Source organism: Nocardiopsis valliformis DSM 45023 (assembly GCF_000340985.1).
In the GTDB taxonomy this organism is placed as follows: domain Bacteria; phylum Actinomycetota; class Actinomycetes; order Streptosporangiales; family Streptosporangiaceae; genus Nocardiopsis; species Nocardiopsis exhalans.
In genome coordinates this window covers 1-57,671 of sequence record NZ_ANAZ01000042.1, presented here as the reverse complement: position 1 = coordinate 57,671, position 57,671 = coordinate 1, and the positions used below count along the sequence as shown (strand labels likewise).

At 70.2% G+C, this 57,671-nt stretch carries 51 protein-coding genes (1 of these 51 running past the window's edge); 37 read left to right on the top strand and 14 right to left on the bottom strand.

The window, feature by feature from the left end; all coding sequences use genetic code 11:
• Positions 1-453: the 5' portion of an IS200/IS605 family accessory protein TnpB-related protein gene (locus tag D457_RS37340; protein ID WP_026117098.1), read on the bottom strand. It extends 60 nt beyond the left edge of the window; 453 of the gene's 513 nt are visible here — the first part of the coding sequence; it begins with the start codon at positions 451-453; the stop codon falls past the left edge of the window.
• A gap of 812 nt (positions 454-1,265) precedes the next feature.
• Here D457_RS37340 and D457_RS0127835 point away from each other — a divergent pair.
• From D457_RS0127835 to D457_RS0127735, 20 genes are all read left to right on the top strand, one after another.
• Positions 1,266-1,658, top strand: coding sequence for a DUF948 domain-containing protein (locus D457_RS0127835; RefSeq protein WP_026117097.1), 393 nt, complete (start codon positions 1,266-1,268; stop codon positions 1,656-1,658).
• A complete protein-coding gene (locus D457_RS0127830) occupies positions 1,655-1,933 on the top strand; it encodes a hypothetical protein (RefSeq protein WP_017583957.1) in 279 nt (92 codons plus the stop codon). The genes D457_RS0127835 and D457_RS0127830 overlap by 4 nt, the downstream gene beginning before the upstream one ends.
• Before the next feature lie 148 nt (positions 1,934-2,081).
• Positions 2,082-2,666, top strand: a complete 585-nt coding sequence (locus D457_RS0127825; protein WP_017583956.1) for a hypothetical protein — start codon at positions 2,082-2,084, stop codon at positions 2,664-2,666.
• Positions 2,667-3,319: 653 nt separating this feature from the next.
• A complete protein-coding gene (locus D457_RS0127820; RefSeq protein WP_026117096.1) occupies positions 3,320-3,688 on the top strand; it encodes a hypothetical protein in 369 nt (122 codons plus the stop codon).
• 242 nt (positions 3,689-3,930) lie between these two features.
• On the top strand, positions 3,931-6,600 hold the full coding sequence (gene alaS / locus D457_RS0127815; protein WP_017583954.1) for an alanine--tRNA ligase: 2,670 nt from the start codon (positions 3,931-3,933) through the stop codon (positions 6,598-6,600).
• Positions 6,601-6,781: 181 nt separating this feature from the next.
• A complete protein-coding gene (locus D457_RS36805) occupies positions 6,782-8,548 on the top strand; it encodes a serine/threonine protein kinase (RefSeq protein WP_051073052.1) in 1,767 nt (588 codons plus the stop codon).
• 368 nt (positions 8,549-8,916) lie between these two features.
• On the top strand, positions 8,917-9,405 hold the full coding sequence (gene ruvX, locus D457_RS0127800) for a Holliday junction resolvase RuvX (RefSeq protein WP_017583953.1): 489 nt from the start codon (positions 8,917-8,919) through the stop codon (positions 9,403-9,405).
• Positions 9,402-11,813 (top strand): endolytic transglycosylase MltG, encoded by a 2,412-nt coding sequence (gene mltG / locus D457_RS0127795; protein WP_017583952.1) that lies wholly within the window; start codon positions 9,402-9,404, stop codon positions 11,811-11,813. Before ruvX ends, mltG begins: the two co-directional genes overlap by 4 nt.
• On the top strand, positions 11,813-12,649 hold the full coding sequence (locus tag D457_RS0127790) for a shikimate dehydrogenase (protein ID WP_017583951.1): 837 nt from the start codon (positions 11,813-11,815) through the stop codon (positions 12,647-12,649). Before mltG ends, D457_RS0127790 begins: the two co-directional genes overlap by 1 nt.
• Positions 12,650-13,054: 405 nt before the next feature.
• On the top strand, positions 13,055-13,639 hold the full coding sequence (gene infC / locus D457_RS0127785; RefSeq protein WP_184371994.1) for a translation initiation factor IF-3: 585 nt from the start codon (positions 13,055-13,057) through the stop codon (positions 13,637-13,639).
• 186 nt (positions 13,640-13,825) lie between these two features.
• Complete coding sequence (gene rpmI, locus D457_RS0127780; protein ID WP_017583949.1) at positions 13,826-14,020, top strand: 50S ribosomal protein L35; 195 nt, start codon at positions 13,826-13,828, stop codon at positions 14,018-14,020.
• A 166-nt stretch (positions 14,021-14,186) separates the two neighbouring features.
• Positions 14,187-14,558 carry a 50S ribosomal protein L20 gene (gene rplT, locus D457_RS0127775; protein WP_026117095.1) on the top strand — a complete coding sequence of 124 codons (372 nt, stop codon included), beginning with the start codon at positions 14,187-14,189 and terminating at the stop codon, positions 14,556-14,558.
• Between the two features lie 45 nt (positions 14,559-14,603).
• Entirely contained in the window at positions 14,604-15,452 is an 849-nt protein-coding gene (locus D457_RS0127770; protein WP_017583948.1) for a TrmH family RNA methyltransferase, read from the top strand.
• Between the two features lie 575 nt (positions 15,453-16,027).
• Positions 16,028-17,155 (top strand): sensor histidine kinase, encoded by a 1,128-nt coding sequence (locus D457_RS0127765; protein WP_017583947.1) that lies wholly within the window; start codon positions 16,028-16,030, stop codon positions 17,153-17,155.
• Between the two features lie 184 nt (positions 17,156-17,339).
• Positions 17,340-18,458: a phenylalanine--tRNA ligase subunit alpha gene (pheS, locus tag D457_RS0127760; RefSeq protein ID WP_017583946.1), complete on the top strand. Its 1,119-nt coding sequence runs from the start codon at positions 17,340-17,342 to the stop codon at positions 18,456-18,458.
• Positions 18,458-20,947, top strand: a complete 2,490-nt coding sequence (pheT, locus tag D457_RS0127755) for a phenylalanine--tRNA ligase subunit beta (protein WP_017583945.1) — start codon at positions 18,458-18,460, stop codon at positions 20,945-20,947. The genes pheS and pheT overlap by 1 nt, the downstream gene beginning before the upstream one ends.
• A gap of 544 nt (positions 20,948-21,491) precedes the next feature.
• The gene (locus D457_RS0127750; RefSeq protein ID WP_026117094.1) at positions 21,492-22,718 is read left to right on the top strand and encodes an aminotransferase family protein; all 1,227 of its coding nucleotides are present in this window, start codon (positions 21,492-21,494) and stop codon (positions 22,716-22,718) included.
• Between the two features lie 209 nt (positions 22,719-22,927).
• On the top strand, positions 22,928-23,416 hold the full coding sequence (locus D457_RS0127745) for a MarR family winged helix-turn-helix transcriptional regulator (protein WP_017583943.1): 489 nt from the start codon (positions 22,928-22,930) through the stop codon (positions 23,414-23,416).
• Between the two features lie 197 nt (positions 23,417-23,613).
• Positions 23,614-25,035 carry an NAD(P)/FAD-dependent oxidoreductase gene (locus tag D457_RS0127740; protein WP_152514391.1) on the top strand — a complete coding sequence of 474 codons (1,422 nt, stop codon included), beginning with the start codon at positions 23,614-23,616 and terminating at the stop codon, positions 25,033-25,035.
• A gap of 90 nt (positions 25,036-25,125) precedes the next feature.
• Positions 25,126-26,043, top strand: coding sequence for a hypothetical protein (locus D457_RS0127735; RefSeq protein WP_152514390.1), 918 nt, complete (start codon positions 25,126-25,128; stop codon positions 26,041-26,043).
• Positions 26,044-26,051: 8 nt separating this feature from the next.
• Here D457_RS0127735 and D457_RS0127730 read toward each other — a convergent pair whose 3' ends face one another.
• The 8 genes from D457_RS0127730 to D457_RS0127695 form a co-directional block, all read right to left on the bottom strand.
• Positions 26,052-26,858 (bottom strand): FHA domain-containing protein, encoded by an 807-nt coding sequence (locus D457_RS0127730; protein ID WP_017583940.1) that lies wholly within the window; start codon positions 26,856-26,858, stop codon positions 26,052-26,054.
• Between the two features lie 122 nt (positions 26,859-26,980).
• A complete protein-coding gene (locus D457_RS36280) occupies positions 26,981-27,130 on the bottom strand; it encodes a hypothetical protein (protein WP_017583939.1) in 150 nt (49 codons plus the stop codon).
• Between the two features lie 57 nt (positions 27,131-27,187).
• Positions 27,188-28,834 carry a serine/threonine-protein kinase gene (locus D457_RS34285; RefSeq protein ID WP_051073051.1) on the bottom strand — a complete coding sequence of 549 codons (1,647 nt, stop codon included), beginning with the start codon at positions 28,832-28,834 and terminating at the stop codon, positions 27,188-27,190.
• Positions 28,831-29,385: a nucleotide exchange factor GrpE gene (locus D457_RS34280; RefSeq protein WP_160167421.1), complete on the bottom strand. Its 555-nt coding sequence runs from the start codon at positions 29,383-29,385 to the stop codon at positions 28,831-28,833. The genes D457_RS34285 and D457_RS34280 overlap by 4 nt, the downstream gene beginning before the upstream one ends.
• Positions 29,386-29,399: 14 nt before the next feature.
• A complete protein-coding gene (locus tag D457_RS0127710) occupies positions 29,400-30,947 on the bottom strand; it encodes an Hsp70 family protein (RefSeq protein ID WP_039831978.1) in 1,548 nt (515 codons plus the stop codon).
• A 67-nt stretch (positions 30,948-31,014) separates the two neighbouring features.
• Positions 31,015-32,160, bottom strand: coding sequence for a J domain-containing protein (locus tag D457_RS0127705; protein ID WP_017583936.1), 1,146 nt, complete (start codon positions 32,158-32,160; stop codon positions 31,015-31,017).
• A gap of 27 nt (positions 32,161-32,187) precedes the next feature.
• Positions 32,188-33,381, bottom strand: coding sequence for a J domain-containing protein (locus D457_RS0127700; protein ID WP_017583935.1), 1,194 nt, complete (start codon positions 33,379-33,381; stop codon positions 32,188-32,190).
• 28 nt (positions 33,382-33,409) lie between these two features.
• Positions 33,410-33,868 (bottom strand): hypothetical protein, encoded by a 459-nt coding sequence (locus D457_RS0127695; RefSeq protein ID WP_017583934.1) that lies wholly within the window; start codon positions 33,866-33,868, stop codon positions 33,410-33,412.
• 570 nt (positions 33,869-34,438) lie between these two features.
• Between D457_RS0127695 and argC the strand changes: the two genes are divergently transcribed.
• The 16 genes from argC to D457_RS0127615 all read left to right on the top strand — a co-directional run bounded on the left by argC (position 34,439) and on the right by D457_RS0127615 (position 52,239).
• Complete coding sequence (argC, locus tag D457_RS0127690) at positions 34,439-35,467, top strand: N-acetyl-gamma-glutamyl-phosphate reductase (protein WP_017583933.1); 1,029 nt, start codon at positions 34,439-34,441, stop codon at positions 35,465-35,467.
• Between the two features lie 22 nt (positions 35,468-35,489).
• Positions 35,490-36,281 carry a bifunctional ornithine acetyltransferase/N-acetylglutamate synthase gene (locus D457_RS0127685; RefSeq protein ID WP_017583932.1) on the top strand — a complete coding sequence of 264 codons (792 nt, stop codon included), beginning with the start codon at positions 35,490-35,492 and terminating at the stop codon, positions 36,279-36,281.
• 44 nt (positions 36,282-36,325) lie between these two features.
• Positions 36,326-37,279 (top strand): acetylglutamate kinase, encoded by a 954-nt coding sequence (argB, locus tag D457_RS0127680; protein WP_394297052.1) that lies wholly within the window; start codon positions 36,326-36,328, stop codon positions 37,277-37,279.
• Positions 37,276-38,487 (top strand): acetylornithine transaminase, encoded by a 1,212-nt coding sequence (locus D457_RS0127675; protein ID WP_017583930.1) that lies wholly within the window; start codon positions 37,276-37,278, stop codon positions 38,485-38,487. Before argB ends, D457_RS0127675 begins: the two co-directional genes overlap by 4 nt.
• Entirely contained in the window at positions 38,484-39,431 is a 948-nt protein-coding gene (gene argF, locus D457_RS0127670) for an ornithine carbamoyltransferase (RefSeq protein WP_017583929.1), read from the top strand. Before D457_RS0127675 ends, argF begins: the two co-directional genes overlap by 4 nt.
• Entirely contained in the window at positions 39,428-39,961 is a 534-nt protein-coding gene (locus D457_RS0127665; protein ID WP_017583928.1) for an arginine repressor, read from the top strand. The genes argF and D457_RS0127665 overlap by 4 nt, the downstream gene beginning before the upstream one ends.
• A 50-nt stretch (positions 39,962-40,011) precedes the next feature.
• A complete protein-coding gene (gene argH / locus D457_RS0127660) occupies positions 40,012-41,430 on the top strand; it encodes an argininosuccinate lyase (protein WP_017583927.1) in 1,419 nt (472 codons plus the stop codon).
• Positions 41,431-41,740: 310 nt separating this feature from the next.
• Complete coding sequence (locus D457_RS0127655) at positions 41,741-44,410, top strand: sensor histidine kinase (protein WP_017583926.1); 2,670 nt, start codon at positions 41,741-41,743, stop codon at positions 44,408-44,410.
• Between the two features lies 1 nt (position 44,411).
• Positions 44,412-44,843: a roadblock/LC7 domain-containing protein gene (locus D457_RS0127650; RefSeq protein WP_017583925.1), complete on the top strand. Its 432-nt coding sequence runs from the start codon at positions 44,412-44,414 to the stop codon at positions 44,841-44,843.
• Positions 44,843-45,385 (top strand): DUF742 domain-containing protein, encoded by a 543-nt coding sequence (locus D457_RS35130; RefSeq protein WP_017583924.1) that lies wholly within the window; start codon positions 44,843-44,845, stop codon positions 45,383-45,385. The genes D457_RS0127650 and D457_RS35130 overlap by 1 nt, the downstream gene beginning before the upstream one ends.
• Entirely contained in the window at positions 45,366-45,986 is a 621-nt protein-coding gene (locus D457_RS0127640) for a GTP-binding protein (RefSeq protein ID WP_017583923.1), read from the top strand. The genes D457_RS35130 and D457_RS0127640 overlap by 20 nt, the downstream gene beginning before the upstream one ends.
• A 143-nt stretch (positions 45,987-46,129) precedes the next feature.
• Positions 46,130-47,047 (top strand): sirohydrochlorin chelatase, encoded by a 918-nt coding sequence (locus tag D457_RS0127635; RefSeq protein ID WP_017583922.1) that lies wholly within the window; start codon positions 46,130-46,132, stop codon positions 47,045-47,047.
• A 345-nt stretch (positions 47,048-47,392) separates the two neighbouring features.
• Complete coding sequence (locus D457_RS33590) at positions 47,393-49,810, top strand: nitrate- and nitrite sensing domain-containing protein (RefSeq protein ID WP_083926884.1); 2,418 nt, start codon at positions 47,393-47,395, stop codon at positions 49,808-49,810.
• The gene (locus D457_RS0127625; protein WP_017583921.1) at positions 49,800-50,249 is read left to right on the top strand and encodes a DUF742 domain-containing protein; all 450 of its coding nucleotides are present in this window, start codon (positions 49,800-49,802) and stop codon (positions 50,247-50,249) included. Before D457_RS33590 ends, D457_RS0127625 begins: the two co-directional genes overlap by 11 nt.
• Before the next feature lie 87 nt (positions 50,250-50,336).
• A complete protein-coding gene (gene lhgO, locus D457_RS0127620; protein WP_017583920.1) occupies positions 50,337-51,563 on the top strand; it encodes an L-2-hydroxyglutarate oxidase in 1,227 nt (408 codons plus the stop codon).
• Between the two features lie 169 nt (positions 51,564-51,732).
• Positions 51,733-52,239, top strand: coding sequence for a hypothetical protein (locus D457_RS0127615; protein WP_026117092.1), 507 nt, complete (start codon positions 51,733-51,735; stop codon positions 52,237-52,239).
• 138 nt (positions 52,240-52,377) lie between these two features.
• Here D457_RS0127615 and D457_RS0127610 read toward each other — a convergent pair whose 3' ends face one another.
• The 4 genes from D457_RS0127610 to D457_RS0127595 all read right to left on the bottom strand — a co-directional run bounded on the left by D457_RS0127610 (position 52,378) and on the right by D457_RS0127595 (position 55,267).
• A complete protein-coding gene (locus tag D457_RS0127610; RefSeq protein ID WP_017583918.1) occupies positions 52,378-53,124 on the bottom strand; it encodes an HNH endonuclease family protein in 747 nt (248 codons plus the stop codon).
• 127 nt (positions 53,125-53,251) lie between these two features.
• Entirely contained in the window at positions 53,252-53,830 is a 579-nt protein-coding gene (locus D457_RS0127605) for a hypothetical protein (protein WP_017583917.1), read from the bottom strand.
• Entirely contained in the window at positions 53,830-54,444 is a 615-nt protein-coding gene (locus D457_RS0127600) for a TetR/AcrR family transcriptional regulator (RefSeq protein WP_017583916.1), read from the bottom strand. The genes D457_RS0127605 and D457_RS0127600 overlap by 1 nt, the downstream gene beginning before the upstream one ends.
• Positions 54,437-55,267 (bottom strand): alpha/beta fold hydrolase, encoded by an 831-nt coding sequence (locus tag D457_RS0127595; RefSeq protein WP_017583915.1) that lies wholly within the window; start codon positions 55,265-55,267, stop codon positions 54,437-54,439. Before D457_RS0127595 ends, D457_RS0127600 begins: the two co-directional genes overlap by 8 nt.
• Positions 55,268-55,569: 302 nt before the next feature.
• On the opposite strand from D457_RS0127595, the gene tyrS reads away from it, so the two are divergent.
• The gene (gene tyrS, locus D457_RS0127590) at positions 55,570-56,868 is read left to right on the top strand and encodes a tyrosine--tRNA ligase (RefSeq protein WP_017583914.1); all 1,299 of its coding nucleotides are present in this window, start codon (positions 55,570-55,572) and stop codon (positions 56,866-56,868) included.
• A 607-nt stretch (positions 56,869-57,475) separates the two neighbouring features.
• Here the strand turns inward: tyrS and D457_RS36800 are convergent.
• Positions 57,476-57,671 (bottom strand): hypothetical protein (locus tag D457_RS36800; protein ID WP_204367481.1); only part of this gene is annotated, 196 nt, incomplete at its 5' end.

Here is a 57,671-nt window from a genome sequence, read left to right as displayed (position 1 = left end):
CGGGGCGGTGCCGTCCGACGCCGGATCGGATACCCCTGAGCGCGCCGCCCGATCGCGATGCTCGCCGCATCGCGGGCGGGAAGTCTTCCTCTTCTTGTCGGTGGTGGGGTGTTGCCAGTTCTGGGCACCCCACGTGCTGGTGTAGGCCGGATCCACCGCGATCATCGCGATCCCGGTCGTATCAGCCATGCTGACCAGCCGGGCGCGGAGCGTGGCGGTGGGCATCCCCGAGATCAGCTGACGGAACCGCTTCTTGCGGCCGTGCTTCTCCCGACTCTTGGCATCAGAAAAGTCCAGATCCTCCACCGCGATCGCCTTGGCCTCACACGCCTGGGCCCAGCGCAACAGCTGGGAGAGGGTGTGCCGGATCTGGGCATCACCATGGGTCGCCGTACCGGACAGGTCATAAGAGAAGCGGCGCGGATCCTCGATCGGGTTGCCGTGGGCATCCAAGTGCCAGGCGGCCAGGTGGTCGGCGTTGCCGCTTCCAGGTGGTGGCGGGTGCGGGCCAGGCGTTTGCCGCCGCGTACCACACGCACCCGCCCAGCCTCGAAATCAGTGCGCACCGCGGCGAGACGGTCCTCCAGGGCGTCCGCGCACCGGGCCTGGAGATCGGTGGCGGCCAGCGAGCCCAGGTGGGAGCCGACCAGCCGCAGTACCTCCTCGTCGCGTCCGGTGAGGTCGTTGAGGCGGGTGCGCACAGCCACCCCGGACGGCCCCGCAGCCACATAGGGGTCCGAGATCGGCCGCACACCCTGCTTCTTGGTCGGTGCCACCGGCCCGCTCACCCCACCCCTGGATCGTTCGTGTGTTCGAGGGAAACGCTAGTCGCACCTGGGGGCGTGTGTGGGGAAAACCGGGAAACTCCTTGGCCCGGGGAGGGGTTGGAGGAGTCGATCGGCTCTGATCGGGGTGTGCGTTGCCAGCGGAGAGCGGTTCGGCGTGTTCACTCACGCACGTTCACGCACACTCATGTGACCGTGTTCACGAGCAGTCAAGAACCCTTGTCGAATTCGTGACCGGCTCCACCACGAGCCACACCGTGGCGTGCCCACGCGTCCCGACCGAGGACGCGATAGGGTCAGCCGAAACCGGCCGCCCCGGCCCTCGCGGAGTGGGGCGGCGGACACGGCTCGGGAGCCTCGACCCGGCGCAGTCGCTGGTTCCCCGTACCCGTTTTCCGGTCCGCCGGTGCGCGCCCGAGCGTGCGCCGCGGCCGTTCGCACACCCTCGAAGCAACCCTCTATCTGCCCTACGGAGCCTTCATGCTGACCGGAGGAGAGGTCGCCGCACTCGTCGCCGCGGTGGTCTGGGCGGTGCTGGCCACGTTCATGTGCGTGGCGCTCGTCAAACTGATCAAACTCATCAACGAGACCACCAAGGTCGTCTCGGAACTGGGGGACCGGACCCCGCCGTTGCTGGACGACGTGGCCTCCACGGTGGAGCGCACCAACACCTCACTGGAGCGGGTCGAGGAGATCACCGCCAACGTGCAGGCCTCCTCGGAGGACGTCTCCACGATGACGGCGCTCACCAGGTCGGTGTTCACCGGACCGCTGGTGAAGGTCGCCTCGTTCTCCTACGCCATCCGCCAGGTGCTGGGCCGCCGCAAGGCCCTGGCCGTCATGCGGGGCCGCAAGCGGAAGGAGAACAGGTGATCGGCCGACTGTTCTACCTCGCCGCGGGTGCCGCGCTTGGCGGCTACGTGGTCCACCGGGTCAACCGGGCCCGCAACGCCCTGACCCCCGGCGGTATCGCCGACCGGGTCGAAGGGCGTGTCAACGAGTACCGGGGCGCCCTCCAGGAGCTCAACGAGGACCTCACCGAGGAGGTCCGGCTGCAGGAGGAACAGATGCTCCGCCGCTACGCGCCCGGGCGCCGGTCCCTACGCTCGGCCGACGACACACCGCGAGAACTCTCCGATCGGGAGTAATCACAGTTCGTGGCGGCTGGAAACAGTGCGGCGGCGGGAACTGAACGGGACGGGATCCGGTCGGACTCCTAGGTCACATCCGAGGACCACAGGCCTGTGACGTGCGTCTGTAGGGTTGACAGTCCAGTCGGCCGACGGAGGTAGTGCCATGTACCCGCCGCAACCGCCCCAGGGCCCCGACCAGGGTGGCCACGACCCGTACCAGCAGAACCCGTACGGGAACCTGGACCCGCAGGGACCGACCGCCTACCCGGGGGCCTCCCCGCAGTCGGACAAGATGCCCGGCATGGCGATCACCGTGCGGGTCCTCATGTTCATCGGGGGCGCCTTCGGCCTTCTCTTCGGCGGGCTGCTCCTGCTGGCTGTGCTCGGTCTGTTGGCCGACCCCGAAACCACGCAGGAGGTCCTCCGGGAGGTCCAGGACTCGGGCCTGTACATCGACGCGGCGGAGCTCACCGTCCTCTTCGGGGCGATGGGCGGCGTCTTGTTCGGGTACGGCGTCATCTCCACCGCCCTCGCCTCCTTCATGGGCAAACGCAGCGCGGTGGTCCTGTGGCTGATCGTCGTCTTCCAGGTCCTGGCGTCCCTGACCCTGATGCTCGGCATCGCCTTCGGCGGTACCCTTTCGGTCATCCCACTGCTCTTCGCGATCGCCATGATCGTGCTGATGTTGCTCCCGCCCACCCGCGCCTTCTACACGTCTGAGCCGACCACGCCCTACACCGGCTACTGACGGTCGACGTGCATGCCGGGTCCGGGCGGGGGCCGTTCAATCCGGGTCGTTCTCGACCCCCTTCGGTCTCCTCACGGCCGGTCGGTCCGGCAGGAGCGGCCGTATCGACAGACAGGGTCCGGTGGGAGACCGCCGGGCCCTTCGTCGTGGGCAGCCCCGTACCGCCCCGAACCCCGGTCGCCGCGACCGCGGGCGCCTCGTTTCGGGGTGTTCTCGGTAGAGTTCTCCCGCTGCCCGCACCTTCCCCAGAGAGGACCACGGTGTACCCCACACCTCCTTCCGGCCCCCACCACCCCCACGGACAGGGCCAGCCCTCGGAGTCCTTCAAGTCGGGTGGTGGTGGTTATCCTGAGCCGCCGCAGTCGGGTGGTGGTGGTTATCCTGAGCCGCCGCAGTCGGGTGGTGGTGGTTATCCTGAGCCGCCGCAGTCGGGTGGTGGTGGTTATCCTGAGCCGCCGCAGTCGGGTGGTGGTGGTTATCCTGAGCCGCCGCAGCCGTCTCCGAAGTCGACCGACGCCGGGTATGCGCAGCCCGCGCCTCAGAAGACCTCGGCCGGCCGGGCCTACCAGGCTCCGAAGGGCCCGGCGCGTTTCCGCGAGGCCCCGCTCGCCCCGGGCACGATGCCCGTAGGGGCGAAGGTGGTCCGCGTCCTCATGTTCATTGGGGGGCCGGTCGGAATCCTCCTGGGCCTGTTCAGCGGCCTCCTGGCCATGGCCAGTTTCGGGTTCGCCCCCGACGGAGGGTCCGAGGGCTTCGGGTTCAGGAGCCTCATCCTGACGGTGATCCCCCTGATCTACGGCGTCGCCTCGATCGCGCTCGCCAGCATGATGGGCCGCCGCACGAAGAAGGTCCACGAGGGTGTCGTCTACTTCAACATCGCCGCGATAGCGCTCCTGGTGATCCTCGCTCTGGTCACTCTCCTCACGGGTGCGCCCTTCGACGGACTGATCCCGCTGATCTTCCACGGCGTCATGCTCGGTCTCATGTACTCCGCGAAGGTGAAGGCCTACTACGGGGTCTGACGGTCCCGATCGCGGCCGATCCGTTCGGGATGCGCCAGTGGCCAGCGGCGATAGCCTTGGAATGGCCGAGCCGCCGCCGTTGTCATCAACGGTGCGGGTCTTCGGCGGCCACAGCAAACCATGCGCGCAGGCGTGGCGGTTCCCTCTACGATGGGCCCCTATCGACCACGCGTGACCACGGTCCCACCCAGGGACAACCCCGCCGCCACGGGGCGGCGGAGCCAAATACCAGGAGGGCATCAATGGAGACGGCAGAGATCGCGCGCCGCTTCCTCAGTTTCTTCGAGAAGAACGGACACACCGTGGTGCCCTCGGCAAGCCTGATCGCCGAGGACCCCACGCTGCTGCTGGTGCCGGCAGGCATGGTCCCCTTCAAGCCCTACTTCCTGGGTCAGCGCACTCCCTCCTACAGCACCGCCACCAGCGTCCAGAAGTGCATCCGCACCAAGGACATCGAGGAAGTCGGCAAGACCTCCCGGCACGCCACCTTCTTCCAGATGCTGGGCAACTTCTCCTTCGGTGACTACTTCAAGGAGCAGGCGATCCCGCTGGCCTGGGAGCTCGTCACCACTCCGGTGGCCGAGGGCGGCTTCGGGATCGACCCCGAGAAGCTGTGGGTGACCGTCTACCTCGACGACGACGAGGCCGAGGCGATCTGGCGCGACAAGGTCGGCGTCCGCCCCGAGCGCATCCAGCGCCTGGGCATGGAGGAGAACTACTGGTCGATGGGGGTCCCCGGGCCCTGCGGCCCCTGCTCCGAGATCTTCTACGACCGCGGCCCCGAGTACGGTGTCGAGGGCGGTCCCGAGGCGGACGAGAACCGCTACATCGAGATCTGGAACCTCGTCTTCATGCAGTACGAGCGGGGTGAGGGCGGCGACAAGGGCGGCTTCCCGATTCTCGGTGAGCTGCCCAAGAAGAACATCGACACGGGTCTGGGGCTGGAGCGCCTCGCGGCGGTCCTGCAGGGCGTCGACAACATCTACGAGACCGACATCATTGGCCGCGTGCTGCACCGCGCCGCCGAGCTGACCGGTACCACCTACGGCGAGAACCACGAACAGGACGTGATGCTCCGCGTGGTCGCCGACCACGTGCGCAGCGCCGTCATGCTCGTCGGCGACGGTGTCAAGCCGGGCAACGAGAAGGCCGGGTACGTCCTGCGCCGCATTCTGCGCCGCTCGATCCGCAACCTGCGCCTGCTCTCGGGCACCGACGCCTTCTTCCTGCACGAGCTGACCGAGGTCAGCATCGACGCGATGAAGGACATCTACCCGGACCTGCTCGACAAGGCCGGGGTCATCCACGGCGTCATCGATAACGAGGAGCGTAACTTCGCGGACACTCTCCGCGCGGGCACCACGCTCTTCGGTCGCGCGGCCGAGCGCACCCGCGCCGAGGGCGGCACCGTCTTCTCCGGCACGGACGCCTTCCAGCTGCACGACACCTACGGTTTCCCCATCGACCTCACTCTGGAGATGGCCGCTGAACAGGGCCTGAGCGTGGACGAGGGCGCCTTCCGGGAGCTCATGCAGCGCCAGAAGGACACCGCCAAGGCCGACGCCAAGGCGAAGAAGCTCGGCAACGCGGACATCTCGCTCTACGCGCAGATGCACGAGAGGGCCGGGAACACTGAGTTCCTCGGCTACACCGAGGCCGAGAGCGACTCCCGGGTCAAAGGCATCGTCGTGGACGGGGCCGGGGTCCCGGCCGCGCGCGCGGGCGACAAGGTCGAGATCGTTCTGGACCGCACCCCCTTCTACGGGGAGAGCGGCGGCCAGCTCGCCGACACCGGAACGCTGACCGTGGACGGGCGCGGCGTGGTGGACGTCGAGGACGTCCAGAAGCCGCTCCCGGGCCTGTTCGTGCACCGCGGCACCGTGCGTTCGGGCGAGATCGTCCTGGACGACACCGTGCACGCGGCGATCGATACTGGCCGCCGCCACGCGATCGAGCGGTCCCACTCGGCGACCCACCTGATCCACTCGGCGCTGCGCAACGCGATGGGCCCCGCCACCGGGCAGGCCGGTTCGGAGAACCGCCCCGGCCAGCTGCGGTTCGACTTCACCGCAGACAACGCGCTGGGCAACGAGCGCCTGGCCGAGGTCGAGGAGGAGGTCAACACCGTCCTGGCCGGTGACATCTCGGTCCAGACCGAGGAGAAGAGCCTGGATGAGGCGCTGAAGATGGGCGCCCTGGCCATGTTCGGCGAGAAGTACGGCGACCGTGTGCGGGTCGTGGAGATGAGCGACTACTCGGTCGAGCTCTGCGGCGGTACGCACGTGGGTTCCACCGCCAGGCTCGGCATCGTCAAGCTGCTGGGGGAGTCCTCCATCGGCTCCGGTGTGCGCCGGGTCGAGGCGGCCGTGGGCGTGGACGCGTTCAAGCGCCTTTCCAAGGAGTCGGCCTTGGTCGGCCAGCTCTCCGAGCAGCTCAAGACGCCGCGGGAGGAACTGCCCGAGCGGATCGACTCGATGGTCTCCCGGCTGCGCGCCGCGGAGAAGGAGATCGAGAAGCTGCGCGCGGCGCAGGTGCTCCAGGCCGCCGGTGAGATCGCCGCGAAGGCGCGCCGCCACGGTTCGGCACTGGTCGTGGCCACTGAGGCGCCCGAGGGTGCCAGCGGCGACGACCTGCGCAAGCTGGTGCTGGACGTGCGCGGCCGCCTCGGCGAGGACGAGCCCGTGGTCGTGGCGATGACCGCCGTGCCCAAGGACCGTCCGGTCGTGGTGATCGCCGCGAACAAGGCCGCGAACAAGGCCGGGATCAAGGCGGGCGAGCTCGTCGGGGTGGCGGCCCGCGCCCTCGGCGGTGGTGGCGGCGGCAAGCCGGACATCGCCCAGGGCGGTGGCAGCGACGCGGCCAAGGTCGACGAGGCCCTGCGCGCCGTGGAGGCGCGCGTCGCGGGCGCCTAGGCTCGCGCCCGGGTCCGTCGGCGGCGCTGATCCGGCAACTCCGCTGATCAGGCGTGTGTGAAATCCACCTAAAGTGGTCTCACACACGCCTGACGCGTGTTTTGGTTCGACCGGTTTCCGCTCAGACCGGGCCGACCGCTTTCAGCACTGCTTTCTCGAAGGCTGGAGAACGGGGAATCACATGGGCGAGCAGGCGGAGTCCGTAGATCTGTCGGAGATCATCCGCGGTCCGCTGCCGCTGGGGGTGACCCCGCCCAGACCCGGTGATCCGGTGACGATCGGCCCGTACCGGATCCTGGGCCGGATCGGCGCGGGCGGCATGGGCGTGGTCTACGCGGGGGTCGATTCCGGGGGCTCCTGTGTGGCCGTCAAGGTCATTCACCCCGAGTACTCCGACGACACGGACTTTCGTGGCCGCTTCGCCCGCGAGGTGCGCACCATGCGCAGGGTCGGGGGACTGTGCGCCGTGCAGGTGCTGGCCGACGACACCGAGGCCGCCCGCCCCTGGCTGGCCACCCCCTACATCGCCGGGCCCACCCTGCGCGATCACACACGCCTGCGCGGTCCGCTCTCCGGCGGGATGCTCTTGGGCTTCGCCGCCGGTGTGGCCGAGGCGCTCGTCGCCCTCCACCAGGCGGGGGTCGTCCACCGCGACCTCAAGCCCGCTAACGTCATCCTGTCGCCCTCCGGTCCGCGCATGCTGGACTTCGGGATCGCCCGACTCGGTGACGAGACCGGGATCACCGGAACCGGTCAGATCATCGGCTCGCCTGGGTGGATCAGCCCGGAACAGTACCGCGGCCACCCCACCGGGCCCGCGGCCGACGTGTTCGCCTGGGGAGCCCTGGTGGCCTACGCGGCCACCGGACGCCAGCCGTTCGGCACCGGGGCCACCGAGGTCCTCGCCTTCCGGGTCCTCCAGGACGAACCGGACCTGGACGGCCTCCCCGAGGAGCTGAATCCGCTGGTGTCCGCCGCGATGGCCAAGGAACCGGGTGAACGCCCAGAGGCGAACCGGCTGCTGCGCTCGGTGAACGCCCTGTGGAGCGGGCAGGAGGACTCCGGCATGACCCTGGTCCAGGACACCCGTGTCCTGACCCGCATGCTGGACAGCGAGTGGACCGCCCTCGCCCCCGCTCCCGCACGCTCCGAACCCGCCCAGTACACGCGGCTGCCCACCGGACCGCGACCCGAGCGGTATACCGCTCAGCGGCACTCAGCGCAGCAGCACCCGGCTCCGGCCCCTCCCGCCCGGCCCTCCCTCTCACCCCGCAGGGGACCCGCGCTGCTGGCCGCCCTGGCAGCCCTGTCACTGGTGGCCGTGGTAGCCCTCGGCGGTCTCCTGGGGCTGCTGTCCCAGCGCGGCGCCGACACACCGAACGACTCCGGGAACCCCGGGGCAGACTCTCCGGATGCGGAGGACGCGGAGAACACCGCCGTCGGCGGCGCCCCCACCGAGAACGCTGAGCCCGACACCCCGCCGCAGGCCGCACCCTACGACCTGGACGAAATGGTCCGCCAGGTGGAGGCCCACGGGTTCGAGGCCTACCCGGACGCCGTCGAACACCGCCTCAACGAGGGGAGCCTCCAGGCGCTTTCGGCCGGCTGTGCCGCGGATTTCATCGGCTCCCACTGCTATCAGGTGTTCTTCTTCCACGACAACGAGATGGTCGCGGTCGGCGCCGCCCCCGGCGGCCAGCAGTTCAACGAGGGCGTCTGGTACCACGGCGCCCCGACCTTCGACTACCTCAACGGTGAGGTGGTGAAGGTCCACCACTACCTCCTGACCGCGGACGACCCGATGTGCTGCCCTAGCGGGGGACCCGTCATCCAGACCTACTCCTTCTCTGGCGGCCGGGTGGTCTACGACGAGACGGGCCACCCCGGCGGCGACACGTCCGGCGCCAACGCCCCCGGAACCGAGGTTCTGCCACGGTTCGATTTCTGAGTGCCCCAGTGGCCGGGAGCGCGCCCGGCCACCGCGGCGCGGGGCTCCCCTGCCCCGGGGCAGGGGCCGGGTGATTTACACTCGGACGGTACGAGTTCGCCCCGACCCCCGCAGCCACAGCCCGATCTGAGGTATGAGGCCCGATTGGGGAGGGGCGGCGGGCGTGCCCATGGGCGAGGCTGCGCACCGTCATCGAATCGGGCATACTGTGGCGCGTCACAGCCGATTCCCATGGCTGTCTGCGCGGATTTCGCCGCGATCCAGCTGATGAACAGGACCACCGTGTTGAGGATTTTCCGGCAGCGGTGCTGTGCCGTCGACCGCACAGCCCGACTGAGCAGCTTCCCCACCCACGGGGAGGCATCCTCTTGAGGCAAGGTGTACGCCTGGCGATCGATCCGGGCAACGCGCGTATCGGGGTCGCGGCCAGCGACCCGAGCGGTATGCTCGCCAGTCCGGTGGAGACCATCGCGCGCGGCCGGGGCGACCTGCAACGCATTGCCCTTCTCGTGCTGGAGAAGGAGGCCCGCGAGATCGTCGTGGGCTACCCTGCTTCACTGTCTGGCCAAGAGGGACCGGCAGCCCGGTCCGCTCGCGAGTTCGCGAATACCTTGGCCCGGCTCCTTGACCCCGTCCCCGTCAGGCTCGTGGACGAACGACTCACCACGGTGACCGCCCAGGGACAGCTGCTCTCCGGTGCCTCCTTCGGCAAGAAGGGCGCCAAGGGCGGCCGGGCCCGCCGCTCGGTCATTGACCAGGCGGCGGCCACCGTGCTCTTGCAGAGTGCCTTGGACCAGGAACGGTCAACAGGCCATCCCCCGGGCGAGATCGTCCGTGCCAGCCAGGGAGATTCATGACCGACAGGGATGACTACCCCGATCCCTACCGTCGTCGTGCCGACCGCGAAGGCGGCTACGACTACGATCCACTGTCCGACCCGCTGCCCGCCCAGCCGCCCTCGCGCGGACGCCGGGCGCGCCCGGGGCCGCCGGACAGCGGTGAATTCGGGCACACCGGGCCCTCCACCGGGGAGTTCCGCACCCCCAGGTACGCCGACCCCGGGCCGGCGGAGTTCGACACGCAGAACCCGGCCGCGCCGCCTCCCGGCCGCCGCCGCAGGGCCGAGCCGCCCGAGGACCAGGCCGCCTGGGGCGGCGAACAGCCGACGGCCCCGCCCCGGCGTTTCGGCGCCGCGGACGCGCTGCGCGGCAGCCGTGCCGCGCGCGGCGGCGGACAGGACACTCAGCGGCCCGCCCAGGGATCGCCCTCGGACACGGGCAGCCATCAGCGGCCCGCTCCCGGATCGCTTTCGGATACCGGCAGCCATCAGCGGCCCGGCAGCGACCCCACCCAGGAGGCTCTCGCGGCCCTGGCCAACCTGGGCGGGGCCCAGAACCCCGGCAACCAGCCCGGTCCCGGGGCGCCGACGGCTCCCAGCACACCGGTCCCGGGAGCCCACGACGAACCCCCTCGCCGGGCCCGGCGAGCACGCGCCGAGGATCCAGGGGAGGGGCAGTCACCCTTCTGGGGCGACGACGCGGACGAGCCCACCCCCGCCTTCCTGGCCGATGACGCCGCTGAGGAGCCCAAGGGGCGCCGCGCCCGCCGCAAGCGCGCCAAACAGGCCGAGGCCGAGCCGCTACGCGACTCCGGCACCTTCTCCGCTCAGGAATCGGAGGCCGAGGAGCCCAAGGGGCGCCGTGGCCGTCGTCGTGCCCGGCGTGCGGCGGAGGAGGCGCCCGCGGACTCCGGCGCCTTCCTCGCCCAGGAACCCGTGGACGAGGAACCGGCAGGGCGCCGCGGCCGTCGCCGTGCGGCCCCGGAGCCGGAGGAGGAGCCCCGCCACTCCGAGACCTTCGCCACCGCCCCGGTCACCGACACCGGAGCCTTTGCCGAGCTGTCCAACCTGGATGACGAGGAGCCCCTGACCGACACCGGTTCCTTCCTCGCTCAGGAACCGGAGGCCGAGGAGCCCAAGGGCCGCCGCGGCCGCCGTCGTTCCCGCCGCGGACGCCGTGCTGAGCCAGAACCGGAGCCCCGGGCAGAGGAGGAGCCGGAGGAGGTCGAGGAGGACCTCTACGAGGAGGACAGCCTCGAAGACATCGCCGCCTCCTACGGTGACAGCCGCGCCAACCGCAAGCGCGCAAAGCGGGCCAAGGCCGCGCAGGCCGCCCGGCGCAACGCAGGCAAGCCCAAGAGGCGCAAGAGCAAGGGCCTGATGATCCTGCTCGTCCTGGTACTGATGCTCGTGGTCGCCGGCGGCGGTTTCGCGGTCATGCGTACCTACGTTTTCCCCCCGGACCACGGGGGTTCGGGGGAGGGCGAGGTCGTCTTCACCATCGCGGAGGGCCAGAGTGGTACCGCCGTCGGCCAGAGCCTCGTGGAACAGGGCGTGGTCGCCAGCGTCCGCGCCTTCACCAACGCGCTCGGCGAGCAGGGTGACGCCCTGGTGCCCGGCACCTACTCCCTGGCCGAGAACATGAGCGGCGAGAGCGCCGTCGCGGCTCTGCTCGACCCGGAGAACCGGCTCGGCGGGCGGGTCACCATCCGCGAGGGCCTGCGCTCCGAACAGGTCCTCCAGCACCTGGCCGACAACACTGGCCTGTCCTTGGAGGAGCTGCAGGACGCCTACGCGCAGACTGGCGAGCTCGGCCTGCCCGACTACGCGACGGAGGGGGCCGCGGGCTACCTGTTCCCGTCCACGTACCGGTTCGAGCCGGACACTGAGCCCCTCTCGATCCTGCGCACCATGGTCACCCAGTACCGCCAGGTCGCCGAGGAGCTGGACCTGGAGGCGCGCGCCGCCGACCTCGGCTACGACGCCAACGAGGTCATGGCGATCGCCTCTATCGTCCAGGCCGAGAGTGGCGGGGTCGACGACATGGCCAAGATCTCCCGGGTGGTGCACAACCGCCTGGACATCGACATGATGCTCCAGATGGACAGCACCTGCTTCTACGCCATCGGCGAGTACGGCATCGCGCTCAACAACGACCAGCTGGCCCAGTGCGAGTCCGACACCAGCGGGTTCGACACCTACCACAAGACCGGTCTCATCCCGGGCCCGTTCGTGGCCCCGGGCGAAGACGCCATCGAGGCGGCCCTGGAGCCGGAGGACGGCGAGTGGCTGTACTTCGTGGCCACCGACCCGGAGAACGGTGTTACCGAGTTCGCCGAGACCTACGAGGAGTTCGAGGTCCTCAAGCAGCGCTTCCAGGAGACCTGGGGCGGCGGCGGTCAGGCCGAGGGCGAGGGCGAGGAGTGATGCGCGCCGCCGTCCTGGGTTCGCCGGTGGCCCACTCCCTCTCCCCGGTCCTGCACTCCGCGGCCTACGCGGCCCTGGGGCTTCGGGACTGGTCCTACGGACTGTTCGAGTGCGATGAGAAGGGGCTGGCGCCCTTCCTCGAAGGGCTGGATCCCGCCGATTGGGCCGGGCTCTCCCTGACCATGCCGCTCAAGCGCCGGGCCATGGAGCTGGCGGTTGAGGTCACCGACCTGGCCACGGCGGTCGGCGGGGCCAACACCCTGGTCCGCCGGGGCTCGGGCTGGGCGGCGCACAACACCGACGTCGAGGGCATCGCCACCGCGCTGACCGAGGCCGGTGTGGCCGCCCCCGGTAGCACGGTCGTCCTGGGGGCGGGGGCCACCGCGGCCTCCGCTCTGGCGGCCCTGCGTGAGCTCGGCTCCGCCGGGCCGGTCACCGTCCTGGCCCGCGACACCTTGCGCACCTGCGAGGTCACGGCGGCCGCCGAGCGCCTGGGCCGTCCGGTCGAGGTGGCCCCGCTGGCGGAGATCGACCGCCACCTGGACGCCGACCTCGTGGTGTCCACGTTGCCCTCGGGCGCCGCGGACGCGCACGCCGAACGTCTCGCGGCCTCCCGGGCCGATCTGTTCGACGTGATCTACGCCCCATGGCCGACCACGGCGGCTGAGGCCGTCGCGGCCCGGGGCGGGCGGGTGGTGGGCGGTTTCCCGATGCTCCTGCACCAGGCCGTCGCCCAGGTCAGGCTGATGACCGGGGTCGAGGACGTCCCTGTCGCGGCCATGCGGGCCGCGGGCGAGGCCGAGCTGGAACGGCGCTCGGCCCAGGCCGGGGTCTGACCTCCGGTCCGGAGGGCGGTACGGGTGGTCAGGTGGCCTCCGAGTCCTGCTATATTGGACGTAATCGACTTGGTCCGGTGTGCACAGCACGCCGGAACCGCAAGCGGAGATGATCCTCCCACCTACCGGGCCTCGCCCGTGTGGGTCCCGGTCAGACGATGGGTATACCATCCTGTGTTCGTCGCTCACCCCTGTGCGGGTGGACGAAGGCCATGTGGCGGCTCCGTCGTGAATGTCCGGTCGGATCGCCCCGCTTGCACACGCTGGCGGGGTTTTTCGCTTTTTGGTGAGATCCCAACGCGGGCGGGTGGCCTGAACAAGCACGGGCGACCCGGTCGAACAGGCCGACCACCACACGGTGGGCGGCCGGTCCCAGGTAATCCGAGAAAGCTAGGGAGGGGTCTCATCAGCACAGAGCCCCGCATCAATGACCGTATCCGGGTGCCCGAGGTCCGACTTGTCGGACCCAACGGTGAGCAGGTCGGAATCGTCTCCGTGCAGGACGCGCTGCGTCTGGCCCAGGAGTCCGACCTCGACCTCGTCGAGGTCGCACCGACCGCGCGCCCGCCGGTCGCGAAGCTGATGGACTACGGCAAGTTCAAGTACGAGTCTGCGGTCAAGGCCCGTGAGTCGCGCAAGAACCAGTCGAACACGATCATCAAGGAGATCAAGCTCCGCCCGAAGATCGACCCGCACGACTACGAGACCAAGAAGGGTCACGTCGTCCGGTTCCTCAAGAGCGGTGACAAGGTCAAGGTGACGATCATGTTCCGCGGCCGTGAGCAGTCTCGGCCCGAGCTCGGGCGCAGGCTGCTGGCGCGTCTCGCCGAGGACGTCCAGGACCTCGGGACGGTCGAGTCCCAGCCCAAGCAGGACGGCCGCAACATGGTCATGGTGATCGGTCCGCACAAGCGGCGTTCCGAGCACAAGGCCGAGGCCCGTGCCGCGGCGGGGGACAAGACCCGCCGCGACGAGAGCGACCAGGCGTAAGGCGCCAGGGTTAGTCCCCCACCGCCCGGCCGTCGTGAAGGCGGGAACCGGGTGGTGGGGTGGGCTGTGCGCGAACAGCTCGTGATGCACCGGTGTGCGACGGGATCCCGCCGTAGTGGCGGAACAATCGCGTCATCCGTTCCCAGTAGCGGGTGCCGCGCCGACGGAGTAGGAGACGACGGCGACATGCCGAAGAACAAGTCCCACAGTGGAGCCAAGGACCGCTTCAAGGTCACCGGCTCCGGCAAGATCATGCGCCGCCGTGCCAACAAGAACCACATCCTTGAGCACAAGACCTCCAAGCGCAAGCGGAAGCTGGGCACGGAGGCCGAGCTCGCTCCGGCTGACACCAAGAACATCAAGAAGCTCCTGGGCATGTAGCTCCAGAGCATCTTCCGTCCTCCTTGGCAGGCCCGTGCGCCCGACCCGGTCGGCGCGCTGAGGCGCCCGGAGGACAACCACCTGAAGCGAACACGGCCGCCGGGCCCGTCCTGGCCGGACCGGTCGGCGCGCCGTGCGCGCCGGAAGAACCAATGAGGGAGTCACTGTGGCACGCGTGAAGCGGGCTCTCAACGCCAAGAAGAAGCGCAAGGTCGTTCTCGACCGGGCCAGTGGTTACCGCGGGCAGCGCTCGCGCCTGTACCGCAAGGCCAAGGAGCAGATGCTCCACTCGATGACCTACTCCTACCGGGACCGCAAGGACCGCAAGGGGCAGTTCCGTCGTCTGTGGATCCAGCGCATCAACGCCGCCTCCCGCGCGCACGGCCTGACCTACAACCGTCTCATCCAGGGCCTGAAGCTGGCTGAGATCGAGGTCGACCGTCGCATGCTGGCCGAACTGGCCGTCAACGACGAGGCCGCCTTCGCCGTCCTCGTGGAGAAGGCCAAGCAGGCCCTCCCCACCACCGCCGCGGCCTAAGAGCGGGCAGCAGCTGGCAGGCAGTAGAAAACAGATCAGGTAGCGATGGCGAGCCACGAGTTCACGAGTGTCCGGTCACCCAGGATCAAGGGGGTTCGGCGGCTCGCCAAGCGCACCTTCCGTCAGCGCGAGCGGCGCTTCCTCGCCGAGGGGCCGCAGGCTGTACGGGAGGCCCTGGCCGCCGTCAACGGCGGAGACGGGCGGTCCCCCTACGGCGGGGCCGCCCGCGGCGTTGTCGAGGTCTACGCCACGGCGGAGGCCATGCAGCGCCACATCGACCTGATGGACGCCGCCCACACCGCGGGCGTGCCCACCCACCGGGTCAGCCTTGACGTCATGTCCGAACTGGCGCAGACCATCACCCCGCAGGGGGTCATCGCGGTCTGCGACTTCGTCGACGTCCCCCTGGAGAGCGTCACCGACGTGCGGCTCGCCGTCGTCCTCTCCCATGTGCGCGACCCCGGCAACGCGGGGACGGTCCTGCGCACCGCCGACGCGGCCGGTGCCGACGTCGTGATCTTTACCGACGCCTCGGTCGACCCCTACAACGGCAAGTGCGTGCGGGCCTCCGCCGGAAGTCTGTTCCACCTCCCCGTGGTGGTGGGGGTCCCGGTGGCCCGGGCGGTGGACTTCCTCCACGGCAACGGAGCCAAGGCCTGGGCGGCTGACGGAGGCGGCGACCGCGACCTGCACCAGCTGGCCGACGACGGCGACCTGGACGGCCCGGTCGGCTGGGTCTTCGGCAACGAGGCCTGGGGCCTGCCCGAGGAGATCGTCCAGCTCACGGACGGCGCGGTCAGCGTTCCGATCTACGGCGGGGCCGAAAGCCTGAATCTGGCCACGGCTGCGGCGGTCTGTCTGTACACGACCGCGCGGCAGCAGCGGCACTCCTGAGAGCTCCTTTCGAGCCGCTCCCGTCTGGCCCACCCCTGCCCCGATTGATTACTCCCGGTGACTGTCAGGGCTCTGACCCGGGGTGACGAAGCGCGGGGCTCACACGTTCGGTAACAGGTTCTGCCAACCCGTCGAAATGCACGTGCACGGGGCCCCAGTGTCGATAGGGTCGGGCCAGCAGCACGGTGGTTCATGCGCATCCCGCTTGACCACCCCCACCTGACCCGTGTCACGGGTAGGGCGGTGCGCGTGGCCACCAGGGCACGGCAGGATGCTTGGCGACACGGTATGAGCGATGTCCGGTCACCGGCTCCGCCACACGTTCTGTCACGCGTGCTGTCCCATCGGGACCCCGGCCGTCGGCGGTCGTCCCCGGCCTACCGGTGGACAGCGGTGCGCCCGGTCCCCACCGCCCGGGCGCCTCGACGAGGCCGTATCCCGGGCCATGAGGCGTACCAGGTGGGAGTGCAGGGTAGATCTGCGGTGGTGTCCAGGGGAGAGACGGGCACCACCGGTCAGCGTCCCGACCCAGGAGTCCTGTGGTCGCGGACCTTCGGAGGGGAGCGGGGAGAGGCGTGGGCAGCGGCCGGCAGGTGGGCCAACCGGCGGAGGACTCCGGCGGTGCGGCGGCGCCGAACCTTTGGGACGTGGACACCGCCTCGGCCCGGCCGGGTGAACCTCCGCTGCACGCCGACGACCTGCCCGACGGCGTGGTCGTCGCCGATGCCCGGGGCCGGGTCGTCCTGTTCAACACCATGGCCGCGCAGCTCACCGGGGTTCCGGTCGAGTCCGCGCTGGGCCGCGACTACCGCACCGCCCTGCCCCTGAACGGGCTCGACGGCAACAACTGGTGGGAGTCCAGCGACCCCTACGGCGGCGACCGCGAACGCACCCGCCAGCCCGAGCGAATGCTCTGCCTACCCGACGAACGCGAGATCCTCGTGGCCGCGCGCTACGTGCGGGCCAGGCCCGGCGGGGCGCTCGTCCGCCTGGTCGTCACGCTCCGGGACGCCTCCGCTCGGGCCGAACGCTCCCGAGCCGACCTGGTCTCGGAGGTCGCGCACGAACTACGCTCTCCGCTCACCAGCGTGAAGGGCTTCACCTCCACCCTGCTCAACAAGTGGGAACGGCTCACCGACAAGCAGAAGCTGTTCATGCTGGAGACGGTCAATGCCGACGCCGACCGCGTCACCCGGCTCATCCACGACCTGCTGGACGTCTCCCGCATCGAGTCCGGCCGCCTGGAGGTGCGCCGCCAGGTCGTCGATCTGCCCGCCGCTGTGCGCCGTCTGGTCGCCAGCAAGATCGCCGCGGGTGAGTCCGAGGAGCGTTTCCGGGTCGAGACCCGCGGCGAACTCCCGCAGATGTGGCTGGACGCGGACAAGATAGAACAGATCCTCGCGAACCTCGTGGAAAACGGGGTGCGGCACGGCGCTGGTACTGTCAGTATCGTGATCGAGCCGTGTGAAGGAGGAGCAGCGGTGTCGGTGCGCGACGAAGGCCAGGGCATAGCACCCGAGACCATTCCGCGCGTCTTCCGCCAGTTCTGGCGCGGCAAGCGCCGTGGCGGGACCGGCCTCGGACTGTTCATCGTGAAGGGCCTCGTCGAGGCCCACGGCGGCACGATCACTGTCGGACGCGCCCCCAACGGCGGCGCCGAGTTCCGATTTACCATGCCCGCCGGGACGCCCGAGTTCGTCTGAGTCCTCAGACCCTTCGGCCCCCCGGTGGGCGCACGTGGCATGTCCCGGACCCCGTGACGGACCTTTCCCGGGCTGCCCGCAAATCGCCTGTGCTTTTCCTGTCGGCTTCGTCCGCCCCGCGCGGACCGTGACTGCCGTCCCGTCCCCTGATCCGTGGGGAGCGGCGACGGCGAGGCAACCAACCATGTCTGCACCGAACAATTCCTTCGACCCAGTCGAGGTGGCCCCCCTGCACCCCGATGAGGTCGCCCGCATGCGCGAGGAAGCACTGGCCGCCATCGAGGCCGCCGCCGACCTCGCCGAACTCAAGGAGGTCCGGCTCGCGCACGCCTCCGACCGCTCCCCGCTGGCCCTGGCCAACCGGGAGATCGGCGCGCTGCCCCCGGCTGCCAAGGCCGACGCGGGTAAGCGCGTCGGCGGCGCCCGGCGCGACGTCGGCCAGGCCCTCAAGGCCCGCCAGGCGGTGCTGGAGACCGAACGCGACGAGCGCGTCCTGGTGGAGGAGCGCGTCGACGTCACCCTGCCCTGGGACCGTACGCCCCGCGGCGCCCGCCACCCCCTGACTACCGTCGCCGAGCGGATGGCCGACGTCTTCGTCGGCATGGGCTTCGAGGTCGCCGAGGGCCCCGAGATTGAGGCGGAGTGGTTCAACTTCGACGCCCTCAACTTCCAACCCGACCACCCGGCCCGCAGCATGCAGGACACCTTCTTCGTCGAGGGTCCCGACGGCGGCGAGTCCGGCCTGGTCATGCGCACTCACACCTCCCCGGTGCAGATCCGCGCGCTGCTCTCGCGCGAGCTGCCGGTGTACGTGGTCGCGCCCGGCAAGACCTTCCGCACCGACGAGCTGGATGCCACGCACAGCCCGGTCTTCCACCAGTTGGAGGGCCTGGTCGTCGACAAGGGCATCACCCTGGCGCACCTGCGCGGCGCCATTGACGCCTTCGTCGAGTCGGTCTTCGGTGAGGGCCTCAAGACCCGCTTCCGGGCCTCCTACTTCCCGTTCACCGAACCCTCCGCCGAGGTGGACATCGAGTGCTTCGTCTGCCGCGGCACGTCCGTGGGCAACCCGGACGAGCCCTGCCGCACCTGCTCCAGCGAGGGCTGGATCGAGATCGGCGGCTGCGGCGTGGTCAACCCGCGCGTGCTCACCGCCGCCGGGGTGGACCCGGAGGTCTACAGCGGCTGGGCCTTCGGCCTGGGAATCGAACGGACACTGATGTTCGCGCACGGTGTGCGCGACATGCACGACATGGTCGAGGGCGACATCCGCTTCACCTCGGCGTTCGGGAGTGAGAACTAATGCGCGTCCCCCTGACCTGGCTGCGTGAGTACGTCGAGCTTTCCGCCGACGTCTCCGCCCGCGACCTCGCCTCCCGGCTGACCCTGGCCGGGCTGGAGGTCGAAACCGTCGACGAGCTCGGCTCCGACCTGACCGGCCCCATCGTCTTCGGCCGTGTGCTGGAGATCGAGGAGCTCACCGAGTTCAAGAAGCCCATCCGTTTCTGCAAGGTGGACGTGGGGCGGGCCAACGGCACCGGCGAGCCGCAAGAGATCGTCTGCGGCGCCCGCAACTTCGCCGAGGGCGACCTCGTCGTGGTGTCCCTGCCCGGCGCCGAACTGCCCGGCGGCTTCAAGATCGGTGCCCGCAAGACCTACGGCAGGATGTCCGCCGGCATGATCTGCTCGGCCACCGAGCTCGGCCTGTGGGAGGACCACAGCGGCATCGTCGTGCTGCCCGAGGGCTTCGCCGAGATCGGCACCGACGCCATCGCGACCCTGGGCCTGCGCGAGGACGTCCTCGACATCGCCGTCACCCCGGACCGGGGTTACGCGCTGTCCATGCGGGGAGTGGCGCGCGACGTTGCCGCCCTGTACGGTGCCGCCTTCCACGACCCCGCGGACCTCACCGTCGCCGAGCCCACCGGCCTCGGCCACCCGGGCGTGATCGACGACGCCAAGCGCGCCGACCGCCTCGTGCTGCGCGGCGCCACCGGCTTCGACCCAGAGGCGCCCACCCCGCTGTGGATGAAGCGCCGCCTGCACCAGAGTGGGGTGCGCCCCGTCTCCCTGGCCGTGGACGTCACCAACTACGTGATGCTCGAGCTCGGCCAGCCGCTGCACGCCTGGGACCGCGAGAAGGTCAACGGCCCGATCCGCGTCCGTCAGGCCGAGGCGGGGGAGAAGCTGGAGACCCTGGACCACGTCCAGCGCTCCCTGGACCCCGACGACATCGTCATCGCCGACGACTCCGGTGCTCAGGCGATCGCCGGGGTGATGGGCGGACTGCACACCGAGATCGGCCTGTCCTCCTCGGAGGTCCTGGTCGAGGCCGCACACTTCGACGCCATGAGCATCGCCCGCGCCTCCCGCCGCCACCAGCTGTCCTCGGAGGCCTCCCGGCGCTTCGAGCGCGGCATCGACTCCGCCGAGCAGCTGGCCGCGGCGACTCGCGCGGTAGAGCTGCTGGCCGAGCTCGGCGGCGCCTCGGTCGAGTCGGCCTACACGGTGGTTGATGAGTCCACGCCGCGTGAGCCGATCGTCCTCAAGGCCTCCCACGCGGGCAGCGTGGCCGGGGTCGACTACCCGGCGGGCACCAGCGAGCGCTGGCTGCGCGCCCTCGGCTGCTCCGTGGAGACCGACGGGGACCTGCTGCGGGTCACCCCGCCCACCTGGCGGCCCGACATCACCGACCCCAACGACCTCGCCGAGGAGGTCATCCGCTTCGAGGGTTACGAGAACATCCCCTCGATCCGTCCCTACGGTTCCGGGCGGGGGCTGACCGCCAGTCAGCGCCTGCGCCGGGCGGTCGGCCGCATCCTGGCCGACACCGGGTACAACGAGGTGCTGTCCTACCCGTTCACCAGCGAGCGCGACCTCGACGGCCTCCAGCTGGCCGCGGACGACGCGCGCCGGACTGCCCTGCGCTTGGCCAACCCGCTCAGCGAGGAGGAGCCGCTGCTACGGACCACCGTGCTGCCGGGCCTGTTCAAGGCGTTGGCCCGCAACGTGGGCCGGGGCATGACCGACGTGGCCCTGTTCGAGACCGGCCTGGTCTACCGGCCCAAGCCGGGCGCTACCCGCGCCCCGATCCTGCCCGTGGACCGGGGGCCCGGCGCCGAGGAGCTCGCGCTCATTGACGCCGCCCTGCCCGAGCAGCCGCGCCGCGTGGGTGTGGTCCTCACCGGCGACGCCGAGCGCGCCGGCTGGTGGGGCCAGGGCCGTGCGGCCTCCTGGGCCGACGCGATCCAGGCTGCCCGGGACATCGCCCGGGTCGCCGGGGTCGACCTGGAGATCGAGGCCGACACCCACGCACCGTGGCACCCGGGCCGCTGCGCCGCGCTGTACGTGCGGGTGGACGGCGAGCGCCGGCTCGTGGGGCACGCCGGTGAGCTGCACCCGCGGGTGATCAAGGCGTTCGGTCTGCCCGACCGCACCGCGGCCATGGAGATCGACCTGGACGGCGTCGAGCGCGCCCGCACCGACGTGCCCGCCCCGCAGGTGTCCACCTACCCGGTGGCCACCCAGGACGTGGCCTTGGTCGTGGACGCCTCCGTGCCGGTCGGCGAGATCAGCGCCGCCCTGGCGGAGGGCGCGGGCTCCCTGCTGGAGAGCGTGCGGCTGTTCGACATCTACACCGGTGAGCAGGTCGGCGAGGGGCGCAAGTCCGTGGCCTTCGCGCTGCGCTTCCGGGCCGACGACCGGACGTTGACCGCCGAGGAGGCCGGTGCCGCGCGTGACGCGGCCGTGGCCCTGGCGACCGAGCGCACGGGCGCAGTCCTGCGCGGCTAGCCGACTGATCGGTGCGGACCACGCGACACTCGCTGGGCTGGCGACAACGCTGGGCCGGCCACACCGAAATACAGCGTTAACACGACGGGGCGGGGCGGTTACTCCCAGGGGGGAGACCCGCCCCGCCCTTCTGTGTTAGGACAGTGCTGTAGAGCCGGGCTGCCCGGGTCCGGGAGCGGCGGCAACCTCCCGGTGTGTTGCGAAAAGACTGACCGAAGAGCCCGGATTCCAAGAAAATTATGGCCGTGTTTTTCCAGCCCAGTAGGGGTTTTGGTGCCAAGTGCCGAGGGTAGCCGGAATGAAGTTTGGGTTTCGGGGCATGAAAGCTCGTTTTGGCTCTTGCTGTGGAGCGGTCCGAGAACTTAGCCTTCGAGTACCTGCCACAACCTGGGCGCCCGGGTAAGGGGTCAGATCCGTTTTCCGCTGCGCACTCTCGCGCATGTCACGGCTCGGAGGTCGCCATATGACCGAAACGGTTGTCTCGTCCGCGCTCACTCCCAAGGAACACCGGGAGCCCAGCCGTCTCTGGCATACCTTCTGCGATATGAACACCGTGGCCAAGGGCCCGGAGTTCGTTGTGGCCCGCGCCGAGGGCGTGTGGCTCTGGGACCAGTCCGGTGACCGTTACCTCGACGGGACTGCCAGCCTCTGGTACTGCAACGTCGGCCACGGCCGTGCCGAGATCGCGGACGCGGTCCACCGGCAGATGACCACCCTGGACGCCTACACCGTCTACGGCGACTTCGCCAACGTGCCCGCGATGGAGCTCAGCGAGCGCCTGGCTGCCCACGCACCGGTCGCGGACCCGCGCGTCATCCTCACCTGCGGGGGAGGGGAGTCGATCGACACCGCCGCCAAGCTGGCGCGCAGCTACTGGGTCACCCAGGGACAGCCGCAGCGCCAGCACCTGATCAGCCGGACCGGCGGCTACCACGGCCTCAACGGCTTCGGTACGAGCATCATCGGGATGGAGCGCTTCCGTTCCGGCTACGGCAAGCTGATCGAGGACACCTCCGTGGTGCAGCACGACTCCGCGGCCGCCCTGGAGGCCGAGATCCTGCGGGTCGGCGCCGACCGGGTCGCCGCCTTCTTCGCAGAGCCGGTGATCGGGGCTGGCGGGGTGTTCCTGCCGCCGGAGAACTACTTCACCGACGTGGCGCGGATCTGTCAGAAGTACGGAGTGCTGTTCGTGGTGGACAGCGTGATCTGCGGCTTCGCCCGGATGGGGAACTGGTTCGGGATCGAGCGGTTCGGGGTGAGCCCGGACATGATCGTCTTTGCCAAGGGCGTGTCCAGCGGTTACCTGCCGCTGGGCGGTGTGGTGGTCAACGGCCGGGTGGCCGACCCGTTCTGGAACGAGGCGGGCAACCCGTTCCTGCACGGCACCACCTACGCCGGGCACCCGTCGGCCTGCGCTGCGGCCATGGCCAACCTGGACATCCTGGAGCGCGAGGACCTGTTCACGGTCTCCCGCGAGGTGGAGACCCACCTGGACTCGGCGCTGCGCGGACTGGCCGACCACCCGCTGGTCGCCGAGGTCCGTTCCGGCACGGGGGTGATGGGTGCGGTGGAGCTCACCGAGGAAGCCCTCACCGAGCGGGGCATCACCACGGCGGAGATCTTCGCCGAGGCCCGCACCCGGGGCGTCATCGTCCGGCCGGTGCCCAAGGCCCTGCTGGTCTCGCCTCCACTGGTCATCACCTGGGAGCAGATCGACCACATGACGTCCACCCTGTCGTCGGCCCTGGACGCGGTGATGGCCCGCCACTGACCCCGGGACTGACCCCGAGAAGGCCTCTCCACTGACCCGAGCAGGCCCTTGCTGGACCCACCGGTGCCGTGTCACGCGCCGGTGGGTAATTTATTTTCCTGGGAAACCTCTGTCCGGTACTGATACCGTAGAGTAATGTTTGCTGGGAAGATACTTCTTTCGGGGTGGGTGTGGCGTTTCCTCCCCGAGGGCACGACAGGGGGCAGCACATGACCGCACAGCCGACCGGCGTGGACGAGCAGCACGGTACGGGACCCAGTGACGACGATTTGATCACGGCCTGGGGTCTGCTCCACGAGGCGATGAACTCCATTCAGCCCAAGCTGCTGCACGGGATAACCCCCGACGGCAAGGACATGGCGGGTCCCTGGTTCGAGGTTCTCATCCGACTCCAGCGCACCCCGGGGCACCAGCTGCCGATGAGCCGCCTGGCCCGGGAGGTCAGCCTGAGTACCGGAGGGTTCACCAAGCTGGCCGACCGCCTGGAGAAGGAGGGCTACCTGGAACGGCACAACTGTGCCACCGATCGCCGGGTCGTCTACGCCACCCTCACCGAGAAGGGGATCGAGTTCATCGGCGCCGCCCGGATTCGCCATGTGGAGCGCCTGCGTGAGCACGTGCTCGCCCCGCTCGGGGAGGGCGGGGTTCGACAACTCGCCACGATCGCGCGTACGCTCCGTGACAGCTCCTGCGATTAAAAAGGCATGGAACTGCGACGTTGCGTAGTCGAATCGCCGCTTCCGCGACCGGACGATCCTCGTGAATGTGCAGAAAACATGCCACGAGCCTTCGTTCCCGTGTAGGTTGGCGAGAGTTCGGGGGACCCAACGCGGGGTGGGTCGGGAGCATTGAGGTTCCGGGGGGAATGATGAGGCTGTTCACCACTGCTGCCCAGATGAGGCCGATTCCCCGATCCGCTCGCTTCGCCAACGGCGGAGTTTCCTTCTGGTTTCGGGAGAGCGGTCTCCCCGAACGCAGAGCGCCTCTGCCGGGCGACGCCGACTACGACGTCTGTGTGGTCGGAGCCGGTTACACCGGCCTGTGGACCGCCTACTACCTCAAGAAGGCCCAGCCGGACCTGCGCGTATGCGTGGTCGAGCGGGAGTTCGCCGGTTTTGGCGCTTCCGGCCGTAACGGAGGGTGGCTGACCGCCGAGTTCTCCGGTTCCCAGGAGGACTACGCCCAGTCACACGGCAAGGCCGCCATGGTCGCCCTGCAGCGCGCACTGATGAACACCGTGGACGAGGTCGTCTCGGTCGCCGGGGCCGAGGGGATCGACGCCGACATCGTCAAGGGCGGCATGCGTGTGGTCGCCAGCAACGCGGCCCAGCACGAACGGCTCCGGAACAACATCGACTACCTCCAGGACTGGGGGTACTGGCCCGACGACATCCACATGGTCGACCTGGACCACGCGCCCCCGATCGCGGTCAACGGCGCCGTGGCCGCGGGCTACTCGCCGCACGCCGCCCGTATCCACCCGGCCAAACTGGTCACCGGCCTGGCTCGGGTGGTCGAGGCGCTGGGCGTGGAGATCTTCGAGGACACCCCGGTGACCGAGATACGGCCCCGCGAGGGCGGAATCCGCCCGGCCGTGGTGACCGAACACGGCACCGTCCGCGCCGACCACGTGGTCCGCGCCACCGAGGGCTTCACCTCCACCCTGCGCGGCCAGCACCGCCGCTGGCGCCCCATGTCCTCCTCGATGATCGTCACCGAGCCGATCGCCCCCGAACTCTGGGAGCGGATCGGCTGGGAGGGCCGCGAGCTGCTGCGGGACGCCGCCCACTCCTACGTCTACGCGCAGCGCACCGCCGACGACCGCATCGCCATTGGCGGCCGCGGCTCCTCGCGCCGATCCGGGGGTTCGGAGGGCAGCGAGGGCACCACCCAGCCGCAGGCCATCGCCGAGCTCTGGCGCTCGCTGACCGCGCTGTTCCCCGACGTCGCCGACGCACCGGTCGAGCACGCTTGGTCCGGGGTGCTCGGGGTGCCCCGCGACTGGTCCCCGACGGTGAACCTGGACACCGATTCCGGCCTGGGCTGGGCTGGCGGCTACTCCAGCAGCGGGGTCGCCACCAGCAACCTGGCCGGGCGTACCCTGCGCGACCTCATCCTGGGCCGCAGCACCGACCTGACCCGCCTGCCGTGGGTCGGCCACGAGGTGCGCGGCTGGGAACCCGAGCCGCTGCGCTGGATGGGCACGAAGGTCGTGCGCGGCCTCTACCGCACGGCCGACCGCCGGGAATCACAGGCCGAGGGCAAGGCCCACACCTCCCGTCTGGCCGACCTGGCCACCCGGATGCCCGGCAACTGACCCCGGGGCTTCTTCCCGTTCCCCGCTGCTGACCACGCTCCCCATGACAGAATTACTGATCTGTCAGGGTTCGGGGAGGACCGGGTGGGTGTGTTCGCTGATGAACTGCGACGTCTTCAGGCCAGGAGAGGGATCCGGGCCGACCGGCCCGAACGCCTGGTGGGCCCGCGCCTGGCCGCGATAGCCGGGCTGACCGGCGCGGAGAGCCCGGGCGAGGTGCGCCGTATGGTGATCGCCACGCTGCGGGAACTCTCCCGCGACCTGCCCCAGGACCTGCGATTGGCCTTTCTCGCCGGTCTGGGCGCGCACCCCGAAGCCGACGCCCCCGTCCTCGAGCGGCGGCTGGAATGGGTGGCACGAGAGCTGTACACCTCCACCCGCACAGCCAGGCGCTATCTCGACCAGGCCGTGGAACACGTGGAAGCCGACTCACCCGCCCCGGCGCCCGGGCCCGGTTACGTTCCGCCGGGGTGGTGGCTGGCCGGCCTGCGGACCACCCTCCGACTCGGCCCGCACGGTGTCGAATCGTTCGAGGAACGCGAGATCGTCGCCACCGTGGACGACCTGGAGCAGGTCGTGGTCTCGGCTCACCTGCCCCGGGCGGAAGAGACTGTCGAGGCACAGCAGGAATTGGAACTGAAGCTCGTGTCGGGTGCGCTGTCGGTGACCCGCGAGCGACCGAGCCCGACCTACTTCCGGCACCACGTGAGATTGTCCAGACCGCTGGCGCTGGGAGAACGCCACGTCTTCACCGTGAACCTGCGGATCCCCCCGCAGCAGGGCTTCAAGCCGCAGTACGTGTTCCGTCCACTACGGCGCTGTGACCGGTTCGGGCTGTCGGTCCTCTTCGCCGGCCAGCGGCCCCCGCAGGTCTGGCGGATCCCGGGGGTACCGCACGGTGCGGTGGACGACCTGCCCCGCGACCCCGTTGCCCCGGGCGATGGGGGTTACTCCGCCGAGTTCACCGGCTTGCGCCCCGGGCTGGCCTACGGTCTGCGCTGGGGTTGAGCCCGCCCTCAGGCGTCCCACCACAGCTCCGCCTGGGCTTCCAACCACTCTTCGTCCTCCAGCAGCCGCAGGTGCGCGGGGGTGAGGGCCTGAAGGGTGATGAGGTGGTGGGCCAACCGTTCCCGCGTCACCCGGGTTCCCGGTTCCAAGGCGCCGGAGTCAGCCAGCTTCCGTTTGAGGTGGCGCAGATGCTCCTCCACCCGCCGGGTGACCCTGGCCCGCACGTCGGCCCGGCCCGCGTCGAACCCGGTCAGCTGGTCCCAGGTGTGGGTGGCGGCCAGCGCCTCCCGGGCCACGGACACCGAGGTGGGCAGGGGCCGCGAACGCGAGGGGTCCACCAACCAGTCCCGGCACAGCATGAGCGCGGTGACGAACTCCTTGGTGTGCGGGCTGAGCCGGATACGGGTGCTGGTCTCGGTCTCCTCGGCCACGTCCGGTAGTTCGGGCGGCTGCGGAACCGCGCCGTCACCCACGCGCACCTCGATCATGGACCCGCCGCCGTGCATGTAGGGGGAGCCCACCCGGGCCCGGCCGGAGGTCACCAACAACGCCCCGTGATCCTCGGCCCCGCTCGGCGGGAGGTGGCTCACCTGCCCGTGTACCACCGCGATCAGGCCGTGCTTGCGACTGAGGTTGCTGATCCGGGCCCCGTCCGCGGACACGGTGATCTGCCCGGCCAACCGGGACAGCCCGGGATCGCCGAGGACCACGAGGTCGGCGTGGCGGCTGCGGCCGAAGAGCAGACAGGAGCCGGAGGGGAGGGGGAGTTCCGTGCCGTCCGGACCGGTCACCCGCACGGGCGGTTCCTGCGTCATGGGTGTCCTTTCGCCAGGGGCCGTTCTTGGTCGGGGACGTTCTCGGTCAGGGGGCGGCCCCGCCCTTCGGTGCGGGGCCGCCGACTCACTCGTGCTGCTGTTCCGGCACGATGACCGGTGGATCAGCGCCGCCAGAACCTTCCGTGGTCGGAGCAGACCCGGCCTTCGTCGCACTGGGAACAGATGAGCGGATCGCCCAGGATGGTCTGCCCCGGGTTGCCCTTGCAGTCCGGGCAGTCGTACAGCCTGGAGTAGCACTTCTCGCATTCCATGTGTTTCTCCTTGTTCTCTCGGCACCGTGCTTTTCACGGCGCCGTCTCGCGGAGTGTTCAGGTCTGTTGTGACGGTGAACGGCCCGGTGCGCCCGGACGTCCGACCAGCAGCGCCGCCCATACGAGCACTGCGGCGCTGACCAGGCCCAGCAGTACGCCGCCCCACATCACCCACTGGTCCCAGCCGCCCCCGAAGGTCGCCAGCGCCGAGCGCAGCGATCCCGGCGCCCACAGCCCGGGAACGGACAGACCGGGCAGGGACAACAGGGTGACCAGGGCCGCCGCGGCCGGTACGGCCCAGCGCGCCAGAGGGGCCCTCAGCAGACTGATGGTCATGCACACGGCCATCAGCGGGAGGTAGAGGTCGGCTGAGCGGGTCGCGGCGTCGGCGCCGATGGCGACTCCCACCACAGCGGCGTCGGCGGTGTAGGGGGTGCGGGCCGCCTCCGTCACCATGCCCACCGCCAGCGACCACACGTGCAGCAGCGGGAGGCACGTCGCCGCTGCCACTGTCTGCCGCCAGCTGGGCGGGTCTATTCGCAACCGGGCCCACAGATGCGGCCTGGCCGGCGCCGGCGTCGACGGTGGTACCGGGGCGGGGTGACCGGGCCGCTCCGGTACCCGGACCCGTTGGCGTATGGGCGGCCGGTTCGGGCCCACCGGTCGCTGCGCGCGGGGGCGGTTGGGGATCCGGACCCGCTGTGGTGCGGGCTGCCGTTCTACGGGCTGCCGTTTCTCCGGGGACGCGGGCGGCCGGTCCGCTTTCGCGCGCTCTCGCCCGCCGCTCTTCCCGGGGAGATCCCAGGTACGGGCGAGAAGCCGGTTGGTCCGGTCGCGGGTGCTCTCCCCGCTGTCCGCCGTGGTGGTGTCCGAGTCCAACAGCTCGGCCAGGGTGGCGAAGAGTTCACCGGCGGTCGGGCGCGACCCGTGGTCGGGGGCCAGCGCCGCGCGCACCAGCGGCAGGAGCGGCTCCGGCACCCCGTCCAGGTCCGCCCTGCCCCGCGCGGCCCGCTCCCGGCGGGCCACCTCCTCACCACTGCCGAACGCGGGCCGCCCGGTCGCGGCGAACGCCACCACGGCACCCCAGGCGAACACGTCCGCCTCCGGGCCCTCATGCCCCGAGAACCGCTCGGGGCTGATGTAGCCCGGTGTGCCGTAGACCGCTCCCGTCCGAGTGGTCGACGCGGCGTCGCAGGCACGGGCGATCCCGAAGTCCAGCACACAGGGGCCCTGCGGCCCCAGCACCACGTTGCCGGGTTTGAGGTCACGGTGCACGACCCCCACGCGGTGGATGGCCACCAGGGCCTCGGCCGTTCCCAGGCCGAAGGACAGCAGCGCCGCCCCGGTGAAGGGCCTGCCCGACCGCACCTGGGCCGAGAGGGTCGGGCCGGGCACGTAGTCCATGGCCATCCACGGTCGGACGTCGTTGAGCCCCACCCCGCGGATGGCGGGGGTACAACTGGCCCGGACCCGCTGGGCCAGGGCGACCTCGCGGGTGAAGCGCGCACGAAAATCCGGGTCCGAGGCGTAGTCGTGGTTGACCACCTTGACCGCGAGGAGTGCCCCCTCCAAGGTGCGTGCCAGGCACACCACCCCCATACCGCCGCTGCCGATCCGGCCCAGCAGCACGTGCCCGCCCAGGACTCGGGGATCCTGGCGGGAGAGAGGTTTGAGCGGCGGCACGGCCCAGGTGCGCTGGTTCACGGGACGGGGTGCTCCGTGCCCGGAACGGTGACGGCGGCGACCACCTGGGCCGGTCGCAGGAGCTGGGACCGGTAGTGGAAACCGCGCCGGAGCACGGCGTGGACGCGCAGCGCTCCCTGTGCGGAGTGGTCGCCCCGCAGGTGCACCATGTCGTGCACGTGCGGGTCGAAGGGCTCGTCCACCCGCACCCGCACCTGTTCCACACCGTGCTGCTCCAACAGGGAGATCAGTTCCGAGCCCAGGCTACGGACGAAGGCCAGGTGCTGCTCGCCAGGGCTTCCCGGCTCGTGCGCGGTCTGGTTCTCGGCATGGGCGTACGCGTCGATGCGGTCGATGACCCTGGCGGCGCCGACCACGATGGGGGTCAGGTACTCCCGGACCACACCGTCCTCGGCCGCCCGCAGGCGGTCGCCCAGATCCTCGATCAGGTGGCGTTTGTCGCGGTCCTCTGACAACCGGCGGACGAAGAGGTCTTGGAGCTGGTCCAGCCGGGTCAAGATCTCCTGTCGGGCGTCGGCCTCGGTTCGGGGCGCAGTCTCAGGTCGGGTCACGGGCTCGTTCGGATTCAACGCACGGTCCTTCGCTGGAGGTCGGTGGAGAGGCGGTCGACCTCGTCCGGGCTGAGGTTGTTGGCGCGCTCGATCTCGATGTCGCCGAGGGAGCGCCCGGTACGGCCGTCGGCCGCGGTGACGTGCACGATCGCGTCCACGTCGTAGGAGATGGTCACCCTGATCGGCGATTCCTTGGGATAGGGGGCGGGCGGCAGGGGGATGGGCACGCCCCGTTGGTCCTCGGTGATGACGTTGACCCGGTCGGGGGAGCTGTGGTCGCCCACGGTGATCCGCATCAGGGCGGTCCGCTGGTCCTCCACCACGGTGTAGAACTCCTGGTGGGACTGGGCCGGGATCTTGCTCCCGCCGGGGATGATGACGTTGTTGACGTCGGCGGTCTGCTCGCTGTTGAGGGAGATCACCCCCAGACCGTGCGCGGTGATGTCGCTGACCGACCTGGTGCCGATCGTGGACTCGCGGTCGTCGGCCTCGGCGTCGAGCAGTTCGGCCTGGGCTGCGGCGCCCATCGCCACCGCCTCGTCCGGGTGCAGTCGCTGGTTGGGGGTCTTGCCGGTGATCTCGGCGACCAGCTCCCGGATCGCCGGGATGCGGGTGGACCCTCCCACCAACAGCACCTCGTCCAGGTTGTCGGTGGTGATCCCGGCCTTCTCCCCGGCCTGGCGCAGCGCCTCCTTGGTCATGACGCGTGTGCGTTGCAGCAGGTCGTGGATGAGGTCCCGGAACTCGTCGCGATTGATGGTCAGCTCACCGACCTCGGTGAAGATCGATGCGCTCTCGGTGTTGCTCAGCCGGTGCTTGGCGGACTCGCACTGCTCGCGCAACCGCCCCCGGGCCCCGGGGTCGCTGTTGTCGTCGACGTCGCTGCCGCCCTGCTCCACGATTTTCGTGTTGGCCCAGGTCTCCAGACGGTCGTCGAAGTCGGCGCCGCCGAGCTGGGCGTCACCGGCGGTGGCGACCACGTCGAAGTCGCCGTTCTCGATACGCAGCACGGTGACGTCGAAGGTGCCTCCGCCGAGGTCGTAGACGAGGACGTTCCCGGCGTCCCGCGCTCGCAGGCCGTAGGCGAGGGCGGCGGCGGTGGGCTCGCTCAGCACCCGCTCCACCTCCAGCCCGGCGATCTTCCCCGCGTCCCTGGTGGCCTGGCGCCGTGCTTCGTCGAAGTAGGCGGGCACGGTGATCACCGCGCGGGTCACGGGAGACCCCAGGGCGGTGGCGGCGTCGTCGCAGACCTTGCGCAGGATGAACGCGGAAACCTGCTCGGCGGTGTGGCGTTCACCGTCACTGGTCACCCGCCGCCACTCGGGGTCGCCCATGTGCGGTTTGACCCGCTCGATGACGTCGGTATCGCTCACCAGGCGCTGGTGCCGTGCGGGGGTGCCCACGATGGCCTCGCCGTTGGTCAGGTAGACCACGGAGGGTGTGGTGTTGGCGCCCTCGCTGTTGCGCAGGACCTCAGGGCGACCGGTCTCGTCGATGACGGCCACCGCGGTGTTCGTGGTCCCCAGGTCGATACCGACGATGAGACCGTTCTGTTCTGTCACGGACACTTCCTTTCAGCTGCGTCAGGCTGTGGGGGTGATGTGGACTCCTGGAGCGACCTTCGGCCCTTCAGGTGATGCGGGCGTTGAGTTCCCAGCGGCGAACGCTGCACTGGACCGCGATGACCAGGCATAGGGCGAATCCGACCAGGAAGAGGAACAGACCGACGAGCACTCCGTCGAGGAGCAGGCCGAACCCCAGGGCGAAGGTGAGCGGTACGGACAACCAGAGGGCTAGGGAAGTGATCCCGTTACTGGTCAGACGGTGGGTGAGGGTCTTCTCCTCGGCGTGCTGCAGAGCGCGGTCCACCTCCTCGATCCCGCTGATCGCCCCGCCCCCCTCCGGACACAGGTTCCGGGCCAGCGCGATCAGCCTGCGCATCTGGGTGATCTCCTCCTGGCTGGTGATGCGGTACCCGCCACGCACTCTGACGTCGGGGACGGCTTCGGCCGCGGCCGTCAGGCACCGCGCTACCACGTCCCGGACCGCCGGGTCGTCGGGGAAGCGCCCCCGGAGCCGACCGGCGGTGTCCAAGGCGTCCCAGGGTGCGCCCAGCCGTATCTGGATGAGGGCCAGTTTGAGGCTCGCCTCGGGGCCAGGGTCCATTCGGGCGCCCCGGACCGCCAGGCGCAGCCCCTGGTCCGGCTGCGCCCTGAACTCGGCGAGGAAACCGCCGAACCCGACCAGCCAGAGGGGGACGTCCGAGCGCAGGCGCAGGGCGGCCTTTCCCGCCATTTCCGCCTCGTCGAAGTCGCCCATGATGACGCAGGTCGTGTAGCGGGTGAACCACGCGTCGGCCAGGCCGGGGTTCTCCTCCGTGGCGCGAGTGGAGAAGTATCGTGCGCCTTGGTGGTCGCCCTCGCTCAGAGCGGCCCGGGCGTGCGCCATGTTCTGTTCGCCGGGCGCGCCACCGGGGTTCGCCGGGCGCTCCGGGGGTGTCCCGGTGGCCTCCGTGGTACGGCGGGCCCGCCGTGCGTCGTCGTAAGCGGCGCGCCGTGCCGGGTCGAGCAGCACGTGCTCGGCCCCGGCGACCTGCTCCAGGGTGTCCTCGGCCCGTCGGCGCAGTTCCTTCTTGCCAGAGCCGGTGAACTGCTGCCACTCGAGGATGAGGGTGTCAAGCCGGTCCCGGATGGTTCCGGCGTCGGCTTCCGGGGGGATGCCGAGGAGTTCGTAATAGTCGACGAAGTCCGTGTCGTCGTCGGGTGGCGCTGCCACGGGGCCTCCTTCCTGGATCCGGTCGGCTTAGAAGCCGCGTGCGCCCAGGCGTTCGGCCATGCGGAGTTCGTAGGCCTCCTCCTGCTCGGTGCGGGCGTTCAACTCCCACTGAGGGGGACGGCAGTTCATCGCGACCAGGGCGATCGCGAGCCCGCCCAGGATGAGGAACACCAGTCCGAGGGGGTTGCCGAAGCTGAGCAGGAGCAGGCCGAGCAGGACGCCGCCTGGCGCGCTCCACCAGGTGAACGTGGAGATCCCCGAGCTCTCGAAGAGGCGGAAGGTGAACACGGGCTCCTCCGCCTGGGCGAGGAGAGCCACGACACGGCCGATGTGCTCCTTCAGTTCCCTGTCCCGCGGCCTGAGGTCGCGTGCCTCGTTGATCAGCGTCCGCATGCGTTCGATCTCGTGGTCACCGGTGATCAGGTACATGCTCTGACTCCGGACCCTCGGGATGCCGTCGGAGGCGCTCACCAGTGCCCTCGCCAGCTCGTCGCGCACGTCGGGATCATCGGGGAAGCGTTCGTGCAGGTCGCGCATGGTACTGAGCGCCTTGCTCCGCTTCCCGGCCTCGCGTTGTTGTTCTGCGAGGAGGCAACCGGCCTGCGGGGTGGTGTCGTGCTGGGCGGCGTTCTCCATGAGCGCGAGACCGCGTTCGGTCTCTCCCAGGGCCTCCGTGAGGAAACCGCCGACGTGGGAGGACCAGAGCGGGTTGGTCGGGTCCAGCCGCACGGCTGTGGTGCCCGCGATCTCGGCGCCCTCCGGATCGTCCAGATGCAGGCAGGCGGCGAAGAGGAGGAACCAGCCCTGGCCCAGGTCGGGGTTCTGCTCGGTGGCGCGGTTGGCGAAGAACCGGGCCGCCTTGTAGTCGTCGTTGAGGTAGGCCCCCTCGGCCCGGGCGAGGCTTTCCGCGCCTGGCGAGCTCGCCTCCGGTTCAGCGCCGGTCCCGCCGGTGGTGTCCTTCCCGGCATCCTGGGCGTGCCTGGTGTCGTAGGCGGCGCGCCGCCCGGGGTCGAGGAGGGTCTTCTCCGCCCGGGCTACGAGGTCGAGCATGTCCTCGGCCTCGCGGCGCAGCGCCCTCTTGTTGGAACCGGTGAACTGCTGCCATTCCAGGATGAGGGCGTCGAGCCGGTCCCTGATGGTGTCGATGTCGGCGCCAGGGCTGATCTCCAGCCGCTCGTAGTAGTCGACGAAACCCGGGTCGGCCGGGGTGGGGGCTGCCATGGTGTTCCTCGGTGGGTGAAGGGCGGGATCAGACCGGAACGTTCTGGCCGGCGTGGCGCTTCAGCTCGCGGCGGGCTTTGCGCCACCTGCGGCGGATGTAGACGGCCGGCATGGCGGACCGGAACTTGCCGTAGACGGTGAACACCTCCAGCTGGATCTCCGCCTCCACCGGTTCGTCCTCGGGGTAGTGACCCGCCGGAAAGTAGGGCACGTCGACCCTGATGACGTCATTGTCCGAGCTCAGGAGCTGGCCGTGGTAGCCAATGATGTCGCCGTCGTCGTCGGTGACCGCCTCGAGCACCGGGCGCCAGCGGATCACTCCGCCGCGGGCGGCCGCCTGCATGGCCCGCGGCAGCCATTCGGCGGGTTCGTCCAACCGTCCGCTCAGCGGAACCCGGTGGACGCCCTTCTCCCAGTGCGCCAGGGCGAAGCTGCCGACGACGGCGAGTCCGAAGAAGAGGAGGAAGAGGATGAATCCAGTTCCCATGGGGGCACTCCTTGCTCATGGGTGCGTGAAAGGAATACAGGGGGCATTGGCTGCTTTCAGAATGGAAAGGATCCGTTCTGGCCGAACGGGGATTCCGAATGCTGTTCGGTGTGCAGGCGGCGCCGCCCGGCTCGAGGGCCGCCTGCCCTGCCGGTTCGTAGCTCGCAGTGATGGAGACTAACAACGCCGATGCCGGAAATTACTGACAATTCATGGCCAACCTGGTGGGGCGGGCGCCTTTTTTCTCCGGGAATCGGATGATCAGTGATCCGTGGGAGTAAAGGGTCGCGGGTGGCCGCCGTGGCGCGTGGCGGCCACCCTGGTCGACTCGGTTCTTCGGTGAGATGACTACTCGTCGGGGTCCATGTCCTCGATCTCCCTTCCGTTGAGGTGCGGAAGGAAGCGCGCTTCCAAGAGGAAGTCTGTCGAGCGCGCGCGGCCCGGTCACTCCCGGGAAATCGGGATGGCGCGCGAGGAGAGGTGTGCGAGAGGGCACCATGCCGACTGGTTGCATAAACTTACAGAGCCATGCATGATGGTTCAGTCCAGTCGAGAAGAGAGGGTCTCACCATGGGATACACAGCGGCCATCGCCGGAGCCAGCGGCTACGCCGGGGGCGAGCTGCTGCGTCTGCTCCTGGGGCACCCCGACATCGAGATCGGCGCGGTCACCGCGGGCAGCAACGCCGGGACCCCCCTCATCCAACACCAGCCGCACCTACTCCCGCTGGCCGACCGCATCCTCGCGTCGACCACCGTCGAGGAGCTGCGCGGCCACGACGTCGTCTTCCTCGCCCTGCCGCACGGACAGTCCGCCGACATCGCCCAGCAGCTCGGCGACGATGTCCTGGTCGTGGACTGCGGAGCCGACTTCCGCCTCAACGACCCCGCCGCCTGGGAACGCTTCTACGGCACCCCCCACGCCGGGACCTGGCCCTACGGCCTGCCCGAACTGCCCGGCCAGCGCGAGCGCCTCACCAAGGCCCGCCGGGTCGCCGTCCCCGGCTGCCACGTCACCGTCGCCACCCTCGGCCTCTTCCCGGCCCTGGCCCAGCAGCTCGTCGAGACCGACCTCACCGTCGTCGCCGTCACCGGCACCTCCGGCGCGGGCAAGGCACCCAAGCCCAACCTGGTCGGCAGCGAGGTCATGGGCGCCCTCAGCCCCTACGGCGTCGGCGGCACCCACCGGCACAACCCCGAGATCGTCCAGAACCTCACCTCGGTCACCGGCGAGCCGGTCCACCTCTCCTTCACCCCGATCCTCGCGCCCCTGCCCCGGGGCATCCTCGCCACCTGCACCGCGCCCCTCAAGCCCGGCGTCAGCGCCGACCAGGTGCGCGCGGCCTACGAGACCACCTACGCCGACGAGCCCTTCGTCCACCTGCTCCCCGAGGGCACCTGGCCCAACACCGCCATGACGGTCGCGGCCAACACCACCCTCGTGCAGGTCACCGTGGACCCCGACGCGAACCGCATGGTCGCCGTCGCCGCCCTGGACAACCTGACCAAGGGGACCGCGGGCGGCGCGATCCAGAGCACCAACCTCGCCCTGGGCCTGCCCGAGGACACCGGCCTCCCGCTCGCCGCGGTCGCCCCCTGAGAACCCGGGAAGAGGCATTGACGTGAGTGTCACCGCACCCAAGGGCTTCCGCGCTGCGGGCGTGGCCGCCGGGATCAAACCCGACCGGGCCCGCGACGTCGCCGTCGTCATCAACGACGGCCCCTCCCGCGCCGCCGGGGCGGTCTTCACCGACCACCCCGACCCCGCCGCCCCGCTCCTGTGGTCCCGGCAGGTCGTCGCAGGCAGCCGCGTGCGCGCCGCCGTCCTCAACTCCGGCTGCGCCAACGCGGGCACCGGACCACTCGGCTTCCAGGCCGCCCACGCCGAGGCCGAGCACGCCGCCGACCTGCTCGCCGACTCCGCCGCCGAGATCGTGCTGTGTTCGGCCGGCCCGATCGGCACCGCCCTGCCCACCGAATCCATGAACACCGGGCTCACGGCCGCGCTCGCGGAGGCCGAACGCGGCGGTGGACTCCCCGCGGCCGACGCCATCCGCACCGGGGACACGGTCGCCAAGATCGCCTTCGGTCGCGGCGAGGGCGTCACCGTCGGAGGCATGGCCAAGGGGCCGGACGCCTCCGTCGGATCGGTCCTGTGCGTACTGACCACCGACGCCGACCTCAGCGCCGAGCAGTGCCAGAGTTTGGTCGCCGATGCCGCCGCCAAAGCCTTCGCCCCGATGACCGGGACCAACGACACCGTCCTGCTCATGGCCAGCGGCGCCGCTCCGACCACCCCCGACGAAGGGGCCCTCGCCGACTTGCTCACGAAGGTGTGCGAGGAGCTCGCCGCCCAGCTCGCCGCGGACACATCCGACACCGGAACTCCCCAGGACAGGCAGACCAACCCGTGAACTCCCGGATCTCCGACAACCCCACCCAGGACCAGGCCCAGGCCATGGACAAAGCGGCCAACCTCATCGAGGCGCTGCCCTGGCTCTCCCGCTTCCACGGCCGCACCGTCGTGGTCAAGTACGGCGGCAACGCCATGGTCAGCGAGGAACTGCGGGTCCGCTTCGCCGAGTCCATCGTCTTCCTGCACTACGCGGGCCTGCGTCCCGTCGTCGTCCACGGCGGCGGACCGCAGATCAGCGCCATGCTGGACCGCTCCGGGGTGGAGTCGACCTTCACCGCCGGACTCCGGGTCACCACCGACGAGGCCATGGACATCGTCCGCATGGTCCTCACTGGCCAGGTCAACCGCGAGATCGTCGGCCTGATCAACCAGCACGGACCCTTCGCGGTCGGCATGTCCGGCGAGGACGCCAACCTCCTCTACGCCGAGCGGAAGAGCGTCGAGGTGGACGGCGAGACCGTTGACATCGGTAGGGTCGGCGAGGTCAGCGAGGTCAACCCCGGCGCCGTCTCCGCGCTCATCGCCGACGGCCGCATCCCGGTGATCTCCAGCGTCGCCCGCGCCGACGACGGCGGCGTCTACAACATCAACGCCGATACCGCCGCCTCCGCGCTCGCCGTCGCGCTGGGTGCGAGCAAGCTCATCATGCTCACCGACGTTGAGGGCCTGTTCGCCGACTTCCCGGCCAACACCGACCTCATCCGGCGCCTGAACGTGGACGAGCTGCGCGCCCTCCTGCCCTCCCTGTCCTCCGGCATGCTCCCCAAGATGGAAGCCTGCTTGACCGCCGTCGAGGGCGGCGTACCCCAGGCCCACATCATCGACGGCCGTGTCCCGCACTCCCTGCTCCTGGAGGTCTTCACCGACCAGGGCGTGGGCACGATGGTCGCTGACGAGGAATTGGAGGCCGAACTCCTCGCCGGGAACGGCCACTACCCGCGCCCCTGGCGCCCCACCGACACCACCACTGAGCACAACCCTGGAGCCGTCAAGTGACCAGCAGCGAACTGAGGGAGCGCTTCGCCGCCTCGATCATGCCCAACTACGGGGTGCCGCCCGTGGCCCTGACCCTCGGGCGCGGCTGCGAGGTCTATGACGCCGACGGGCGCCAGTACCTCGACCTCATCGCGGGCATCGCCGTCTCCAGCCTGGGGCACGGACACCCCGCCCTGGTCAAGGCGGTCGCCCACCAGGCGGCCACCCTCGCCCACACCAGCAACCTCTTCGTGCACGAGCGCGAGGTCCAACTCGCCGAACGCCTCGTTGGGCTGCTCGGCGGTGACGCCAAGGTCTTCTTCGCCAACTCCGGCACCGAGGCCAACGAGGCCGCCCTCAAACTGGTCAAGCGCGCCGCTGGCCCCGGCCGCCACTACTTCGTCGCCGCCGACAAGGGCTTCCACGGCCGCTCCGCCGGATCTCTCGCCCTGACCGGCAAGGAATCCATCCGCGAACCCTTCGGCCCCTTCGGTATGGACGTGCGCTTCGTGCCCCACGGCGACCTGGAGGCCCTGACCGAGGCGGTCGACGAGAACTGCGTCGCCGTGTTCGTCGAGCCCACCCAGGGTGAGGCCGGGGTTGTCCCCGCCCCCGAGGGCTACCTCGCCGGGGTCCGCGCCCTGTGCGACGAGACCGGCGCGGCCTTCGTCCTGGACGAGATCCAGAGCGGTATCGGCCGCACCGGCCAGTGGTTCGCCCACCAGGAGGAAGGCGTGCGCCCCGACGTCCTCACTCTCGCCAAGGGCCTGGGCGGCGGACTGCCCATCGGCGCCTGCGTCGGTTTCGGCCGCTACGCCGACGCCTTCCACAAGGGCGACCACGGCTCCACCTTCGGCGGTAACCCGGTGGCCTGCGCTGCCGCGCTCGCCGTCATCGACACCATCGAGAGCGAGGGCCTGCTCGCCCACACCGCCGTGATGGGCGACCTGCTCGCCGAACAGATCGAGAGCGTCAAGCACCCCCTCCTGGCCGGGCAGCGCGGCAGCGGACTCTGGCGCGCCCTCGAACTCACCGGACCGCACGCGGCCCACGTCCAGGAACAGGCTGCCGTCCGCGGGTTCCTCGTCAACGCCGTGGCCCCCGACGCCATCCGTCTCGCCCCGCCCTTGGTCATCACACCCGAGCAGATCGGCGTGTTCATCGAGGCCCTGCCGACCATCCTGGACGCCGCCGAGGCCGCCGCGACGAAGGAGAAGAACCAGTCATGACCAGGCACTTCCTGCGGGACGACGACCTCACACCCGAGGAGCAGACCCGCGTCCTCGACCTCGCCGACGAGATGAAGCGCGACCGCTTCTCCTACCGGCCCCTGGCCGGGCCGCGCACGGTCGCTCTCCTCTTCGACAAGCCCTCCACCCGCACCCGGCTCTCCTTCTCCGTGGGCGTGGCCGACCTCGGCGGCAACCCGCTGGTCCTGGACTCCGGCAGCACCCAGATGGGCCGCGGTGAACCCATCGAGGACACCGCCCGGGTCCTGGAGCGCCAGGTCGCCGCCGTGGTCTGGCGCACCTTCGCCCAGGCCGACCTCGAGAACCTCGCCCGGCACATCAACGTCCCGGTGGTCAACGCGCTCACCGACGAGTTCCACCCCTGCCAGATCCTCGCCGACCTCCAGACGGTCCGTGAGCACAAGGGCACCCTGGCCGGGCTCACCCTCGCCTACCTCGGCGACGGCGCCAACAACATGTCCCACTCCTACCTGCTGGGCTGCGCCATCGCCGGCATGCACGTGCGGATCGGTGCCCCCGAGGGCTACCACCCGGACCCGGTCATCCTGACCAGGGCCAACGAGATCGCCGAGAGCACCGGAGGATCGGTCACCGTCACCGCCGACGCCCACAAGGCGGCCGAGGGCGCCGACGTCGTGGCCACCGACACCTGGGTCTCCATGGGCCTGGAAGACGAGAAGGAGGACCGCGAGGCCCCCTTCCGCCCCTACACCGTGGATGAGGCGCTCATGGCCGCCGCCCACCCCGAGGCGATCGTCCTGCACTGCCTGCCCGCCTACCGAGGCAAGGAGATCACCGCCGGGGTCATCGACAGCCCGCAGAGCGTGGTCTGGGACGAGGCCGAGAACCGCCGCCACGCCCAGAAGGCCCTGCTCGCCTACCTGCTCGAGAGCAGCGACAACCCCGAGCCCGAGACACGATGACCAACGACCACAGCGGTACGGCCCCGATGACCAAGGCCGCCCGCCACGCCCGTATCACCGATGTCCTCACCCGCGAGGACGTCCGCTCCCAGGGGGAACTGGCCAGGCGCCTCTCCGACGCCGGGGTCCAGGTCACCCAGGCCACGCTCTCCCGTGACCTGGATGAACTGGGCGCGGTCAAACTCCGCACCGCCGACGGCCACCTGGCCTACGTCCTGCCGGGGGAGGGCGGCGAACGCCTCCAGCGCACCCGCCCGGACACCCTCGGCCTCGAACAGGTCTCCGGGGCCCGCCTGAACCGGCTGGCCGAGGACCTGCTCGTCTCGGCCGAGGCCTCCGCCAACATGGTCATCATCCGCACCCCCCCGGGGGCGGCGCAGTACCTGGCCTCGGCCATTGACCACACCGACTTCCACGCCATCCTGGGCACCATCGCGGGCGACGACACCATCATGGTGATCGCCCGCGATCCCCGGGGCGGCGAGGAACTGGCCGCGGCGCTCCTGCGGTTGGCCGACCGTAAACCCTGACCGCACCCGTGCAGCCCGGCACCACCTGAACGTTCACTAAGGAGACCACGATGGCCGACCAGCCCGAGGCCCTGCGCCTGTGGGGCGGCCGCTTCGAGGGAGGACCGGACCAGGCTCTGGCCCGTCTCTCGCTGAGCACCCACTTCGACTGGCGGCTCGCCCGCCACGACATCGCGGGTTCACGCGCCCACGCCCGCGCCCTGCACCGCGCCGGACTGCTCTCGGCCGACGAACTCGACCGCATGATCGCGGGCCTGGACCGGCTGGAGGCCGACGTGGCCTCGGGGGAGTTCACCCCCGTGCTCGAGGACGAGGACGTGCACACCGCGCTGGAGCGGGGCTTCATCGAGCGGGTCGGCCCCGAACTCGGCGGCCGGCTGCGCGCCGGACGCTCGCGCAACGACCAGATCGCCACGCTGGTCCGCATGTACCTGCGCGAGGAGGCCCGGTCCATCGCTGACCAGCTCCTGGACCTAGTGCGCGCCCTCGCAGACCAGGCCGGGGCCCACCCCGACGCCGCTATGCCGGGCCGCACGCACCTGCAGCACGCCCAGCCCGTGCTGCTCGCCCACCAGCTGATGGCGCACGCCTGGCCGCTGGTCCGCGACGTCGAGCGGCTGCGCGACTGGGACTGCCGCGCCGCGGTCTCGCCCTACGGTTCCGGTGCCCTGGCCGGTTCCTCTCTGGGCCTGGACCCCGAGGCGGTCGCCGCCGAGCTCGGTTTCCCGGCCTCCTCGGAGAACTCCATCGACGGCACCGCCGCCCGCGACGTCGTCGCCGAGTTCGCCTTCGTCACCGCGATGATCGGCGTGGACCTGTCCCGGCTCTCGGAGGAGATCATCCTGTGGGCGACGAAGGAGTTCTCCTTCATCACCCTGGACGACGCCTTCTCCACCGGCTCCTCGATCATGCCGCAGAAGAAGAACCCCGACGTCGCCGAGCTCGCCCGCGGCAAGGCGGGCCGCCTGGTCGGTGACCTCACCGGCCTGCTCACCACCCTCAAGGGGCTCCCGCTGGCCTACAACCGGGACCTGCAGGAGGACAAGGAGCCGGTCTTCGACGCCGTGGACAGCCTGCACCTGCTGCTGCCCGCCATGACCGGCATGGTCGCCACCCTGACCTTCCACACGGACCGGATGGCGGAGCTGGCCCCGCAGGGCTTCTCCCTGGCCACCGACATCGCCGAGTGGTTGGTCCGCGAGCGCGTCCCCTTCCGCGAGGCCCACGAGATCGCGGGCACCTGCGTGCGAGTGTGCGAGGAGCGCGGCATCGACCTGCCCGATCTCGGCGACGCCGACTTCGCGCAGATCTCCGAACACCTGACCTCGGCCGTGCGCGAGGTCCTGACCGTGCCGGGGTCCCTGGCCTCCCGCGCGGGCCGCGGCGGCACCGCCCCGGTCCGGGTCGCCGAACAGCTCGACCGCCTGCGCTCGGACGTCGAGGCACACCGCAAGGCCTTCATTTCCTAGCCACGCCCGTCGTGAGGGGGCCCTGCCGGATCCGTATGGCGATCCGGCAGGGCCCCTTCACCTGTGCGCCGGGCGTGGGAGCCCGGTCGTTCACGCCCGGGAGGAAACGTCCCGCGCAGGTCCGGCCGCCAGGTCCGGTAGGAAACCAATCTGGAATTCCCCCCGCACGGCCGTGGCTGGTGCGGTAGCGTCCTGAGTCTGCGGGCACCACACGTGTTCCCCTCTGCGCGTACCGTGACGACCCGCGTGGGAACCGGCACGCACCACGCGTGGCCTCCGGTGCCCGCGCCGAGTCCGTGGGAGGAGCGCAGTGGGTCAGTCAGGGGGCACAGGGCGCGGGGCCAAGACCGGCATCAGGACGCAGCTCAACAGGATCGTGCTGATCCCCAGCATCACCTTCCTCGTACTGTTCGTCGTGCTGAGCAGTGCCACCCTCGCTCAGGCGATCTCCCTGCGCTCCTCGGTCACCGACGGCCGGGCCGGGGTCGACCTCGCCGAGGCGCTCACCGCACTCCAGACCGAACGCCGCCTCAGCGCCGAGTACCTCACCGCCCCCGGCGGCCAGACCCGGCAGCGGCTCGTCGGTGCCGCGGAGACCACCGACGAAGCACTCATCAGGGTCCGGGACGTGCGCGACACCCTGGAGGATGACGGCGACTCCCCGGACCCGCTGACCCAGGGGTTCTTCGACTCCCTGGACGAGGTCCAGGCTCTGCGTACGGATGACCTCGCCGACCCGGGTCCGGTGACCGACGCCCTGGACGCCTACACCGCAGCGATCCACCATGGCATCCGCCTCTACGCGAACACCGTCCGAGGGCTGGACGACGGCCCCGCCTCCGATGCCGCCTCGGCCGCCGACAACCTGCTGTGGGCCCAGGAGAGCTTCGGCCACGCCGACGCCCTGGTCACCACGGTCCTGGCCGAGCGTGATCTCAGCCGGGCCGAACAGGCCGAGATCGCCTCCCTCACCGGTGACACGCGCCGCCGCCTGGACGCCATGGTCCCGGCCACGGATTCGGTCACGGACTCTGTGGAAGACGCAGCGGAAGACACAGCGGAGGCCACCGCCGAACCGGTGGCCAGCCGGGAACAGGTCCCCACCGTCGACCAGGTCACCGCGGGCGCAGCCTGGGCCGACGCCATGGAGATGGCCGACACCCTCGTCCAGCACGAGGCACGGATCGACACCGACCCCCTCACCGGTGAGCTGACCCGCGACACCGCTCCACCGGACGGACTCGGCGGCTGGCGCGCGGCCGCCGACCAGGTCAACATCGGGCTGGCCGCGGTCACCGCGGAGCGAGTGGACACCGTCGTCTCCGCCACCGAGGAGGCCAGCTCGTGGATGTTCACCCTGGCCCTCGGCGGTGGGATCACCTCCATGTTCGCCGGAACGGTCGCCTACGGCACCGCCGCTCGCTCGGCCGGCCGCCTCACCTACCGACTGGCCAAGCTCAAGGCGGAGACGCTCGGCATCGCCCGCAGCGACCTCCCCCGGATCGTGCGACGCCTGGAGGCGGGTGAGAGAGTCGACCTGGACACCGAGATGAAACAGCTCGACCACGGCGCCGACGAGGTCGGCCAGGTCGCCGACGCCTTCAATACCGCCCAGCGCACCGCGGTCGGCGCCGCCGTCAAGCAGGCCGACATCCGGGCCGGAGTCGGCCGGGTCTTCCTCGGTATCGCGCACCGGAACCAGTCCCTCGTGCAACGCCAGCTCCAGCTCCTGGACCGGATGGAACGCGAGGAGGAGGACCCCGACCTGCTGGAGAGTCTCTTCCAGCTGGACCACCTGGCCACCCGCGGCCGCCGCCACGCGGAGAACCTCATCATCCTCGGCGGGGCCCAGCCGGGCCGCCGCTGGCGCCACCCCGTCCCGCTCGTGGACATCCTGCGCGGCGCCATCTCCGAGACCGACGAGTACGCCCGGGTCGAGCTGACCTCCGCCCCGGACCTGTCACTGGTGGGCGCGGTCGTCGCCGACGTCATCCACCTCCTGGCGGAGCTGGTCGAGAACGCCACCGCCTACTCGCCGCCGCACACCGACGTCACCATCGCCACGGACAACGTCCCCAAGGGTGTGGTGATCGAGATCGAGGACCGCGGTCTGGGGATGACCGAGGAGGTCCTCACCGACAACAACGAGAAGCTCGCCAAGGCGCCGGAATTCGACATCATGACCCCCGGCACCGACGGCCGCCTCGGTATCTTCGTCGTGGCCAGGCTCGCGCGCAAACACGAGATCAGTGTGCAGCTGCGCCACTCCCCGTACGGGGGCACCCGGGCCGTGGTGCTCGTGCCCAGCGCCCTGGTGGTCTCCGCCGGCGCCGCCATGACGGAGCGCCCCCGGGCTGCCGTGCTCGCCCGCTCCAGCGCGGCCCGGCTCGACCACTCGGGAACCTCCGGACACGGGGACCGCGAGAACCGGGAGGACCCCGCGGACCTGCTGTCCGCAGAGGCCGGGTCCAGGCCGGCCCGACCGGTGCTGCGTTCGGTCCCCGAGCACGGAGAGCGCGTCCCCGAGGCCGCACCGCGGGAGCACGCCCAGGGCGCCCCGCTGCTGCGCCAGGTGCCGGACCTGGAACCCGAGCCGAGGGAACGGGTTCAGGGGGAGGCTCCCGCGCCGCTGCCCAGACGGGGGGCCGACAGTGCGCCGGCGGACGGCACCCGGGTCGGGGGAGTCCGGGGAGACGGCACCCGGGTGGGCGCGGGGCCGGACCGGGCAGGGCTGCCCCGGCGCAGAAGGCAGGCCAGCCTCGCCCCCCAGCTCCGCGACGAACCCGCCTACGGTGCCCCCGCCCACGAACCCGAACCGGTGCCACAGCGCAGCCCCGAACAGGCGCGCCGGATGATGGACGCCTTCAGCGCGGGGACCCGGCGGGGCCGGGCCGAGGAGCTCGGCCGGGAAGGACCCGAGCACAGCAGTGATGACCAGGTCGGTGCAGGTGCCGACGACCATACGGGAGAGAGCGACTGAGATGGTGAGCAAGAGCAAGGCTGCGGACAACCTGGACTGGCTCCTCGACGACCTGGTCGACCGTGTCGTGGGGGCCAGCCACGCGATCGTTCTGTCGGCCGACGGACTGCTGCTCGGCCGCTCCCGGGAACTGGCTTCGGAGGATGCCGAACACCTGTCCGCACTGGCCTCGGCGTTCCAGAGCCTGGCCCGGGGCACCGGTCGCCACTTTGGCGGCGGCGACGTACGCCAGACCGTGGTGGAGATGGAGCACTCCTACCTGTTCGTCACCGCGGCCGGTGCCGGTGCCTGTCTGGCCGTCCTGGCCACGGAGGACGCCGACGTCGGTCTGGTCGCCTACGAGATGAACCTGAGGGTCAAGCGGGTCGGCCAGTTCCTCACCGCGGCGCCCCGGCACCCGGCACACCTGACGGCCATGGGAGGCGGGAGTTAGTGAACATCTCCGGAGAGCAGCGCAGGGCCAACCAGCGCGGCGCACCGCTGTCGAGCGTGGCGTCCCTGGCCGAGGAGCGGGAGGGGCGGGGGAGCGGGCAGGAGCCCGGATCGGCCCGGCGCCCGCCTGCGACCTGGCACCGGGGGCGGGGACACCCCACCTCCGAGGGGCCCTCCGCCGGGGTCAACCCGGGCGACGCACCGGCCGGTCCGCTGGTCCGGCCCTACACGATGACTAGGGGACGGACCCGGCCCGGTAACGAGGGGCGCCGACTGGACCTGATCACGATCGTGATGGCCGCCCGCGACCGCGCCGATCGCGCCCGCGATCCCGAACTCCAAGCGATCCTGACACTGTGTCGCAGGCCCATATCGGTGGCGGAGATCTCCGCGCGCCTGGACATACCGCTGACGGTGGTCAAGGTGCTCCTCGGTGATCTCGTGGCCGAGGGCGACGTTCATACCCGGGCCACGGCGCCCGTGACCCAGCTCCCCGAGAAGAAAGTACTTCAGGCGGTACTCGATGGCATCCGCAGACTCTGAGATCCGGCCGGGAACCCAGGAGGCGCGTCAGGCGCCGGAGGCGATCCCCCAGGCCGTCAAGATCATCGTCGCCGGGGGGTTCGGCGCGGGCAAGACCACGATGGTGGCCTCTGTCAGCGAGATCACCCCGCTGAGCACCGAGGAGGTGATGACCGAGGCCAGCCAGGGGGTGGACGACCTCGGGGGAGTGGAGAACAAGACCACCACCACGGTCGCGCTGGACTTCGGCCGCATCACCATCAACGAGGACATCGTGCTGTACCTGTTCGGCACCCCGGGACAGGACCGCTTCTGGTTCATGTGGGAGGAACTGGTGGAGGGCGCCCTGGGGGCCGTGGTCCTGGCCGACACACGGCGCCTGGACACCTGCTTCCACGCGGTGGACTTCTTCGAGCGCCGGGGGCTGCCGTTCGTCGTCGCGGTCAACCGCTTCGAAGGGGCCGCCGAGTACAGGATCGAGGAGGTGCGCGAGGCCCTCGACATCCCGCCCGAGGTCCCCGTGCTGATGGCGGACGCCCGCGAACGCGAATCCGCCAAGGAGGTCCTCGTCCGGCTAGTCACCCATGTCATCAACAGCCGACGCCCGGCGCTGAGCGGCTGACCTGGCCCCGCCCTTCGGAACAGCGTCGGTCCGGTATACGTTCAGGAGAAACGCCCGTGAATGTGGTGTTGAACGCTACAATGTCGCGGCAGTGACCACCCGCTTTGACAGCGCACCCATCCACCTCTCGTCTGAATCCTGGTATGCGAAACTCTGACCGACTTCCCCCACGCGAACTGCCCAAGCGGCGTTCCGGACGCCACCGCAACCCGCTGTCCTTCGACAACTGGTTCGGTACCCCCGCCCTGATCATGGCGGTCCCGGGCACGGCTGAACAGGCCAGGGACGCCGACGGTGAGTTGATCGGTGCCCGAATGGCCGATCTCGTCCGGGCCTACCGCCCCGAGGTCACCATCCGGTTCGGACACACCCAGGGCCAGGAACAGAGCCTCGACGAGGCCCTGACCGGCCTGGAGAAGTCCGACGAACGCCCGCTCGCCGGGGTCGTGGTCCCGCTGGTCACCGCCCCGCACGCGGCCACCAGCGCCGCGATCGGGGCGGCTGTGGCCAAGGCCGGGGCCGACGTCCGCGTCACCGAGGGCCTGGGCCCGCACCCGATGCTGGCCGAAGTACTGCACCTGCGCCTGGCCGAGGCCGGGTACGTGCGCGCCGACCGCATGCGCCTGATCAGTGTGACCGCCCGCAACACCACGATGGCCGACGGCGTCGTGGTGGGGGCCGTGGGTGGTGAGGGCGCGGTGGGCGCCGCCGGGGTGACCGCGGTCCTGCTCGCGGCCCGGCTCGGCTTGACTGTGCTCCCCGCGGACTTGGAGAACGAGGCCTCGCTCGAGCAGGTCCTGGCCCAGCTCCGCCAGGGAGGCTGCCAGCGCCCGGTCATCGCGCCCAGCGCGCTGGGTCCGGAGATGCCCGCCGATCAGCTGGCCGACCTCGCCGAGCGCTTCGGTGCCAGGGCCTGCGCGTCCCTGGGGGCGGACAGCCTCCTGGGCAAGATCGCCGCGCTGCGCTACGCCGAGGTGCTCAACTCGCTCGGTGTGGAGCAGCCCCCCACCGCGGAGGAGCTGCCCGCCCCGGTGGGCTCCCGGCACCGGCCGGAGTCCTGAATCCGCGGCATCTCGCGACACGCCGTACCTGATACACGAGGCTTCCAGCGAAACGCGACACGCCACGCCAGGACCTCTTCCTCAGGAACTCTCACGCAGGGCCGCTCGGATCTCCGGGCGGCCCTGCGGCGTTGACCGGAGTCCCCGGTCGTGTTTGACCTGCTCTTTCGTTCCGTTTTGGTCGCTCTCTAGCACGCTCGGCGCCGATCATCCAACGATGTTGGATAACTAGTCGTGATGGTTTGACAACGTACGGCAATGATTTTTCGATAGCCTCGGCAGGACCGAAAGCCGCCGGGGCACCTCTCCAGGACGCCGCGGCACCCGCACGGGCTGGAGGGGGCCATGCGAAGAACTCACGCGTCCACCCGGACGATCCGCGGGCAGCTCAACCGAATCGTGCTCATCCCGAGCCTGTGCTTCCTCGCGCTCTGGCTCATCGTGGCCACACTCGGCACCGTCCAGGCCGCCCAGCTCATGGGCGCTGTCAGCCAGGCCAAGGAAGGCACCGAGGTTCTCTCCCAGGCCGCGACCGAACTCCGGGCCGAGCGCCGCCTGTCCATGGTCCACCTGGGGGTCCAGGACGGTGCCGGCGAGTCGAACTTCCACGGAGAGCTGGAGGAGCAGCGACAGAGCACGGACGAGGCCCTGACCGAGGCTGTGACCCTCGCCGAACGGCTGCAGAACGGCCGCGACGACGAGGTGATCCGTAACGCCGCCCTGGTGACAGGAACCCCGGACATCCTGACCCCCCTGCGCTCGGCGGTCGACGCCCGCACCGCCAACCGTGAGGAGACCCTGGTCAGCTACGGGGGCCTCCTGTCCACCCTCACCGACACCGCCACCGCGCTGCTGCACACCACCGATGGCGGCGAGAACCTCACCGACGCCGTCCTTACCAGGGAGCTTCTCGGCGCTCGCGAGGACTACGCGACCGCCGACGCCCTGCTCGCCGGGGTCATCCCCGCAGGGAAGATGACCTACGAGGAGACGGCCCACTTCACCTTCCTCACCGCCTCCTACCGCGCCACCCTGGACACCGTCACCCACGCGATGCACCCCAGCGTGCGCGCCGACTACGAAGCCCTGGTCCAGGAGGATCTCTGGACCACCGCCGAAGCGCTCAGCCGCCGAGTCGTCACCCGGCCCCCGGTCGCCGAGGCCGACGACACGCTCCCCGGACAGGAACCCCTGACCGAGTGGAACTCCGTCATCGAGGTCGAGGCCGACGCCTGGGACGCTTCCTCGTCCGTCGCCGCCCTGGCCCTGGACGGCATCGCGGAGGCCCAGACCGCGCGCACCGTGGACCTGGCCTGGAGCGCCGCCCTGCTGAGGGTCGCCCTCGGGGTCGCCGCCGCGGCCGTCACCCTGATCGGCGGGGTGGTCGCCATCGCCCTGGTGAGCCGCTCCTCACGCCGACTCTCCGAACGCCTCACCGGCCTGCGCGAACAGATCCTGGACCGGGACGCCGACCTGCCCGAGATCATCGATCGCGCCCAACGGGGCAACAAGGTCGACGTCGTGGACGAACTCCCGGCCCTGGACGAGATGGGTGACGACGAGATTGGCCAGGTCGCCGAGGCCTTCGACAGCGCCCAGATCACCGCGGTGGAGGCGGCCGTCCGGCAGGCCGAGATCCGCCGCGGCGCCAACCGCGCCTTTCTCGGGATCGCCTTCCGCAACCAGACCCTGGTCCAGCGCCAACTGCGCCTGCTCGACGAGATCGAGTACAACGAGCAGGACCCCGAGGCCCTGCGGCGGCTCTTTCGCCTGGACCACCTGGCCACCCGGGCCCGCCGCTACGCCGACAACCTCATCATCCTGGGCGGCGGCCAGTCCGCCCGCCGCTGGCGCCAGCCCCGGCCGCTCGTGGACGTGCTGCGCGCCGCCATCGCCGAGACCGAGGACTTCGACCGGGTCCGGCTCACCTCCGCGCCCCGGGTACTCATGCACGGCCAGGTCGTGGCGGACGTCGTCCACCTCCTCGCCGAACTGGTGGAGAACGCCACCCAGTTCTCACCCGCCGGGACCCCCGTGGACGTCGGCTGCACCCCGGTGGGCGGGGGTCTGGTCGTGGAGATCGAGGACCGCGGCCTGGGCATGTCCGAACAGGGGTACGCGGCCGCCGAGCGCACGCTCACCCGGCCACCGGAGTTCGATGTGATGGCCCTGCCCGACGACCCCCGTCTGGGCCTGTTCGTCGTGGCCCGCCTGGCAGAACGGCACGGCATCCGTGTGTGGCTGCACCCCTCGCCCTACGGGGGGACCCTGGCCACCGCGCTCATCCCGGACAGCCTGCTGGAGCCCGCGGACAACCCGGCCGCGGTCAACGGAGCTCCCGTCGGGGTGCCCTCCTTCCCGGGGGTACTCGGCCACCTGAACCCCCAGGGGACGGTGCCTTCGGGGCCCGGGCAGCCGGGACCGACGTACCCGTCGGGGCCGCAGGGCGCACCGGGACCGTACGGGCACTCCGGCCCCCAGGGGACCCCGGTCCCCACCGATCCCCGGGCACGGAGCGGACCGCAGGCCTCCGGCGGCCATCAGCCGCCGAACGGCCACCAGCATCCGAGCGGCCCGCAGTACCAGATCGGCGCCTCCGGACCCCAAGGGCCGTACGGACCCTCCGGCGGGCAGGTCTCCTTCGGGGGACAGGAGCCCTTCACAGCGCAGGAACCCTTCGGGGAACCCGAGCCCTTCGGCCCCGCCACACCCGACACCACAGCTTTCCCGACACCGCCCAGAGGAGGACACAGTGAGCGCTGAGGGCCGCCACGCCCGTCGCCTGACGGACCGTGGCACGGCCAACCGCACCGACGGGAACGAAGCCAGACCCGTCGACGGAGGAGAGGACGCGGAGAACGAGAGGTTCCTGCGCCCCTACGCCGTCGACGCCGGAACCGCGGCGGCCGTGCCACCCACCACCAGAACCACCGACCTCGACCTGCTGACCCTCGTCATGGCCGCCCGTACCCCCGGCCGCCACGAGTGGTTGCGCCCCGAACGGGAGACCATCCTCAACCACGCACTGCGGGCCCGGACCGTGGCCGAACTCGCCGCGGAGGTCGGGCTCCCCATGGGGCAGGTCCGCGCGATGGTCGCCGACATGGTCTCCGACGGCTCACTCCAGCGCTGCGGCCCCTCCCGGCCCCTGGGGCGCGAGGACATACTGCACGCGGTCCTCGTCGGACTCCGCTCCCTGTGACTACGGGCCGCAGGTGAGGCTCCCCTTCGACGATGACTCCGGGACCCTCACCCCGGCGGTCGGCCAGCGGGTTGCTAGCGTGCGCCCATGCGCAGCACCGAACACATCGGCATCATCGGAGCGGGGATCGTCGGTTTGGCCGTGGCCCGCCACATCACCCTCCACCGTCCTGGCACCCGGGTCACCGTCCTGGAGAAGGAGAACCGGGTCGCCGCGCACCAGACCGGCCATAACAGCGGCGTCGTCCACGCCGGGCTCTACTACCGGCCCGGATCTCTCAAGGCCACCCTCTGTCGCAGGGGCATCGGGCTGCTCAGGGATTACTGCGCGGAGAACGGCCTGCCCTACGAGGAGGCGGGCAAGCTCCTCGTCGCGGTGAACCCCGAGGACGAGGCCCGCCTCGACGACATCGAGCGCAGAGCCAAGGAGAACGGCGTCCCCGGCGTCACCCGCCTGGGTCCCGAGGGCCTGCGCGAGATCGAACCCCACGCGGCGGGCATTGCCGCCCTGCACTCGCCCACCACCGCCATCACCGACTTTGTCGGGGTCGCTGAGCAGATCGCCGACGACGTGCGCCGCTCCGGCGGCCGCGTCCTGCTCAACACCCCCGTCATCGACCTCCGCCAGGACCACGACGGCACCGAGGTCCTCACCGGTGACCCCAAGGGGGAGCGGGTCATCCACCGGTTCGACCGGCTGGTCCTGTGCGGCGGACTCCAGAGCGACCAGCTCGCCCGTATGGCCGGCGGCGCCGCTGACCCCCGAGTCGTCCCCTTCCGCGGCCGCTACCACGAGCTCGTCCCCGAACGCCGCGACCTCGTGCGCGGCCTCCTCTACCCCGTCCCAGACCCCCGCTACCCCTTCCTGGGCGTGCACCTGACCCGCCATGTCCACGGCGAGGTCATGGCCGGACCCAACGCCATCCTGGCCCTGGCCCGGGAGGGCTACCGCGCACGCGACCTGCGCGCCCGCGAACTCGCCCAGACCCTGGCCTGGCCCGGGTTCTGGCGGTTGGCCCGCAAGCACTGGTCCGTCGGCGCCCGGGAGACCCTGGTGTCGGCCTCCCGCGCGGTCTTCGCCGCTCAGGCCCGCCGTCTGCTCCCCGAACTCACCACCGCCGACCTGCGCCCCGCTCCCGCCGGGGTCCGCGCCCAGGCCCTGGGCCGCGACGGCGGCCTCCTGGACGACTTCCACGTGGACACCCACGGCCGGGTGGTGTGCGTGCGCAACGCACCCTCGCCCGCGGCGACCTCCTCCTTGGCGATCGCCGAGTTCCTGTACGACAACCACATCTGCAACGGCAGCGGCTACTGATCCGGGCACCGGCCGGGGCGATCGCCGAAAGGGGCATCGACCAGCCCAGGGTGTGTCGGAACGGAGTTATCCACAGGTTCGGGCACACTCTGGTACTGGTCGCCGTCCTAGCGGAGCATGGAAGAACCGGTGCTTCGGGACGGTCCCGTGGTCACCGGTGGAGGTGACCATGCCCCTGACCAGGTGGGCCGCGGCGGCCCTCGCCACCGCGCTCGCACTCGTTCTCACGGCGGCAGTGCCCGCCGTCGGCCCTCAAGGAGGACCCTTGGACGGATTCACCATCGGACACCTACCCGCCCAGGTCGGTGCACAGGCCTCGACCCTGGACTCCGACTACGAGTGGGAGGACGTCGCCTTCACCGCCCGGTTCTGGGAGCAGGCCAAGGAGGGCGGTGGATTCCAGGTGGTACTGCAGGTCCTGGTGCTGCGGGGGGAGAAGCTCACCGACCTGGCCGCGGTCCGCGATTTCCTCACTCACTACCACGAGCGCGATCCGGACACCTGGCACCTGAGGGACTTCGACAACAACGGCACCGAAGGCCTGTACGGGGAGACCGAGGCCTTCTGGACCCCGGGCCCGGGGGTCGCCGTCGAGGTCCGCGACGCCTCAGGCCTCCTCGGCGAGGAGGAGCTGCTCGCCACTGCGAGGGGGATCAGCCCGGAGAACCCGGCGTAGGCCGAGGCCCGTGAGGCAGGGCCGATGCCGGTACAGGTCGGGGACTGCGAGAACGGATCGGACCGCGGAAAGACCGCGGGCCGGGCCGACCACACGGGAGAAGGTCGGCCCGGCCCGTGAAGCACGGGGCGGCAGGGATCAGCAGCCGTCGAGGACCTCGCGCAGCGCGGCCTCCTCCTCCGGGTCCGCGCTCAGGTTCCACACGTGCTTGACCTCGATCCAGGAGACCACGTAGTCGCAGTGGGAGGACTCCAGCGGCGGCAGCCAGTTCGCCGGGTCCGCGTCACCCTTGGAGCGGTTGCTCGAGGCGCTCACCGCCCACAGCTGGGAGGAGTCGAGGTCGTTCGCGAACCGCTGGCGCTCCTCGGTCGACCAGGCGTGGGCGCCCGACCGCCACCCTTCCTTCAGGGCGACCATGTGGTCGATATCGATGTCCTGCGCGTCAGTGAAGGTCTCACCGTCGAAGGCGCTGTACCAGGAACCGGACACCGGCTGGCAGTTGTCGTCGGTCTCCACGTCCTCGCCGTCGCGAAGCAGCACGACCTGGCGGGTGGTGCAGTTGCCCTCCACCCCTCTGTCCCAGTGCGGGAAGAGCGCGCGGTCGTAACCGGGAGGGTCGTGCTCCTCCTCGATCGTCAGCTCCTCCAGCTGCTGTCTGGCCTGTTCGACGTCGGAGGAGGAGGCGCTGCCGGGGGAGCCCTGCGGCGCGGCGGCGGGGTCGCCGACCTCCAGTTCGATCACCCCCAGCTGCTGCAGTGCGAAGGCGGCGATCACCAGGAGACCGATGACCGTACCGGCGATCGCGGCCAACCTGGAGGCGGGCTTACCGCTCTTACCGCCCTTGCCGGTTCGGCCCGGGCGGTTGGCGGAGGGTTTTTTGGCCATAGGGGAACTCCAACACTTTCTTGCCTCCCGTGACGGGCGGGTCGTCCGGTCCGGGTCCCTCAAGCTTGGCCCATCACACGGCCGGTCCGTAACACCGCCCGCGGTCAGACCTGCCTGGCCACAAGCCTCAGCCCAGGAGGTCGAGCACGAAGGAACCCACCAGCAGCAGCGCGATCCCGGCGCTGTAGGACCAGGCCCGCACCGGGCGGGGCTGGTCGCGCAGGGTGCGCCAGGTGTAGAGCACGACACCGGCCAGGACCAGCGCGCCCTCGACCACGGCGGTCGCCGCGGGGTTCTCCCAAAGCCCCAGGCCGAGCAGGGGGAACGCGCCCGCGTCCCCCGGGAGGATCGGCAGGTCCGAGCGGTGCACCAGCAGGTCGAGGAACCAGTGGCTGAACACCACCGAGCCCAGGACCAGACCGGCGTCACGCCCCCACCGCTCCCTCAGGAAGTAGTGCACGAGTAGTCCCACCAGGAAGGCGAGAAGGAGGTTCCCGACCAGTGAGTGCGAGTATTCGGCTGTGATGAGCAGGGAGCCGTACCCGGATAGTCCGGGTTCGGCGGTTTCCATGGTCTCCACCCCGGCCAGGCTCAGGGGTACGAAGACCAGGTCAGGTAACTGGGTGGCGACCAGCAGCGCCGCCATGGGGATCCCGGGTCGCCACGCCTTGACGATCCCGGCCACCCCGAAGTGTCCGGCCAACATCAGTTCTCTCCCTCGTGTGTGGTGTGGTCAGCGGCGCGTCCGGTGGCACTCGCGGGCCAGCGCTCTAGGGCGCGGATGAAGCCCTCCACCAGTACGTCGTAGCTCTCGTCGATGTTCTCGGGCATCCTGAACCCGCCCTGGGCCTCCAGGTCGATGAACCCGTGCACGGCGCTGCGCAGCGCGCGGATCGTGTGGACCATCTGGTCCTCGGGGATGTCGAAGCCGCGCAGCACCGCCGCAATCACCTGGACGGGTCGGGCGTAGATCTTCGAGGCCTCGGTGTCCGACGGGTCGGGCGCCCGCTGAGTCGCGGTGTAGCCGCCAGGGTGCTCGTGCGCGTAGTTCCGGTAGGCGGTGAAGAGCGCGCGGACCGCCTCGGGCCCGGAGAGCCCGACCGCGGCGCTCTGGAGCCGGTCGCCCAGTTCGGTCACGGTGAGCAGGGACACCTCCCGGCGCAGCCCGGCCAGTCCGTCGACGTGCTTGTACAGGCTCGGCGGCGCGACCCCGAAGCGTTTGGCGACCGCGGCCAGGGACAGCTCGTCGAAACCCCGTTCGTCGCTGATCGCGGCGGCCTCGGCCGCGATCAGAGCGGGGGTGAGGCCGACCCTAGGCACCGGCGTTCACCCTCTCTGCGAGGTCGATCAGGGCGGGCACCACCACGTCGGGACGCTGCGACTGCGGGTAGTGGCCGCACTCGGGGACCATGACCACGCGGCCCTCCACCACCGAGGCCACCCAGGCGGCCTCGGCCCGGGGATCCGGCCAGTCCGGATCCTGCTCGCCCATGATCACCACGGCCTCGGCTACGGGAGGCTCGGCCCCCTGGACCCGCTCCTCCGACACCTTCGGGCCGTTGATGGTCTCCCGGATCGCCCGGTAACGGTCAACGGGGCGGAGCATCCGGAGCACCCGGTCCAGCTGCTCGGCGTGCCCTTGGGGGGTCCGTCCGGCGTGGAGCTTGTCGTAGAAGAGCGTCAGCGCCCGGGGCGCCCAGGGGCGGGCGAGCAGGACCTTGAGTAGGGCCCGCTTCGCCCAGCCGGACTCCGGGGCCCGCAGGAAGGGACCGAGCAGGGCGATTCCGGCGACCAGGTCGGGACGGTCGAGGGCGGCGATGGTCACCGCTCCGGCGCCCAACGAGTTGCCCGCCATCACGATCCTCGCGTCGGCCAGCTCCTGGTTCAGCTCCTCGGCTAAGGCGATCGCGTCGGTCGCCGCGGCGAGGTCGGTGTGATCGCTGAAGGTGATGTCGCTGTCCCCGTGCCCGCGCAGGTCCATGGCGGCCACGCGGTACCCGGCGGCGGCGAGAGCGGTGCCCACGAAGCGGAAGGAGGCGCGGTGGTCGAACATGCCGGGCACGCAGACCACCAGTGTTCCGGTGTTCTCGGCCCCGTAGAGGTCGTAGGCGATACGCCCCTCGGGGCGCTGAAGGTGGTGCATGGCGGTGCTCCCTCGTCCGTTGAGCCTGTGGCGTCCGTTGTGTGCGCTAGGTGCGTAGCGTGCCTGGCCCGCGTCAGTAGGCTCATGGGTATAGCCTTAAAGCTAATGGCGTTAGCTTTGTTGGTCAAGGGTTCTCGCTCCGAGGTCGGGAACCGGGGCTCGGGAGGTCGCGTGAACTGGAGTGACGTGCAGCCGATAGCGTTGCCGTGTGAGGGAAAACCGGGTGACCCACGTGTGTACCCGACCTACACTGCTAGGCAGATCGGGCCGAAGGGCCCGCCTACACAACAGAGAGCCACACAGTGATCGACATCATCGACGAACTCCAGTGGCGCGGCCTGATCGCGCAGACGACCGACCTTGACGCACTTCGCAAGGCGCTGGCCGATGGTCCGATCACCCTCTATTGCGGGTTCGACCCGACCGCGGGCAGCCTGCACGTCGGCCACCTCACCCAGGCCCTCACCTTGGCCCGCTTCCAGCAGGCCGGGCACCGTCCCATCGCCCTCGTCGGCGGTGGCACGGGTCTCATCGGTGACCCCAAGCCCAGCGCCGAGCGTCAGATGAACTCGGTGGAGACGGTACGGGGCTGGGTGGACAACCTGGCTGGGCAGCTCTCGGCCTTCCTGCGCTTCACCCCCGAGGGTGAACAGGCAGGCCCCACCGACGCCATCCTCGCCAACAACGGCGACTGGCTGGGCGGGATCAACGCGATCGAGCTGCTCCGCGACGTCGGCAAGCACTTCAGCATCAACCAGATGCTGGCCCGCGAGACGGTCAAGAGCCGTCTCGACGGCGAGGGCATGAGCTACACCGAGTTCAGTTATGTGCTCCTGCAGTCCTACGACTACGTCGAGCTCTACCGGCGCTACGGCTGCACGCTCCAGACCGGCGGCTCCGACCAGTGGGGCAACATCACCGCTGGCCTGGACTTGGTCCGCCGGATGGACGGCAACGAACCGCACGGCCAGGCGCATGCCTTGACCACGAACCTGCTGACGAAGGCCGACGGCACCAAGTTCGGTAAGACCGAGACCGGCACGGTCTGGCTTGACCCCGAGCTCACCTCGCCGTACGCCTTCTACCAGTTCTGGTTCAACGCCGACGACCGCGACGTCATCCGCTACCTCAAGGTGTTCAGCTTCCTCTCACGTGAGGAGATCGAAGACCTCGAGCAGCAGACGAAGGAGCGGCCGCAGGCGCGTGCCGCGCAGCGCACGCTGGCAGAGACGCTGACGACGCTGGTCCACGGCGAGGCGGAGACCCGCAAGGTCAAGGACGCCAGCCTGGCGCTGTTCGGCCGTGCCGACCTGTCCGAGCTGGACGGTCGCACCCTGGACGCGGCCCTGGCCGAGGTGCCCAAGGCCGAGGTCGAGGGTCCGGTCGGCGAACTGCTCATCATCGACCTGTTCGCACAGAGCGGTCTGACCCCGAGCAAGTCGGCGGCCCGTCGCGCCATCCAGGAGGGCGGCGCCTACGTGAACAACGTGAAGGTCACCGACGTCGAGGCCAAGCTCAGCGCGGACGACATGCTCGCAGACCGCTTCGTCGTACTCCGCAAGGGCAAGCGCAATATCGGTGGGGTCGTCCTCAAGGGCTAGCGCCGACCAATGACGGATGACGTGATGGTGCCATGACGTCACGCTGACCGAGCACGTGCTGACAGAGGCGTGTGCTGACGGAACAGGCCAAGGGCCGGCCCCTCCCGAGGGGTCGGCCCTTGGGTGTTTTCGGCCGACTCCCTGTCCACCTGTAGGTGGCCTCCACCGGGTCGCCCTTTGTGACTGGGGCGGTCATCAAGGGTGGTCATAGATGTTCGCTCAAGCTGGGGTTTGGTCTTGGCATGATCCGGGCAAGATGGTCGATGTCTGACAACTGCCGACGTAACGACGCGATCCTGGTGTGAGGACCGCGCACGTCAGGGCCTTGAGAAGCCGCCCGATCAGGGGCGACCGAGGCCCGGATCGCCGAGATGGCGCCCGATCCGGGTCCCGACTTGACGTCTGTCGATGAGCTGCCTATAGTCGTAAGAGTCGCTGCGGGACGGCGAGCAGGGCCTGCTGAGGTTCTGGCTCAGCACCGTGCCGCGATCACAGACATCCTCTTCGAAGCAAAATGATCCGAGTAGTGCTCGGGGCATGTAAGCTCGGGGAGTTGCTTCAAACAGCCCAGCGAAAACAACGCGGTAAAAACACCGCCGAGGAAACGCTAGACTGGGAAAAGCACAACGGGCTTTACCCCGATCTGGTTCACACAAACCGCCGATTTGGCGGGGCGCGGAACGCCTGATAAAGTAAAGACACAACACAGCGTCTCTGCCGCTAGCGCGGTGGAACGGTCGTGAAAGCGGCCGAAACGCAGAAGAAAAAAGCCTTCCACGGAAGAGCAGACGGAACCAGCTGGT

What these genes read in the sequence shown, in the direction of transcription:
- D457_RS0127835 (WP_026117097.1), top strand. Translation starts at nt 1,266, where the DNA reads ATGCTGACCGGAGGAGAGGTCGCCGCACTCGTCGCCGCGGTGGTCTGG.
- D457_RS0127825 (WP_017583956.1), top strand. Translation starts at nt 2,082, where the DNA reads ATGTACCCGCCGCAACCGCCCCAGGGCCCCGACCAGGGTGGCCACGAC.
- D457_RS0127820 (WP_026117096.1), top strand. Translation starts at nt 3,320, where the DNA reads ATGTTCATTGGGGGGCCGGTCGGAATCCTCCTGGGCCTGTTCAGCGGC.
- alaS (WP_017583954.1), top strand. Translation starts at nt 3,931, where the DNA reads ATGGAGACGGCAGAGATCGCGCGCCGCTTCCTCAGTTTCTTCGAGAAG.
- D457_RS36805 (WP_051073052.1), top strand. Translation starts at nt 6,782, where the DNA reads ATGGGCGAGCAGGCGGAGTCCGTAGATCTGTCGGAGATCATCCGCGGT.
- mltG (WP_017583952.1), top strand. Translation starts at nt 9,402, where the DNA reads ATGACCGACAGGGATGACTACCCCGATCCCTACCGTCGTCGTGCCGAC.
- D457_RS0127790 (WP_017583951.1), top strand. Translation starts at nt 11,813, where the DNA reads ATGCGCGCCGCCGTCCTGGGTTCGCCGGTGGCCCACTCCCTCTCCCCG.
- rpmI (WP_017583949.1), top strand. Translation starts at nt 13,826, where the DNA reads ATGCCGAAGAACAAGTCCCACAGTGGAGCCAAGGACCGCTTCAAGGTC.
- D457_RS0127770 (WP_017583948.1), top strand. Translation starts at nt 14,604, where the DNA reads ATGGCGAGCCACGAGTTCACGAGTGTCCGGTCACCCAGGATCAAGGGG.
- pheS (WP_017583946.1), top strand. Translation starts at nt 17,340, where the DNA reads ATGTCTGCACCGAACAATTCCTTCGACCCAGTCGAGGTGGCCCCCCTG.
- pheT (WP_017583945.1), top strand. Translation starts at nt 18,458, where the DNA reads ATGCGCGTCCCCCTGACCTGGCTGCGTGAGTACGTCGAGCTTTCCGCC.
- D457_RS0127750 (WP_026117094.1), top strand. Translation starts at nt 21,492, where the DNA reads ATGAACACCGTGGCCAAGGGCCCGGAGTTCGTTGTGGCCCGCGCCGAG.
- D457_RS0127745 (WP_017583943.1), top strand. Translation starts at nt 22,928, where the DNA reads ATGACCGCACAGCCGACCGGCGTGGACGAGCAGCACGGTACGGGACCC.
- D457_RS0127740 (WP_152514391.1), top strand. Translation starts at nt 23,614, where the DNA reads ATGAGGCCGATTCCCCGATCCGCTCGCTTCGCCAACGGCGGAGTTTCC.
- D457_RS0127730 (WP_017583940.1), bottom strand. Translation starts at nt 26,858, where the DNA reads ATGACGCAGGAACCGCCCGTGCGGGTGACCGGTCCGGACGGCACGGAA.
- D457_RS36280 (WP_017583939.1), bottom strand. Translation starts at nt 27,130, where the DNA reads ATGGAATGCGAGAAGTGCTACTCCAGGCTGTACGACTGCCCGGACTGC.
- D457_RS0127700 (WP_017583935.1), bottom strand. Translation starts at nt 33,381, where the DNA reads ATGGCAGCCCCCACCCCGGCCGACCCGGGTTTCGTCGACTACTACGAG.
- D457_RS0127695 (WP_017583934.1), bottom strand. Translation starts at nt 33,868, where the DNA reads ATGGGAACTGGATTCATCCTCTTCCTCCTCTTCTTCGGACTCGCCGTC.
- argC (WP_017583933.1), top strand. Translation starts at nt 34,439, where the DNA reads ATGGGATACACAGCGGCCATCGCCGGAGCCAGCGGCTACGCCGGGGGC.
- argB (WP_394297052.1), top strand. Translation starts at nt 36,326, where the DNA reads ATGGACAAAGCGGCCAACCTCATCGAGGCGCTGCCCTGGCTCTCCCGC.
- argF (WP_017583929.1), top strand. Translation starts at nt 38,484, where the DNA reads ATGACCAGGCACTTCCTGCGGGACGACGACCTCACACCCGAGGAGCAG.
- D457_RS0127665 (WP_017583928.1), top strand. Translation starts at nt 39,428, where the DNA reads ATGACCAACGACCACAGCGGTACGGCCCCGATGACCAAGGCCGCCCGC.
- argH (WP_017583927.1), top strand. Translation starts at nt 40,012, where the DNA reads ATGGCCGACCAGCCCGAGGCCCTGCGCCTGTGGGGCGGCCGCTTCGAG.
- D457_RS0127650 (WP_017583925.1), top strand. Translation starts at nt 44,412, where the DNA reads ATGGTGAGCAAGAGCAAGGCTGCGGACAACCTGGACTGGCTCCTCGAC.
- D457_RS0127640 (WP_017583923.1), top strand. Translation starts at nt 45,366, where the DNA reads ATGGCATCCGCAGACTCTGAGATCCGGCCGGGAACCCAGGAGGCGCGT.
- D457_RS0127635 (WP_017583922.1), top strand. Translation starts at nt 46,130, where the DNA reads ATGCGAAACTCTGACCGACTTCCCCCACGCGAACTGCCCAAGCGGCGT.
- D457_RS33590 (WP_083926884.1), top strand. Translation starts at nt 47,393, where the DNA reads ATGCGAAGAACTCACGCGTCCACCCGGACGATCCGCGGGCAGCTCAAC.
- lhgO (WP_017583920.1), top strand. Translation starts at nt 50,337, where the DNA reads ATGCGCAGCACCGAACACATCGGCATCATCGGAGCGGGGATCGTCGGT.
- D457_RS0127615 (WP_026117092.1), top strand. Translation starts at nt 51,733, where the DNA reads ATGCCCCTGACCAGGTGGGCCGCGGCGGCCCTCGCCACCGCGCTCGCA.
- D457_RS0127610 (WP_017583918.1), bottom strand. Translation starts at nt 53,124, where the DNA reads ATGGCCAAAAAACCCTCCGCCAACCGCCCGGGCCGAACCGGCAAGGGC.
- D457_RS0127605 (WP_017583917.1), bottom strand. Translation starts at nt 53,830, where the DNA reads ATGTTGGCCGGACACTTCGGGGTGGCCGGGATCGTCAAGGCGTGGCGA.
- D457_RS0127595 (WP_017583915.1), bottom strand. Translation starts at nt 55,267, where the DNA reads ATGCACCACCTTCAGCGCCCCGAGGGGCGTATCGCCTACGACCTCTAC.